56 protein-coding genes and 1 other annotated feature (2 of these 57 running past the window's edge) are annotated in these 57671 nt (G+C 38.9%); of the genes, 2 read left to right on the forward strand and 54 right to left on the reverse strand.

Features of this window, described 5'->3' with window-relative positions:
* The 11 genes from rnc to ACM5BR_RS06790 form a co-directional block, all read right to left on the reverse strand.
* Window positions 1–678: the 5' portion of a ribonuclease III gene (gene rnc / locus ACM5BR_RS06740; RefSeq protein WP_416826876.1), read on the reverse strand. Its footprint begins 60 nt before the window's first position; the window shows 678 of its 738 coding nt (coding positions 1–678); it begins with the start codon at window positions 676–678; the stop codon falls past the left edge of the window.
* 74 nt (window positions 679–752) lie between these two features.
* Window positions 753–986 (reverse strand): acyl carrier protein, encoded by a 234-nt coding sequence (locus ACM5BR_RS06745; protein WP_416826877.1) that lies wholly within the window; start codon window positions 984–986, stop codon window positions 753–755.
* Window positions 987–1336: 350 nt separating this feature from the next.
* Window positions 1337–2077 (reverse strand): 3-oxoacyl-[acyl-carrier-protein] reductase, encoded by a 741-nt coding sequence (gene fabG / locus ACM5BR_RS06750; protein WP_416826878.1) that lies wholly within the window; start codon window positions 2075–2077, stop codon window positions 1337–1339.
* 3 nt (window positions 2078–2080) lie between these two features.
* A complete protein-coding gene (gene fabD / locus ACM5BR_RS06755; protein ID WP_416826880.1) occupies window positions 2081–3019 on the reverse strand; it encodes an ACP S-malonyltransferase in 939 nt (312 codons plus the stop codon).
* Window positions 3020–4027 carry a phosphate acyltransferase PlsX gene (plsX, locus tag ACM5BR_RS06760; RefSeq protein ID WP_416826881.1) on the reverse strand — a complete coding sequence of 336 codons (1008 nt, stop codon included), beginning with the start codon at window positions 4025–4027 and terminating at the stop codon, window positions 3020–3022.
* Window positions 4024–4608, reverse strand: coding sequence for a transcription factor FapR (gene fapR / locus ACM5BR_RS06765; RefSeq protein WP_416826882.1), 585 nt, complete (start codon window positions 4606–4608; stop codon window positions 4024–4026). The genes plsX and fapR overlap by 4 nt, the downstream gene beginning before the upstream one ends.
* Window positions 4609–4700: 92 nt before the next feature.
* A complete protein-coding gene (gene recG, locus ACM5BR_RS06770) occupies window positions 4701–6737 on the reverse strand; it encodes an ATP-dependent DNA helicase RecG (RefSeq protein ID WP_416826883.1) in 2037 nt (678 codons plus the stop codon).
* The gene (sdaAA, locus tag ACM5BR_RS06775; RefSeq protein ID WP_416826884.1) at window positions 6734–7615 is read right to left on the reverse strand and encodes an L-serine ammonia-lyase, iron-sulfur-dependent, subunit alpha; all 882 of its coding nucleotides are present in this window, start codon (window positions 7613–7615) and stop codon (window positions 6734–6736) included. The genes recG and sdaAA overlap by 4 nt, the downstream gene beginning before the upstream one ends.
* Before the next feature lie 15 nt (window positions 7616–7630).
* Window positions 7631–8293, reverse strand: a complete 663-nt coding sequence (gene sdaAB / locus ACM5BR_RS06780) for an L-serine ammonia-lyase, iron-sulfur-dependent subunit beta (protein ID WP_416826886.1) — start codon at window positions 8291–8293, stop codon at window positions 7631–7633.
* 196 nt (window positions 8294–8489) lie between these two features.
* Window positions 8490–10148: a DAK2 domain-containing protein gene (locus ACM5BR_RS06785; RefSeq protein ID WP_416826887.1), complete on the reverse strand. Its 1659-nt coding sequence runs from the start codon at window positions 10146–10148 to the stop codon at window positions 8490–8492.
* Between the two features lie 22 nt (window positions 10149–10170).
* Entirely contained in the window at window positions 10171–10533 is a 363-nt protein-coding gene (locus ACM5BR_RS06790; RefSeq protein WP_416826888.1) for an Asp23/Gls24 family envelope stress response protein, read from the reverse strand.
* Window positions 10534–10838: 305 nt separating this feature from the next.
* Between ACM5BR_RS06790 and rpmB the strand changes: the two genes are divergently transcribed.
* A complete protein-coding gene (gene rpmB, locus ACM5BR_RS06795) occupies window positions 10839–11027 on the forward strand; it encodes a 50S ribosomal protein L28 (RefSeq protein ID WP_416826890.1) in 189 nt (62 codons plus the stop codon).
* A 69-nt stretch (window positions 11028–11096) separates the two neighbouring features.
* On the opposite strand, the gene spoVM is transcribed toward rpmB, so the two are convergent.
* From spoVM to ACM5BR_RS06880, 17 genes are all read right to left on the reverse strand, one after another.
* Window positions 11097–11177: a stage V sporulation protein SpoVM gene (spoVM, locus tag ACM5BR_RS06800; protein WP_416827859.1), complete on the reverse strand. Its 81-nt coding sequence runs from the start codon at window positions 11175–11177 to the stop codon at window positions 11097–11099.
* A 48-nt stretch (window positions 11178–11225) separates the two neighbouring features.
* Complete coding sequence (locus ACM5BR_RS06805; protein WP_416826892.1) at window positions 11226–11867, reverse strand: thiamine diphosphokinase; 642 nt, start codon at window positions 11865–11867, stop codon at window positions 11226–11228.
* A gap of 332 nt (window positions 11868–12199) precedes the next feature.
* On the reverse strand, window positions 12200–12844 hold the full coding sequence (rpe, locus tag ACM5BR_RS06810; RefSeq protein WP_416826893.1) for a ribulose-phosphate 3-epimerase: 645 nt from the start codon (window positions 12842–12844) through the stop codon (window positions 12200–12202).
* Window positions 12845–12847: 3 nt separating this feature from the next.
* Window positions 12848–13729 carry a ribosome small subunit-dependent GTPase A gene (rsgA, locus tag ACM5BR_RS06815; protein WP_416826895.1) on the reverse strand — a complete coding sequence of 294 codons (882 nt, stop codon included), beginning with the start codon at window positions 13727–13729 and terminating at the stop codon, window positions 12848–12850.
* 19 nt (window positions 13730–13748) lie between these two features.
* The gene (pknB, locus tag ACM5BR_RS06820; RefSeq protein WP_416826897.1) at window positions 13749–15770 is read right to left on the reverse strand and encodes a Stk1 family PASTA domain-containing Ser/Thr kinase; all 2022 of its coding nucleotides are present in this window, start codon (window positions 15768–15770) and stop codon (window positions 13749–13751) included.
* Between the two features lie 8 nt (window positions 15771–15778).
* On the reverse strand, window positions 15779–16531 hold the full coding sequence (locus tag ACM5BR_RS06825; protein WP_416826898.1) for a Stp1/IreP family PP2C-type Ser/Thr phosphatase: 753 nt from the start codon (window positions 16529–16531) through the stop codon (window positions 15779–15781).
* Between the two features lie 4 nt (window positions 16532–16535).
* Complete coding sequence (rlmN, locus tag ACM5BR_RS06830) at window positions 16536–17621, reverse strand: dual-specificity RNA methyltransferase RlmN (RefSeq protein WP_416826899.1); 1086 nt, start codon at window positions 17619–17621, stop codon at window positions 16536–16538.
* Window position 17622: 1 nt separating this feature from the next.
* A complete protein-coding gene (gene rsmB / locus ACM5BR_RS06835; protein WP_416826900.1) occupies window positions 17623–18960 on the reverse strand; it encodes a 16S rRNA (cytosine(967)-C(5))-methyltransferase RsmB in 1338 nt (445 codons plus the stop codon).
* Window positions 18957–19898, reverse strand: a complete 942-nt coding sequence (gene fmt / locus ACM5BR_RS06840; protein WP_416826902.1) for a methionyl-tRNA formyltransferase — start codon at window positions 19896–19898, stop codon at window positions 18957–18959. Before fmt ends, rsmB begins: the two co-directional genes overlap by 4 nt.
* 13 nt (window positions 19899–19911) lie before the next feature.
* Window positions 19912–20388 carry a peptide deformylase gene (def, locus tag ACM5BR_RS06845; RefSeq protein ID WP_416826904.1) on the reverse strand — a complete coding sequence of 159 codons (477 nt, stop codon included), beginning with the start codon at window positions 20386–20388 and terminating at the stop codon, window positions 19912–19914.
* 11 nt (window positions 20389–20399) lie between these two features.
* Window positions 20400–22802, reverse strand: coding sequence for a primosomal protein N' (gene priA, locus ACM5BR_RS06850; RefSeq protein WP_416826905.1), 2403 nt, complete (start codon window positions 22800–22802; stop codon window positions 20400–20402).
* Complete coding sequence (gene coaBC / locus ACM5BR_RS06855; RefSeq protein ID WP_416826906.1) at window positions 22799–24001, reverse strand: bifunctional phosphopantothenoylcysteine decarboxylase/phosphopantothenate--cysteine ligase CoaBC; 1203 nt, start codon at window positions 23999–24001, stop codon at window positions 22799–22801. The genes priA and coaBC overlap by 4 nt, the downstream gene beginning before the upstream one ends.
* Before the next feature lie 269 nt (window positions 24002–24270).
* Window positions 24271–24483, reverse strand: a complete 213-nt coding sequence (gene rpoZ / locus ACM5BR_RS06860; protein ID WP_416826907.1) for a DNA-directed RNA polymerase subunit omega — start codon at window positions 24481–24483, stop codon at window positions 24271–24273.
* A gap of 3 nt (window positions 24484–24486) precedes the next feature.
* Complete coding sequence (gmk, locus tag ACM5BR_RS06865) at window positions 24487–25104, reverse strand: guanylate kinase (protein ID WP_416826908.1); 618 nt, start codon at window positions 25102–25104, stop codon at window positions 24487–24489.
* 13 nt (window positions 25105–25117) lie between these two features.
* Window positions 25118–25393 (reverse strand): extracellular matrix/biofilm regulator RemA, encoded by a 276-nt coding sequence (remA, locus tag ACM5BR_RS06870; RefSeq protein WP_416827860.1) that lies wholly within the window; start codon window positions 25391–25393, stop codon window positions 25118–25120.
* Between the two features lie 64 nt (window positions 25394–25457).
* On the reverse strand, window positions 25458–26333 hold the full coding sequence (locus ACM5BR_RS06875) for a YicC/YloC family endoribonuclease (protein WP_416827861.1): 876 nt from the start codon (window positions 26331–26333) through the stop codon (window positions 25458–25460).
* A gap of 99 nt (window positions 26334–26432) precedes the next feature.
* On the reverse strand, window positions 26433–29150 hold the full coding sequence (locus ACM5BR_RS06880; RefSeq protein WP_416826909.1) for a cation-translocating P-type ATPase: 2718 nt from the start codon (window positions 29148–29150) through the stop codon (window positions 26433–26435).
* A 104-nt stretch (window positions 29151–29254) separates the two neighbouring features.
* Between ACM5BR_RS06880 and ACM5BR_RS06885 the strand changes: the two genes are divergently transcribed.
* Window positions 29255–30964, forward strand: a complete 1710-nt coding sequence (locus ACM5BR_RS06885) for an Rqc2 family fibronectin-binding protein (protein ID WP_416826910.1) — start codon at window positions 29255–29257, stop codon at window positions 30962–30964.
* Between the two features lie 319 nt (window positions 30965–31283).
* Here the strand turns inward: ACM5BR_RS06885 and pyrE are convergent, their stop codons facing one another.
* The 26 genes from pyrE to ftsA all read right to left on the reverse strand — a co-directional run.
* Window positions 31284–31919 (reverse strand): orotate phosphoribosyltransferase, encoded by a 636-nt coding sequence (pyrE, locus tag ACM5BR_RS06890; RefSeq protein ID WP_416826911.1) that lies wholly within the window; start codon window positions 31917–31919, stop codon window positions 31284–31286.
* 9 nt (window positions 31920–31928) lie between these two features.
* On the reverse strand, window positions 31929–32627 hold the full coding sequence (gene pyrF, locus ACM5BR_RS06895) for an orotidine-5'-phosphate decarboxylase (RefSeq protein WP_416826912.1): 699 nt from the start codon (window positions 32625–32627) through the stop codon (window positions 31929–31931).
* A 1-nt stretch (window position 32628) separates the two neighbouring features.
* Window positions 32629–33540 carry a dihydroorotate dehydrogenase gene (locus tag ACM5BR_RS06900; RefSeq protein WP_416826913.1) on the reverse strand — a complete coding sequence of 304 codons (912 nt, stop codon included), beginning with the start codon at window positions 33538–33540 and terminating at the stop codon, window positions 32629–32631.
* Entirely contained in the window at window positions 33537–34310 is a 774-nt protein-coding gene (locus tag ACM5BR_RS06905; RefSeq protein WP_416826915.1) for a dihydroorotate dehydrogenase electron transfer subunit, read from the reverse strand. The genes ACM5BR_RS06900 and ACM5BR_RS06905 overlap by 4 nt, the downstream gene beginning before the upstream one ends.
* Window positions 34307–37525, reverse strand: a complete 3219-nt coding sequence (gene carB, locus ACM5BR_RS06910; protein ID WP_416826916.1) for a carbamoyl-phosphate synthase large subunit — start codon at window positions 37523–37525, stop codon at window positions 34307–34309. Before carB ends, ACM5BR_RS06905 begins: the two co-directional genes overlap by 4 nt.
* Window positions 37510–38607 (reverse strand): carbamoyl phosphate synthase small subunit, encoded by a 1098-nt coding sequence (locus tag ACM5BR_RS06915; protein ID WP_416826917.1) that lies wholly within the window; start codon window positions 38605–38607, stop codon window positions 37510–37512. The genes carB and ACM5BR_RS06915 overlap by 16 nt, the downstream gene beginning before the upstream one ends.
* Entirely contained in the window at window positions 38604–39890 is a 1287-nt protein-coding gene (locus ACM5BR_RS06920; RefSeq protein ID WP_416826918.1) for a dihydroorotase, read from the reverse strand. The genes ACM5BR_RS06915 and ACM5BR_RS06920 overlap by 4 nt, the downstream gene beginning before the upstream one ends.
* A complete protein-coding gene (locus ACM5BR_RS06925) occupies window positions 39874–40788 on the reverse strand; it encodes an aspartate carbamoyltransferase catalytic subunit (RefSeq protein WP_416826919.1) in 915 nt (304 codons plus the stop codon). Before ACM5BR_RS06925 ends, ACM5BR_RS06920 begins: the two co-directional genes overlap by 17 nt.
* Window positions 40789–40956: 168 nt before the next feature.
* Window positions 40957–42204 (reverse strand): solute carrier family 23 protein, encoded by a 1248-nt coding sequence (locus ACM5BR_RS06930; protein WP_416826920.1) that lies wholly within the window; start codon window positions 42202–42204, stop codon window positions 40957–40959.
* 151 nt (window positions 42205–42355) lie between these two features.
* Window positions 42356–42907 (reverse strand): bifunctional pyr operon transcriptional regulator/uracil phosphoribosyltransferase PyrR, encoded by a 552-nt coding sequence (gene pyrR, locus ACM5BR_RS06935; protein ID WP_416826921.1) that lies wholly within the window; start codon window positions 42905–42907, stop codon window positions 42356–42358.
* A gap of 184 nt (window positions 42908–43091) precedes the next feature.
* Window positions 43092–44006, reverse strand: coding sequence for an RluA family pseudouridine synthase (locus ACM5BR_RS06940; RefSeq protein WP_416826922.1), 915 nt, complete (start codon window positions 44004–44006; stop codon window positions 43092–43094).
* A gap of 5 nt (window positions 44007–44011) precedes the next feature.
* On the reverse strand, window positions 44012–44470 hold the full coding sequence (lspA, locus tag ACM5BR_RS06945) for a signal peptidase II (RefSeq protein ID WP_416826923.1): 459 nt from the start codon (window positions 44468–44470) through the stop codon (window positions 44012–44014).
* Between the two features lie 167 nt (window positions 44471–44637).
* Window positions 44638–44958 carry a TraR/DksA family transcriptional regulator gene (locus ACM5BR_RS06950; RefSeq protein WP_416826924.1) on the reverse strand — a complete coding sequence of 107 codons (321 nt, stop codon included), beginning with the start codon at window positions 44956–44958 and terminating at the stop codon, window positions 44638–44640.
* Between the two features lie 174 nt (window positions 44959–45132).
* Window positions 45133–47898 (reverse strand): isoleucine--tRNA ligase, encoded by a 2766-nt coding sequence (gene ileS / locus ACM5BR_RS06955; RefSeq protein ID WP_416826925.1) that lies wholly within the window; start codon window positions 47896–47898, stop codon window positions 45133–45135.
* Window positions 47899–47947: 49 nt separating this feature from the next.
* Window positions 47948–48161, reverse strand: a binding site (T-box leader).
* Window positions 48162–48211: 50 nt separating this feature from the next.
* Window positions 48212–48715: a DivIVA domain-containing protein gene (locus ACM5BR_RS06960; protein ID WP_416826926.1), complete on the reverse strand. Its 504-nt coding sequence runs from the start codon at window positions 48713–48715 to the stop codon at window positions 48212–48214.
* Window positions 48716–48795: 80 nt separating this feature from the next.
* Window positions 48796–49569: a YlmH family RNA-binding protein gene (locus ACM5BR_RS06965; RefSeq protein WP_416826927.1), complete on the reverse strand. Its 774-nt coding sequence runs from the start codon at window positions 49567–49569 to the stop codon at window positions 48796–48798.
* A 7-nt stretch (window positions 49570–49576) separates the two neighbouring features.
* A complete protein-coding gene (locus ACM5BR_RS06970) occupies window positions 49577–49843 on the reverse strand; it encodes a YggT family protein (protein WP_416826928.1) in 267 nt (88 codons plus the stop codon).
* A gap of 6 nt (window positions 49844–49849) precedes the next feature.
* Complete coding sequence (locus tag ACM5BR_RS06975) at window positions 49850–50293, reverse strand: cell division protein SepF (protein ID WP_416826929.1); 444 nt, start codon at window positions 50291–50293, stop codon at window positions 49850–49852.
* Window positions 50294–50305: 12 nt separating this feature from the next.
* Window positions 50306–50983 (reverse strand): YggS family pyridoxal phosphate-dependent enzyme, encoded by a 678-nt coding sequence (locus ACM5BR_RS06980; RefSeq protein WP_416826931.1) that lies wholly within the window; start codon window positions 50981–50983, stop codon window positions 50306–50308.
* The gene (gene pgeF, locus ACM5BR_RS06985; RefSeq protein WP_416827862.1) at window positions 50980–51792 is read right to left on the reverse strand and encodes a peptidoglycan editing factor PgeF; all 813 of its coding nucleotides are present in this window, start codon (window positions 51790–51792) and stop codon (window positions 50980–50982) included. The genes ACM5BR_RS06980 and pgeF overlap by 4 nt, the downstream gene beginning before the upstream one ends.
* A 117-nt stretch (window positions 51793–51909) precedes the next feature.
* Window positions 51910–52188, reverse strand: a complete 279-nt coding sequence (locus tag ACM5BR_RS06990; protein WP_416826932.1) for a YlmC/YmxH family sporulation protein — start codon at window positions 52186–52188, stop codon at window positions 51910–51912.
* A 205-nt stretch (window positions 52189–52393) separates the two neighbouring features.
* Complete coding sequence (gene sigG / locus ACM5BR_RS06995) at window positions 52394–53170, reverse strand: RNA polymerase sporulation sigma factor SigG (RefSeq protein WP_416826933.1); 777 nt, start codon at window positions 53168–53170, stop codon at window positions 52394–52396.
* Between the two features lie 73 nt (window positions 53171–53243).
* The gene (gene sigE / locus ACM5BR_RS07000; RefSeq protein WP_416826934.1) at window positions 53244–53963 is read right to left on the reverse strand and encodes an RNA polymerase sporulation sigma factor SigE; all 720 of its coding nucleotides are present in this window, start codon (window positions 53961–53963) and stop codon (window positions 53244–53246) included.
* A 24-nt stretch (window positions 53964–53987) separates the two neighbouring features.
* On the reverse strand, window positions 53988–54890 hold the full coding sequence (gene spoIIGA, locus ACM5BR_RS07005; RefSeq protein WP_416826935.1) for a sigma-E processing peptidase SpoIIGA: 903 nt from the start codon (window positions 54888–54890) through the stop codon (window positions 53988–53990).
* Window positions 54891–55375: 485 nt separating this feature from the next.
* The gene (ftsZ, locus tag ACM5BR_RS07010; protein WP_416826936.1) at window positions 55376–56494 is read right to left on the reverse strand and encodes a cell division protein FtsZ; all 1119 of its coding nucleotides are present in this window, start codon (window positions 56492–56494) and stop codon (window positions 55376–55378) included.
* Window positions 56495–56533: 39 nt separating this feature from the next.
* Window positions 56534–57671, reverse strand: partial view of a cell division protein FtsA gene (gene ftsA, locus ACM5BR_RS07015; RefSeq protein ID WP_416826937.1) — the 3' portion only. 140 nt of this gene lie beyond the right edge of the window; the window shows 1138 of its 1278 coding nt (coding positions 141–1278); its start codon lies off the right edge, out of view; its stop codon occupies window positions 56534–56536.

Consider the following 57671-nt stretch of genomic DNA (forward strand, 5'->3'; position numbering starts at 1 on the left):
CTTCGATCGTCCCGTTCCCATACCTAATATTTCACCATTTAGCGTAACATGAGAAACAAATTCACGGCTATGAGCAGGACCTTTTTCATGCAGTATTTCATACTCTATACTTCCGTTACCTTCTCGTTGAATTAATTCTTGAAGTTGACTTTTAAAATCCATCACATGAGAAAAAGCACCTTCATTGATCTTAGGATAGACGATTTCCGTTAGAAAATTCCAGACAACCGCTAGGCCTTGATCTAAATAAAGAGCACCAATAAATGCTTCAAACACATCCGCTAGCAAGGCAGGTCGTTCCCGGCCGCCTGTCATTTCCTCACCTTTTCCTAAGAGCACAAATTCACCAAATGATAGCTCATTTGCAAATTGCACAAGTGAAGGCTCGCATACAATAGAAGCACGGAGTTTTGTTAATTCCCCTTCGCTCATAGTCGGATATTTTTGAAACAAATATTGCGAAACAGTAAGTTCAAGAACTGCATCTCCTAGAAACTCTAAACGCTCATTGTCTTCATGAGGTTTTTTACGATGCTCATTCACATACGATGAATGGGTAAAAGCCTGAATTAATAGTTTTTCATTCGTAAATTCAATTCCAATTTGCGATTGGAATTTTTTAAAAGCTTCACGATATTTTACATTATACCTATTATCTTTATGTCTTCTGTATGGCATAGGCTCCTCCTGGATATCTATCCGCATATATATACTGAGAAAGCCCCGCTATCAGGCGGGACTTACCCAAAATATTATAGGTGGCTCTCTATGTAAGAAACAGCATCGCCAACAGTAGCGATTTTTTCTGCATCCTCATCAGAAATTTCCAATTCGAATTCATCTTCAAATTGCATTACAAGTTCCACTACGTCTAAGGAATCAGCACCTAAATCTTCCTTAAAGCTTGCTGAAGGGATTACTTTTGTTTCATCGACATCAAGACGATCAACAATGATTTTTGTTACACGTTCTAAAGTAGTTGCCATGGTTGTTCACCTCCCCTCAAATCATTATATTAAATAATTCCCGAAAAAACTAGAACAAATCCATGAGTTTTATATTTACATAAAAGGAGACATTCCATGCAGCATATGAAACCTTCTGTCCTGCGGAGCTGGGCGAGCTGGGTTCTGCTTTTCATTGGTGGCCAGTTCCAGCAGCTTGCTCCTTCCGGCCTCCGGAGCAGGGCGAGCCGGGTTCCACTTTTCTTGGTGGCCAGCTCCATCGGCTAGCCCCTACGGTCTGAGAACCCTCACCCATAAAGGCAAAAAGCGCCTTTTTGGGTGAGGAACACTCAGCCCTATGGGGCTAAACGAGCCGATTCCGCTTTTCTATATTACATTGCCATTCCGCCGTCTATGTGGATTGTTTGTCCTGTTATGTAGCTGCTGTTTTCGGATGCTAGAAATGCTACTGCGTTTGCAATGTCCTTTGCTTCTCCGAATCTCGCAAGCGGAATAAGTTTTAGCATTTCATTTTTTGTTTCTTCTGTTAACACTTCTGTCATATCAGTTACGATAAAGCCTGGCGCTAGAGCGTTTACTGTAATATTACGAGCGGCTAGTTCTTTAGCTGCTGTTTTGGTAAATCCGATGACGCCTGCCTTAGCTGCTACATAGTTTGCTTGTCCTGGGTTACCTGTTACACCTACAACAGAAGCGATATTAATAATTCGTCCATAGCGTTGTCTCATCATTTGGCGAGAAACGGCCTTTGTACAAAGAAAAACGCCTTTTAAATTCGTCTGAATAACTGCATCCCATTCTTCTTCTTTCATACGCATAAGAAGATTATCCTTTGTAATACCTGCGTTGTTTACAAGAATATCGATTTTACCGAATGTATCTACTGCAAGCTTCATCATGTTCGCTACTTCTTCGGAGTTAGAAACATCCGCACGTACCAAAATTGCTTCGCTGCCAAGTGCTTGTATTCCTTCTACAACTTCCTTGGCTCTTGCTTCATTCCCAGCATAATTAACGACAATTTTCGCGCCTTGCTTTGCCAATTCAAGAGCGATGGCACGACCTATTCCGCGGGAAGCTCCTGTCACGATTGCAACTTGACCTGTTAACATATTTTATTCTCCTTTCAACTTGGAAATCGTCTCATTTAAGCTCTCTTCATCATATACAGCGTACGTTTTGGCTGAAGGAGCAATGGATTTCATCAACCCAGCAAGTACTTTTCCAGGTCCAATTTCTACAAACGTATCCACCCCAAGTTCTACCATACGTTCGATTGTAGGATACCACTGTACAGGTGAATAGAGTTGTTCAATTAATTTTTCATGAATATCCTTACTATCTGTAATAATATCTCCTGTCACATTGGCAATTACAGGAATATTAGCATTTTGAATTTCGATTGTATCCAATACAGTACGGAACTTTTCCGCTGCTGGTTTCATTAAGGAAGAATGAAATGGTCCACTAACGCGAAGAGGAATTGCACGCTTTGCGCCATTTTCCTTTGCTTTTTTACATGCTATTTCAACGCCTAGCTTTGTTCCAGAAATAACAATTTGTTGTCTGCTATTCATATTCGCTACTTGTACAGCATGACCTTGTTTCGTTACTTCCTCCGTTACAGTTTGTAATGCAACTGGGTCCATACCTAAAATAGCAGCCATTGCACCTTCACCGTTCGGAACTGCTTCTTCCATAAATTGACCACGTTTACGCACTGTATATACTGCATCCTTGAAGGAAAGAGCATTCGCAGCAACAAGAGCACTATATTCGCCAAGACTATGACCTGCTACATAATCTGGTGTAATATTAAATTTCTTCATTACTGTTAAAATAGCATAGCTTGTCGTTAACAGAGCAGGCTGAGCATTTGTAGTCATCGTAAGTTCAGCTTGCGGTCCCTCAAATATAATACGTGATAATGGAGCTTGTAAGATTTCATCCGCTTGCTGAAAGATTTCTGCTGCTTCTGCAAATCGTTCCTTTATTTGCATACCCATACCGACCGTTTGCGATCCTTGACCTGGAAATAAAAATGCAATTTTCATTTAGTCTTCCTCCTTTATTGGAAGCATTGTTTTTTCTATAAGAGAAGCAATAGTAGGGGTTACTTGTTTTACAATCATATCTCTCGTTTGACGAATTGCATTAAAAATTGCGACTTCATCTGAGGAACCGTGTGCTTTAATAACTGGTGCTTTAAGTCCAATTAAAGCAGCACCTCCATATTCAGAGTAATCCATTTTCTCTTTTAACTTCATAAGCTTTGGCTTCAGCATCATAGCTGCAAGCTTACTTGTGAAGGAGCTTGTCAATTGCTCTTTTAGCATAGAAAATACCGATAGTGCTGTTCCTTCAAGGGTTTTTAAAGCTACATTTCCTGTAAAACCATCACAAACAACAACGTCTGCAACTCCTTGAAGCAAGTCCCGAGCTTCCACATTTCCTACGAAATTCAAATCAGATTCTTTTAACATATCGAATACATGTTTCGTTAAGTCATTTCCTTTTCCATCTTCCGTTCCAACATTCAATAAACCAACTCTTGGGCTCTCTATTCCTCTTACCTTTTGTGCGTAAAGGGATCCCATTATTGCATATTGATAAATATGTATAGGCTTTGCATCAACGTTTGCTCCTACATCAAGCATAACAAATCCTCTTCCATCAACGGTAGGAAGAGTAGGAGATAATGCAGGTCTCTCTATGCCTTCGATTCGTCCAACAACAAATAATCCTGCAGCCATTAATGCACCGGTATTTCCAGCAGAAATACAAGCATCAGCTCTGTCTTCATTTACTTCCTTTGCCATTAACACTAATGATGCTCTTTTCTTGCGTCTAACCGCGCGAACAGGCTCATCTGTCCCTTCAATAACTTCTTCACTATGTATGATGGAAATACGATTTTGATTCGTTAAGTATTTTCGAATTTCATCTTCTTTTCCCACTAATGTAATATGTAAATCTGAAAAAGCTTCGATAGCTTTCATGGCGCCAAGCACAACCGTTCTTGGAGCATGGTCACCACCCATTGCGTCAATTGCGATTCTCATTGGCTTGTCTCATCCTCACTATTTTTACTATATCTATACATTTCAAACGTCCCTGTAAAAACAATTTCGTTTTCTACATAGCTGTTTACTTCAACAACCGTTCTTCTTTTACTATTTTCACTTTCTATTACTTTCGCCTTCGCTACGATACGTTCGTTTAACTTCACTGAACGAAGGTATTGAATACTTGCTTTTGTCGTTAATGCAATCTCGTCATCAATTACGGCTACCGCCAATGAATTTGCTTGGGCAAACAAATGATGGCCTCTTGCTATACCATTCCGCTTAAACACATGCTCTTTCTTAACATCAAAAATTGAAATTGCATGGTGATCAAGCTCCATATCAATAATTTCCCCAACTATTTCTTCGATAGGCAATGATTTTACATTTTCGTACTGTTTTGCTGCAACGTTCTTTATACGCTCTCTAAGTTCAGGAATAGCTAATTCCAATCGATCTAATCGAATCGTTTGAATACTAACTTGAAATGTCCGAGAAAGTTCTTCATCTGTAACAAATGGGTTATTATGAATCGTTTCTTGCAATTGTTTTTGCCGATCTTTTTTATTTCTCCGCATTCTTCCATAAACCTTTCGTTTTATGACTAGGTACTAATAGTAGTATATAAGGTAAGAAAGCAGAATGCAACAAAAAATTACCTACTGTCTTGCTAATCTAGCTTTTCCTGTTGCAGTACGCCACCCTCATCTAAGTAATTCCGCAACTGTGCGTATACTTGACTATCCCAAAAGGCATGCGATTCAACTAGTAATGCAGCATCGTTTCTTGCAATCTCTAATACTTTATAATCATGCACCATATCAGCCACTTTAAAATCCGGCAACCCGCTTTGCTTTTTCCCAAAAAAATCACCAGGACCGCGCAGTTCTAGATCTTTTTCAGACAATGCAAATCCATCATTCGTCTCTGTCATAATTCGCATCCGTTCCTTACCTACCTCTGATTTAGGATCTGCTATTAAGATACAATAGGATTGTTCGCTGCCACGTCCAACCCTTCCTCGAAGCTGATGCAGCTGAGATAGTCCAAAACGATCTGCATCATAGATTACCATAACGGTTGCATTCGGTACATTTACACCTACTTCAACGACTGTTGTTGAGACAAGAAGTTGTACTTCATTCTTACTGAACTGACGCATAACATTTTCTTTTTCCCCAGCAGACAAGCGGCCATGCATGAGTCCTATCTGGAAGTTATGAAAATGGTATGATAGCATGCTGTGTAAATCTATGGCATTTTGCACATCTAGTTTTTCAGATTCCTCAATAAGCGGCGTAATAACATAGGCTTGTCTCCCTTTGTTCATTTCTTTTTCTACAAACGATAATACTCGTTCAAACATATCATGCTTTGCCCAATATGTTTCAATTTCTTTGCGTCCAGCTGGCATTTCATCAATTATACTTACGTCCATTTCTCCAAAAACAGTAATTGCTAGTGTACGCGGAATAGGAGTAGCCGTCATAAACAAAACATCGGTTTGTTCCCCTTTTTCTCGTAATATCCGCCTTTGCTCAACACCAAAGCGATGCTGTTCATCTGTAATCACGAGTCCTAATCTGTTAAAATTCACTTCATCTTGAATGAGTGCATGCGTTCCAATTAAGATATGCACATCTCCTGCTGCAAGACGCTCTAAAATCTCCCTACGACGAACTCCTTTAACCGAGCTTGTTAAAAGTTCAATCGATACGTTCGTCTGTGAAAATAGCTGTTGCAAAGATTGCATATGCTGCTCTGCTAAAATTTCTGTTGGAACCATTAAAGCTCCTTGAAAGCCTGCTAAAACCGTTGCATAGAGAATAATTGCTGCAACCACTGTTTTCCCAGATCCAACATCACCTTGTAAAAGTCGATTCATCCGGTAAAGTGATGTAAGATCCCGCAGTATTTCCGTCACAACACGCGTTTGTGCATGGGTTAACGGAAATGGCAACTGATCTAAAAATTGTTGCAGATCTACTTCTGAGAAATGCTTTATTTGTCCAGCAGCATTTTCTCTCTGTACTTTGCGCAGTGCTTGCATTTTTAGTTGAAAGAGGAAGAATTCTTCATACACAAAACGGCGACGTGCTTGTTTTAATGCTTCATGACTCTTAGGCATGTGAAGAGTTTGAATTGCTTCTATTCGCGGCAAGAGTTTATACCGATTTCGTAATCCTTCAGGAAGAGGATCTTCCACATTCTGAACCTGAGTTAAAGCATGCATTATAAAACGGCGAAGTTGCTTTACCGTTAGTTTTCCCTTTACTGCGTATACAGGTTCAATTTCCTGCTTTCGATCCATTAGACCAAAATGGACATTGGATGCAATGATAGTCTGGCGATGCTGGTCCCATTTACCTGAAACCGTTACCTTCTCTTCCATTACAATTTTATCTTTGTAATACGGCCGATTAAAGCATACAATCTGAATTAAGTAACGCCCAACAAGCAGCCGAAACGTAAGACGCGATTTCTTTTTCCCATAATACTGTAATAGCGGCATGCTATGAATGGTTCCTTCTACTGTTACGCGTTCATCATGCTTCACGTCTTCTAAATCTTTTACCGAATAATCCTCATAGCGATAAGGAAAATGTTCCAGTAGATTCTGCACGGTGTACAGCCCCATCTCTTCAAGCTGCCGAGCTGTTTCTTCTCCTATACCTTTTATTTGTGTAATAGGTGTTTGGATACTCACTTTTGATGGGCTACGCCGTAAATTTTTTCTTCAAGCGCCTTGCCGGTCGGTGTAGCTGCCAAGCCTCCTTTTGCCGTTTCACGAAGTCCAACTGGCATCGTCTGTCCTATTTTAAACATTGCATCAATTACTTCATCACAAGGAATTCGGCTTGTTATTCCAGCAAGTGCCATATCCGCTGCAACCATTGCATTTGCAGCGCCCATTGCATTTCGTTTTACACAAGGCACTTCAACAAGTCCAGCTACCGGATCACATACGAGACCGAGCATATTTTTCAGTGTTATAGCCATAGCTTCTGCAGCCTGTTTTGGTGTTCCGCCTGCTAGTTCTACGATTGCTGCTGCTGCCATTCCGCTAGCAGAACCTACTTCAGCTTGACAGCCGCCAGCCGCCCCTGATATAGAAGCATTATTGGCTATTACAAATCCGAATGCTCCTGCGGTAAATAGAAATTCCACCATTTCCTCACGCGAAGGATGCAGCTTTTCCTTAACTGCAAATAGTGTACCTGGTACGACACCAGCAGAACCTGCTGTTGGTGTTGCACAAATAGTTCCCATCGCTGCATTTACCTCATTAGTTGCAACTGCCTTGCTTACCGCATCTAAAAGAACCGTTCCACTCAGTGCTTTTCCACTTTGTATATAGGATTGAAGTAAAACAGCATCTCCTCCAGTTAATCCAGAAAAGGAATGGACACCCTGAAGTCCACGTTCCACCGCTTGTTCCATTACAAGTAAATTTCGTTCCATTTTGTTACATACTTCATTACGTGAAAGTCCCGTTACCTTCATTTCTTGCTGAATCATTATTTCAGCTGTTTTTACCCCTTTACTCTCTGCAAGTGTTACAAGTTCTGCTATATTCCGAAACATGATTGCACCTCCTGTTTATTCTATCATTCGAGTTACTTGGACAATGTTTGGAAGAGATTGTATTTCTTCCATAACAGAATCATCAATGTTATGATCGACTTCTATTACCATAAGCGCACTTTTCCCAACGTCTTTACGGGCCACTTCCATATGTCCGATGTTAATACGATATTTCATTAAAATAGCTGTAACTGCTGCGATAGTGCCATATTTATCATTATGAACGACTAAAATAGCCGGATGCATCCCACTTAACTTTAATACAAAGCCATTCAACTCTGTTATTTCAATTTTACCCCCACCGATTGATATACCAACAATCTCTAGCGTATCCTGTTCATCCGATAATGTGATACGAGTCGTATTCGGATGATCAGAAACTGCATCTTCAGCGATAAATGTTACCTCCATTCCTTCCCTCTTAGCAATTTCTAGGGAATGGGGTATCCGTTGATCAAATGTATCGAAATCTAGAATTCCACCAATTATTGCTACATCTGTACCATGTCCTTTATAAGTTTTTGCAAATGATCCATATAAAGAAACGGTTACTTTTGTAGGTTGCTTACGAAATAAGCTTCGTGCTACTCGCCCAATTCTTGCAGCGCCAGCTGTATGAGAGCTGGAAGGCCCAATCATAATCGGACCAATTATATCAAAAACAGATTTGTACTTCATCTAGTTGCCTCCCCTATGTTGGTACATAATCTATACGTAACGATTCGTATTCATTTCCAATTTCATCAGCAATGATAACTACTAGTATAACGAGAAAAAAACTCTTTGTTAACTAAAAAAAGGTGAACCGCATAGAGGAAAATTATACCTCCTTATGCGTCACCTCTTAGCAATGATCTATATTTTTCGCTGCCTACTATTCAACAGAGATAATAAATGGATACAACGGTTGATTTCCTTTATGAACCTCAACTTCAACTTCAGGAAATTCTTCCTCCATGAATGCCTTCAGTTTCTCTAGTTCAGCATCGTCTACATCTTCACCTTGCAAAATCGTAACAATTTCTGAATCTTCGTCAATCATCATTTGAAGAAGTTTCTTACCTGCTTCGATTTCATTCTCATCTGTTACGACAATTTTCCCATCAGCTATGCCCATGAAATCATTTTTCTTTATGGCTAAGCCATCCATTTCTGTGTCACGTACAGCATACGTGATTTGCCCTGTTTTAACTTGTTGCAATGCTTCCTTCATGTTGTCTGCATTTTCCTCAAGGCTAGCACTTGGATCAAAAGCTAGCATAGCTGCCATTCCTTGGGGAACTGACTTAGATGGAACAACTACAATATTCCCTTCTACAACAGATGCTGCTTGCTGTGCAGTCATTACAATATTGCTATTGTTAGGTAAGAGAATAATATTCTCTGCATTGGCTTCTTGAATTACTGTCAAAATATCTTCCGTACTTGGATTCATCGTCTGACCGCCTTCGATGACTTTCGTAGCACCAATGCTCATAAATAAATCTTTAATGCCTGAGCCCATTGCTACCGTGACAATGCCGTACGCTTGCTTTTCTGTAGAAGCAGCTTTTTCTTGATCCTCTTCTAACAAATGCGTATGCTGCTGGCGCATATTTTCAATTTTTAGGTTAATGAGACTTCCATAACGCTGACCATAATTTAAAGCATTACCCGGATATTCAACGTGAATATGTACCTTAACAATATCATCATCAGCTACAACTAATAATGAATCTCCAAATTCGCTAATGTCATTACGGAACTTCTCTACTGAGAATGATTGTTGTTTTGCTTTCTCAGCATCTAGTTTCACCATAAATTCAGTACAGTAGCCGTATTTAATATCTTCCGTACTTAATTGGCTTTGTACATTATGATGCTCTTGTTTTACCATTTGCTCCATTGTTGGCTTAATGTCTTTCGATTGTATCGTTTCACCCTTTAAATCCGCTAAAAATCCTTCATATACAACACAAAGACCTTTACCACCACTGTCAACTACCCCAACTTGTTTTAAAACGGGTAACAAGTCTGGCGTACGATTTAAGGAAGCGTTTGCTTCTTTCACTACTTCTTCCATGAAAGAAACAAAATCATCTTCGGCATTTGCAATAGTAGATGCCTTCTTAGCCGTATCCTTTGCAACAGTCAAAATTGTTCCTTCAACTGGCTTCATTACAGCTTTATAAGCTGTTTCAACACCTGCTTCAAGTCCTTCAGCAAAGTCAGTAGTAGTAAGTACTTCCTTATGTTCAACTGCCTTCGAAAACCCTCGGAATAACTGCGATAAAATAACTCCAGAATTACCACGTGCCCCCATTAACAGTCCTTTTGCTAATCTAACTCCAACTTCGCCTGCGTGTTCTGCTGTAGATTTACGAACCTCACGAGCTCCTGAAGTCATAGATAAATTCATGTTAGTACCGGTATCACCATCTGGAACAGGAAAAACGTTTAGAGCGTCTACAACTTTTACATTATTTGTAAGGTTATTTGCTCCTTGCATAATCATCTGTGCAAAACGTTTTCCATCAATTAGCTTGATTGACACTGATTTTCCTCCTTATTGCAAATCACAAGTTCGTTACTTTAACTCCCTGCACATAAATATTAACAGAATCCACTGCTAGTCCAAGTGTTTTGTCTAAGATATACTTAACTTTTGTTTGGACATTGTGTGCAACTTCCGAGATTTTTGTACCAAAGCCCACAATTATATACATGTCAATATGTACTTCGTTGTTTTCGTTTCGAACGATTACACCTCGAGTAAAGTTTTCTTTTCTTAGAATTTCCGTAAATCCGTCCTTCAACTGATTTTTGGAAGCCATTCCTACAATACCGTAACAATCTACCGCAGCACCACCTGCAGTCATTGCAATGACATCTGTGCTTATATCAATTTGACCGTATTGTGTTTTTATTTCAATTGACATATGACATTCCCCTTTCGAAAATAGTCAAAGTGAGCTAGACTACTTATATCATTATAATATACTGTTAGCAGAAAAAATGCTATTTCACTAACCGGATCCCGGTCGTTCACTATTTATGAGCAAAAATAGTCCTCTGTTATTATACAACATGTATCCTATGTATATGTCAAGTAAATTTTCTTGATTTATTACACTATATGATTGCATTCTCTACATAGTTATGTTAAATTGAAATAGTGTTTTTAGGTCAAAAGTAGCCTAACATTGAAATTTTGTAGGATAAGGTAGTTAGGAGGGAAATATAAATGGCTCGTGTTTGTGCAATTACTGGTAGAAAAGCACGTTCTGGCAACTCACGTTCTCACGCAATGAACAGTACGAAACGTACTTGGGGTGCAAACCTTCAAAAGGTACGTATCGTTGTTAACGGTAAAGTTAAGCGTGTTTACGTTTCTGCTAGAGCATTAAAATCTGGAAAAATCGAACGCGTTTAATGATAAAAAAAGAGTCTGAGACTCTTTTTTTATTTCACATGAAAAAAAGCACCGCAGCGCGGTGCTTTTTTAATCCTTTTTAAACGTATTAAGTACAGCCCGCACGAGACCTCCCAGAAACTTCGGCAGCTTGATAGTATAAAATCTCATGACTTCCCTCCTACTCACCATTGCTTCTGAAAATAGCAAAGAGTATCATTAATCAGTGCTTCTTACCACTAATAATATGCCAGAAGAGAATGAAAAAGTACCTTTTTCAGCGACAAGTTCATTGCTTATACATAATGTTGATCCCATCTGAAGTGTTCGATTGGTGAGTGGATACTTAAATCCGTGTAAGGTAATGCCGTGCACCTGTTCAGAAACGGATAAGAAGGATACGTATGGAAATGAATTCTTTTTTTCTATTACATATGTACTAGGCTTCTTCATTTCTATTTCATTTTTAGAATCAATTAGAATCAGTTCTGCTTGTGAATGTATCCCCTTCCTAAGCAGATGCACATTAGCTAGCTCGTGATCAAGTCTGCCTCCTGTTGCACCAAATACACGAATCTTGTCTGGGTTTTGCTGCAGTGCCCAGTTAATTGCTACTTCTAAATCAGTTTCATCCTTTTCCCTCGGCATCATTGGAAGATCTTCCATTCTCTTCCTCATCCATTCCAGCTCCTGCGCCGAAACCGAATCATAATCACCAAATGCAACGAAAGGTATAATCCCCCTTTGTAACAAATGAAAAACACCACGGTCAACAGCAGCCCAGATTACATCCTCCTCTTGATACAGGGCAAAATCTGGATGAAGCTGCGTTGGCCCGCCTGCCATAATATGAATGATCATATTACCATCCTCCTCTTAACATGAGATACTAAGAAAAGCGCAAGCGCCTTGGTCAGCCCCGACAAGCAAATGTTCGCAGGCCTAGGAAGTCGTTCTTTGACTTCATATGGCCCTAGGTTATTTGACCTCGAGGGGCTAGGCGCTGGAGCTGGACAATTCTCTATGTCAAAACTTTTATACTTTCTTATCAAATAAAAAAGGAGATAACATAATAGGAATATCATTACCCCTAGCTATGTCATCTCCTAAATTAGAACATCCTTTTATACTTATTTCATCGTGACATTTCTAAAAGCAGGAAATACCTAATAATTCTAGATGCATAATAGTCATTAGCCTCGAATATCACGAATCGCTTTTTCACGATCCTTTTGTTTATAAATCGCTGAGCCAGCAACTAAAACATTTGCTCCTGCTTCTCTACAAAGAACAGCTGTTTCCTTGTTTACTCCACCATCTACTTCAATGTCTACGGAAAGATTACGTTCTTGTATCAACGTTGCTACTTCTTTAATTTTCGGTAGAACAGTAGGAATAAATGATTGACCACCAAATCCAGGATTAACTGTCATAAGAAGTACCATATCAATATCTTCTATAATATGCTGAATCATAGATACAGGTGTATGTGGATTTAATACAACTCCTGCTTTAATTCCAAAGGATTTAATTAATCCAATCGTACGGTGTAGATGAGGACACGCCTCTACGTGAACGGTAATGATATCTGCTCCTGCTTTGGCAAAGTCAGGTATATAGTTGTCTGGGTTTTCAATCATAAGATGAACATCTAAGGTAAGAGAAGTAATTGGACGAATCGCTTCTACAATAAGCGATCCGATTGTAATGTTCGGAACAAAGTGCCCGTCCATCACATCTACGTGAATATAATCTGCTCCTCCTTTTTCTACATCTTTAATTTCTTCCCCTAATCTTGAAAAATCTGCTGATAAGATAGATGGTGCAACTTTAATCATAATTTAATACCTCGGCTTTCTGTCTCGTATCTCTTGTATAAATTGAACGTAATGGTCATAGCGATAACGTGGTATCACTCCAGCTTCAACAGCTTCTTTCACCGTACATTTTGGTTCAGAAATATGCGTACATCCTCTAAATTTACAATGCTGTTTTTGCCTTTTCAACTCGATAAAACTTTCCCCTACATCTTCTACACTCATGTCTATAAACTCAAGAGAACTAAATCCTGGGGTGTCTGCTACTAGACCTGAACCAACCTTGATCAATTCAACATGGCGCGTTGTATGTTTCCCACGTCCTAAATGGGAAGATATATCATTCGTTTTAATTTCAAGTTCCGGACGTAGCATATTAAGAAGTGAAGATTTCCCAACTCCGGATTGTCCTGCAACGACAGAAATACTATTTTGTATAAGCTTATACAATTCATCAATGCTGTTTTCTTGTTTTTTAGATGTTAGCATAACATCATAGCCTAGATTTCGGTAGTCATCAACATATCCTTCGATTTCTTGCATTCTTTGTTTATCAATTAAATCCATTTTGCTAATACATATAATTGGCTTAATGTTATTAAATTCGATAAGCACAAGAAACCGATCGAGTAGAAGTGTACTAAAATCAGGCTGCACAGCAGAAAAGACGAGAATTGCATTATCTACATTAGCAATTGGCGGACGAACAAGCTCATTTCTTCGATGAAGTACTTCAAGTATGTAACCTTCTGTTTCATTATCTGCTTGAAATTGAACCATATCCCCAACAAGAGGAGTGATTTTGTTTTTCCGAAAAATACCACGTCCTCGACATTGTGTGATTCCTTCTTCATGCGCAACATAATAAAAACCGCTTAACGCTTTGATTATCATGCCTTGTGGCATACACTCACTCCTTGATTCATCACTGGTACGGTACATCTTTTTCAATAATGGTTACACCGTCACGTACAATTTTATAGCTTCCTTTATTTCCGTACGCAATTAGAAAATCAATAGAAACGGTGCTTGATGCAGTAATCTTTCTCGTTTCAATTGGCTTATCATAGCTAGTATTCATATCTTCCTTATAAATATCCACCGTTTCTGGCTTATTATCCGGTGTTGGCTGATACGGAATTTGTATGTCACTTACTGTAACCTTTTTCGGTGGATTTACCGGGTTTGCTGGGTTTGCCGGATTTACCGGGTTTGCCGGATTTGCTGGATTGGTTGTAGTATCCTTTGGTCCTGACGAAATTACAACAGATATCAAATCTCCTTGTTGTACTGCTGTATTTGCTCTTGGAGATTGTGAAATTACATTTCCTTGTGCTACTGTATCTGAATTTTGTTGAACGACATTAAGGTTAAGCTTATTATCGGTAATATAGCTTCTAACACTAGCTTCTGTCCAACTTGTAAAATCAGAAAGCGCAATACGTTTTGGTCCATTACTAATCCAAACTCGAAATTCCTGTTCTTCTTCAATAACTTCCTGGTCGGCAGCAGGTGCTTGTTCAATAATTTGGCCTTTTGGCTTATCGCTATCCACATAATATGGTGTAACAGTTGCAAAATTCTGTGCTAACTCATCCTGAACAGTACTAAATAATTGACCAACATAATTCTTTACTTTCTGCTTTTTCTTTCCACCAGATTGATAAATTGTAATCTTAGAATTTTCTTTAACAGTCGTTCCTGCTTTTGGATTTGTCTTAATTACCTTTCCTTCTTCCATTTGATCGGTATATATAATTTCCGGGGATGAAGCTACTTGTAATCCACTAGTACTTAATATATTTACTGCATCTGCATAGGTTTTACCTGATACATCCGGTATTTTTACATCTTTTGGAATGAAAAAGTTTGGAACAATTGCAACCGCAGCCACACTTCCTAGAATAAGCAATAGCAATAAAATAAGCAATCTAGTCATACGTTTTCGCTTTGGTTTTTTCTTTTTTACTTCCGGTTTCTCTTTCTCTTCTTTTTTATCTATTTTCCCAGAATTAATGATGGTTTCATCTGTTACAATATCAGGAAAAGCTTCATGACGTATAATAGGAAGAGCCTTTGTTGCTTCTTCATCATCTATAATGTGGAAACGTTCCTCATTTGCACGTTCTGGAAGAAGAGCAGTAACAATATCTTGCTTCATTTCATCAACTGAATCGTAGCGATGGAACGGATCCTTTGCAGTTGCTTTTAAAATAATATTTTCTACACTTTGAGGAACATCAGGATTCCACCGTTTTACTGAAGGCGTTTCATTTTGCAAATGCTTTAGTGCAATGGATACCGCTGATTCTCCAGAAAAAGGAGGGCGCCCCGTTAGAAGCTCAAACATAACAATGCCTAGTGAATATATATCAGACTTCTTATTCGCTCCCCCGCCCCGTGCTTGTTCAGGTGATAAATAATGAACAGAGCCTAAAACAGAGTTTGTATGTGTTATCGTAGTTGCTGATGTAGCAGTAGCAATCCCGAAATCCGTCACTTTCACTACACCATCATCACGAATTAATATATTTTGCGGTTTTATATCTCGGTGCACAATTTCAAAGTGATGCGCATGAGACATAGCTGATGCAAGTTGCTCCATAATATCGAGCGCTTCTGTTACAGATAACATCCCTTGCTGTTGAATATATTGCTTAAGTGTACGACCCGGAACAAACTCCATAACGAGATAGTATATACCGTCCTCTTCCCCAACATCATAAATATTAACTATATTCGGATGGGACAAGGTCGTGACAGATTGTGCTTCACGATGAAAACGTTTTATAAACTCTTCATTGTTTGCGTAATCCAGCCGGAGTATTTTTACAGCAACATCACGATCTAAAATATCATCATGTGCTAAATACACATTGGCCATTCCGCCTCCACCAATCATTTTAAGCAACTTATAACGATCATTTAGGCGTCTTCCAATCATCACGTTGTCATTCACCTACTTTCGCTCACTGAATCGATATATTGAACGATTACAAGAGTAATATTATCTTCGCCGCCCATGTCATTTGCTTTTTTCACGAGCTCTTCTCCCTTACCTTGTAAATCTAAATCAGAAACTAAGATTTGTTTCATTTCTTCCTCAGAAACTTTATTCGATAGTCCATCTGAGCATAACAACAACTGATCTCCCTGTTCTAAGATGAGTGTCTTGCTGTCTAAATTCGCTGTTTTTTCCGTTCCTAACGCTCGCAGTAGTACGTGTCTGCGCGGATGAATTTCCGCATCTTCCTTTGTAATTTCCCCATATCGTACAAGTTCGTTCACAAGTGAATGATCTTCGGTTGCTAACGTCATCTCATTATCCGAAACGATGTAGCAGCGGCTGTCACCAATATGTCCAATCGTAACGAAGGTGTCCGTACAAATAGCAATAACAATGGTTGTACCCATTCCTTGGCACTCTTCATTCTCAAACGAATAATTATAAATTCGTTCGTTTACAATTTCAACATGTTCGTATAGCCATTTTTCTGCAAGCTTTGGAGTATGCACCCCTTGTGCTTGCTTCCAAAAATCATGAATAAGTTGGATGGCCATCTGGCTTGCAACATCGCCTGCCCGATGCCCACCCATACCATCTGCTACGATAGCTAGAATATCACCGTCTACATTATAAAATACGCCAGCGCTATCTTCATTGTGTTGACGAACCTTTCCTCTGTCGGACAGAAAAATGGTTTTCATCCTTTCACCTCGTCTCCTCTTTACGCTCCTTTGCACGCAATTGACCACAGGCAGCATCAATATCAGAGCCTTGCTCACGGCGAATCGTTACATTGATTCCGTAGTTCTTCAATATTTTCTGAAAGCGAAAAATTTGCTCACGCGGTGTTCTAACATAATTGCGCTCTGGAACATAATTGACTGGAATTAAGTTCACATGGCATAGTAAACCCTTGATAAGTTTTGCTAATTCTTCAGCATGTTCCACTTGATCATTTTGTCCGCCAAATAAACCGTATTCAAATGTCACGCGTCGCCCTGTTTTTTTCGTATAATATTTAACAGCTTCCATTAAATCAGGGAGTTTATATGCACGGTTAATTGGCATCAGTTTGGAACGCAACTCCGTATTTGGTGCATGAAGCGAAATAGCAAAATTAATTTGCATATTTTCATCAGCAAAGTCATATATTCTTGGAATAATTCCACTTGTAGAAACCGTAATATGACGAGCACCGATGTGAATTCCTTGTTCATGATTTACAATACGTAGAAATTGCAATAAGTTTTCATAGTTATCAAATGGCTCCCCAATTCCCATAACTACAATCGAACTAACTCGCTCATCCATTTCATCAACAGCTCGTTGAACGTTTACAACTTGTGCTACAATCTCTCCAGATTCTAAATTACGTTTCAATCCACCTAATGTAGAAGCACAAAATGTACAGCCAATTCGGCAGCCTACTTGCGTCGTCACACAAACAGAATTGCCGTAATCGTGATTCATTAGTACAGTTTCGATTGAATATCCATCATGCAGTTCAAATAGAAATTTAATCGTCCCATCATCTGAAACTTGTTTCACTAATGTTTTTAAAGTTGTAATTTCAAAGGAATTCGACAGCTTTTCTCGCAATCCTTTTGAAAGGTTTGTCATTTCATCAATGGAAGCTACTCGTTTTTTATAGAGCCAATCATATATTTGCCCAGCTCGGAAAGCTGGTTCTCCTTGCTCCTTAAGCCATGCTTGTAAACCTTGCAGTTCTAATGAATAAATAGAAGGCTTTTTCACTTCTGAATTTCTATTCTTGTCTGTCATCGTTTCCATGCTACAACACCCTCTTTCGTAAACACGCTATATAAAATCCATCTGTAAGAAAATAATGAGGTAAAATTTGTAGTTGCCCCTTAGACACATATTTCCTTATTGTAAGCGGTAGTCGCTCACATAATGTTAGATCCCACTCAAAGTCAGGATTTGTTTGTAAAAAAGCCTCAACTACTTTATCGTTTTCTGCCTGTTCAATCGTACACGTACTATATACAAGCCGTCCACCCCTTTTTACTAGTGGAGCAATTTCTTGAAGAATAGAAAGTTGGATATGCGATAAGTTTTCACTATCCTTATACGTTTTTCCAATCTTAATATCTGGCTTTCTACGAATAACACCAAATCCAGAACACGGCGCATCGACTAATACTTTATCAAAGCTCTCATCTTGGAGTGAACGACGTGCGTTTCTTGCATCAAGTACACTTGCTTCTACATTCGATAATTGAAGTCTTTTTGTTTGTTCATTAATAAGCCGTACTTTGTGTGGATGCAAATCAAGAGATGTTACTTGTCCCGTTTCACGTAATCGCTCCGCAATATGACACGTTTTCCCACCAGGGGCTGCGCAACTATCAAGGACAATATCTCCAGGTTCTGGATCTAAGACTCTTGCAACAAGCATACTACTTTCATCTTGAATGGAAAGAAAACCGTCACGAAATGCCTTTGTATGGGCGACATTCCCTTTTTCAATCATGATGGCATCTTCTGATAACACACCATGTTTTGCTTCTACTCCTTCATCTTTCAGCATATTAATGACATTCTCTACCGCCTTGCGGTTCACATTGACACGAGCTGTAGCTGCTGGAGGAAGTAAATTTACTTCACATATTCGCGTTGCTTCCTCTAGTCCGTATGTAGATATCCACTCCTTTACAAGCCATTCAGGATGACTTGTGGAAATAGCGAGACGTTTTCCTACATCCGAAATAGACGTTAGCGATGGAACTCCTTGCCTTTGAATAGAGCGAAGTACACCATTTACAACTGAGCTTATTCCTTTATGTCCTCTTGTTTTTGCAATTTCAACTGCTTCAAAAATAACCGCATGAGCAGGAACGCGATCTAAATACAGAAATTGATATAGCGAAAGCCGAAGTAACACGCGTACCCACTGATCTATTTTCCCCCGTAAAAATGGTTGTAAATAAAAATCGAGCGTATCTCTTCGCTGAATCGTTCCATACACAATTTCGGTAAGAAGACCCACATCTTTCCCCACTATATTATTTTTTTCGATTAATTGATTAAGCAGCAAATTGCTATAAGCACCATTTTTTTCTACCTGTATTAGCCCATCTAGTGCAAGTTCTCGCACGGTTTTCTTCATTCTTCAGTTCCTACCTTCATACCAATACTAAGATGTGTACCACGCAAAAATTGTTCGCCTGACATTCGCTTTTTCCCTGCTGGCTGCAAATCTGTAATTTTAATTGCCGTTTGATTACCCGTTGAAACGATAAAGCCATTCTCCTCAATTCCAATCACTGTACCTGGCTCCATGCTGCTTGCTTGGACCTTTTCACCCCACCATACTTTCACAACTTGACCGTGCATCGTGGTATAAGCAACAGGCCAAGGATGAAGACCACGTATATGATTGTAAATCACTTCTCCATCTTTACTCCAATCAATTTTTTCTTGCTCACGTTTAATATTAGATGCGAACGTTGCCTTCTCATCATTTTGCTTAATAGGAGTAATAGTACCTGCAAGAAGAGATGGAATTGTCGTAGATAACAACTCCGCCCCTGCTTGGCTGAGCTTATCATGAAGTGAACCGACAGAGTCAAGCTCTAATATTGGAACTTCCACTTGGGTAATAATATCTCCAGCATCCAATTTTTCAGCCATATACATAATGGTAACTCCTGTTTTGTCTTTCCCTTGCATAATAGCATAATGGATAGGGGCTCCGCCGCGCAATTCTGGAAGCAAAGAAGCGTGTACATTGATGCAACCATATTTCGGTGCATCTAAAAGTTCCTTTGGAAGAATTTGACCAAATGCCGCAGTTACGATTAAATCAGGCTGCAAGGCAATCACTTTCTCATATTCACTTTTCTCTCTAATTTTTACCGGCTGTAACACAGGAATGTTATGTATTTCTGCCTCCACTTTCACTGCCGGCGGCGTTAATACTCTTTTTCTACCTACTGGTTTATCGGGCTGTGTAACAACCGCAATTACTTCATATCCATCTGTTATTAAACGACGTAATACCCCAACAGAAAAATCAGGTGTTCCCATAAATACAATTTTCACCATACGAAACTCTCCTTTATACTTCCTCTAGCTCACCAGGCTCATAATACCGGTTTACCTTAGTCGTAAATAAAACACCATGCAAATGATCCATTTCATGCAAAATAGCACGGGCCAAAAACCCTTCTGCTTCTATAACGAATACTTTGCCGTAGCGATTATTAGCACGAACTTTAATATAATCTGCACGTGTTACTTCGCCATAAAGATTAGGAAAACTAAGGCAACCTTCTGGACCAATCTGTTCTCCCCTAGCTTCTAATAGAATAGGATTGATAAGGTCAATACGTCCATGTTCATCATCAATATCTACAACCGCAATATTCTTTGTTATGCCAATTTGCGGTGCAGCAAGTCCAACTCCATCAGCTGCTAACATTGTTTCATACATATCATTTAGAAGCTTTCTTACTTTTTTATCATATTTCAAAACAGGTTCACATTCTGTTTCTAACACAGTATTGGGATATTTCACTATATTTAATATTGCCATAACTTCCTCCACTACATAAGCATCGTTGGATTAAAGTCAATCGAAATTTGTAGTTGATGCTTTGCTATTTCTGGTTGATACTGTTCTATAATGTTACGTAATACATACTGCAAGTTCGGTTCCCGTTTGTATTTTATCATGCATTGATATCGATATCTATCTTTTACTTTTGGTATAGGAGAAGCTGCAGGGCCAAGAATCAAGGCTTGCTGCGAGCATTTTCCCCTTAGAATCGATACGATCTTCTCTGTTGTGTGTACAGCTACCAATAGTTCCGGATGAGAAACAGTAACGAGAGTTAAATAAAAATAGGGTGGATATTGATGGATCTTACGTACATACATCTCCCTTTCAAAAAAGACGTCATAATCCTGTTCCTTTGCTAACTGAATGCTATAATGTTCCGGCGTATACGTTTGAATGATTCCTTCACCTGGAAGAGAATGTCGCCCTGCCCGACCGCTTACTTGCGTTAAGAGCTGAAATGTTTTTTCACTTGAACGAAAATCAGGAAGATGTAGCATCGTATCAGCTGTTAGTACACCAACAAGTGTAACATTGGGAAAATCTAAACCTTTCGCAATCATTTGCGTCCCAAGCAATATGTCTGCCTTTCCTTCTCCAAATGCTGTTAAAAGCTTTTCGTGAGCACCCTTTTTACTTGTTGTATCAACATCCATTCGTATGATGCGAGCCTCCGGAAATAGCTTTTGCAATTCTTCTTCGACCTTTTGCGTTCCCGCACCAAAAAAACGAATATAGCTGCTTTCACAAGCTGGACATACGTTTGGTATGGGCTGCTCATAGCCGCAATAATGACATTTTAATTTCTCTTGCTTCCGATGATAAGTAAGGGAAATATCACAATGAGGACATTGCAGAACATATCCGCAGTCCCGACACATCACAAACGTAGAATGACCTCTTCGATTTAGAAACAAAATACTTTGTTCTCGCTTGTGAAGTCGTTCTTCAATTTTCTCATGTAGAATTCTTGAAAACATGGAGCGGTTTCCTTCTCTTAACTCTTCTCGCATATCCACAATTTCAATTGACGGCATCCTAACATCATTCGTCCGTTTTTTCATAGTAAGGAGTTGAAAGACCCCTTTTTTCGCCCTTGCAAATGTTTCAAGTGTAGGAGTCGCACTTCCTAAAATAACAGGACAATTATGATACATACCTCTCTCAATTGCAACGTCCCTTGCGTGATAACGTGGATTATCTTCTTGCTTATAGCTCGATTCATGTTCTTCATCAATTATGATAATACCAAGGTTTTCAAAAGGAGCGAATACGGCGGAACGAGCTCCAACAACAACCTTAACTTCTTTTCGTTGAATCTTCCGCCATTCATCATACTTTTCTCCCACTGATAATGCACTATGTAAAACAGCTACTTGCGACCCAAATCGTCCTTTAAACCGCTCTACCATTTGCGGGGTTAGAGCAATTTCTGGAACGAGTACAATGGCTTCTTTTCCTTTTTTAATAACTGCTTCGATAGATTGTAAGTATACCTCTGTTTTCCCGCTTCCCGTTACTCCGTACAATACAAAAACATCATGTTTTTCCTGTGAAATAGCGGAAAGTATCGGCGTAATTGCTTGCTGTTGTTCTTGTGTTAACGAAAGGGATGTCGTTTTTTCAAAGCTTTCATCATCGTATGGATTTCGATATACCTCTATATATTTTTCTTCGAGTATTCCTTTCTTTATCAAAGTCCTGATTGGTGAATCCGTTACTTGAATATTTGCTTTGAGTTCTGAAAAGGAAACCGGCTCATAATGCTCAAGAAAAAAATATAAAACATCTTGCTGCTTTTCACTGCGAAGAGTTTGAACAATTTCTTCTATTTCTTCTTTACGAGCAACTGGGAAAACGAAGCGTTGTTTCTTTTTTTGAAGACGATCCTTTACATCGTAAACAATTTCAACATGGCCTGCAGCAATACTTTGACGAATCAAACGATAGTAGGACTCATCAATATCATTCCAATCGATAGAATGATGTTCTCCAAATATCAGTTTTAACTCGTCTGCTAGTTCGTTCGCATTTCGAATTACAAGATATTTACGGTAATTTGCTTTCGTAGCCGTCGGCAACATTACTTGGAAGGCAGAAATCGTAAAACAAAGCGTTTCCTTTGCTAGCCAGAAACCTAGCTTCAGCATTTCCTCATTTAGAGCCGGTGTAACATCGAGGAATGCCTCAATTGCCTTTAATTTGTCGATTTCTACATCTATTGTATCTTTTATTGCAATCACAAAACCTTGCAGCTTACGAGATCCAAATGGTACGACCACGCGCACTCCTGCTTGCACGAGGTCTTCCCATCGCTCTGGAACCTTATAATCGAATGGTCGATCGGTTTGCTTTGCAGGAACATCGACGATTACACTCGCTATTTTCATATTTTCTCACCTAAAAGAGTTTGAACAGCCGTTAGTATATGCTCTGCTACTTTACGCTTGCTTAGCTTAGGAAGAGCGATTTCTTCTCCATTACGCTTAATGATCGTTACAATATTTGTATCTGTACCAAAGCCTGCTCCTTCTGTCATAACATTATTTGCAACAATCATATCTAAATTTTTTGACTCTAGCTTTCCTTTTGCATATTCTTCCACGTTGTTTGTTTCAGCAGCAAATCCAACTAACACCTGATTTTCTTTTCGCACACCGAGGATTCGTAAAATATCCGGTGTTCGTTCTAATTCTATAGAAAGATTTCCAGGCTGCTTCTTCATCTTTTGTTCATGTCTTATTTTCGGACGATAGTCAGACACTGCTGCTGTTTTAATGACTGCATCAACATTATTATAGTAGCTTAGGACTGCCTGCAGCATATCTTCGGTTGATTCAACATTTACTACCGTCGCCCCTTCTGGCGGATCTATATTTGTTGGACCCGTAACCAAAATAACGTTTGCTCCCAGGCGTATTGCTTCAGCAGCTATCTCATACCCCATTTTTCCTGAAGAAAAATTTGTTAAAAAGCGGACTGGATCAATACGCTCCCTAGTTGGTCCTGCTGTTATAAGAATACTTCTCCCGCGTAAAGGTAAGTCATTTGAAAAAAATGTAGAAAGTAATGTAACGATACTTTCTGGCTCTTCCATCCGTCCTTTTGCCATATAGCCGCAAGCTAAAAAGCCTTCGTTCGGTTCAATAAAGTGATACCCATACTGCTGCAATGTTTCTATATTTTTTTGAACTGCTTTGTTTTCAAACATATGGACGTTCATTGCAGGAGCGATAAAAATAGGTGATGTAGTTGCTAGTAACGTGGTAGAAATCATATCATCTGCAATTCCGTTCGCTAGCTTACCAATTATATTGGCCGTTGCTGGTGCGATTAGTGTAACATCAGCCCAATCAGCTAAATCTATATGAGCAATAACAGAAGAATCTTTTTCATCAAATGTATCCGTGTACACATCATGACGTGATAATGCTTGAAAGGTAAGCGGCGTTACAAATTTACGAGCTGATTCGGTCATCATCACCTTCACGATTGCTCCTGCCTGTGAAAGTTTACTTGTTAAAGCTGCCGCCTTATAAACTGCAATTCCTCCAGAAACACATAACAATACTTTCTTTCCAGTTAACATCGTCTACCTCCCTATTTCTTTTAGCATGTAGTTTTTTTCAAAGCTCTCCTATTTTTATCACTTTAAAAAAACAACAACCTAAATGAAAATAGGTTGTCGTCATACTTGATCCCGCTATTTAAGGGCAGTAGACCACCACTTCAAGCTTAAAAAGCCAAGCGGGGCCAACTTGCTCGCAAATGCAAAGATGACCTTTGCTAACCCATAAGTAAGACGATAAAACCCCTACTTATGAAAAGTTTCACTTTATCATAAACAATAATATGACCTTATTTTGGACTCTTCTCGCCATAAGGTACGAAATTTAAAATTTTGGCTTCAATTTCTTCTAATGCCTTGCCTACATACTTGTCAGATACAGGATTTTCAACAAGACAATCATTTTTCTCTTGCATTTCACGAGCACGCTTTGATGCAACCGTAACAAGGGTATATTTGCTGTCAATTTTTTGTAATAATGAGTCAATAGATGGATAAAGCATTAATTAATCAACCTCCGTCATTTGTTTGTAATATTTTGCAATTCTCTCGCGGCGACAATGCTCACTCATAACAATTGCCTTAATTCGTTCACAAGCTAGTTCTACTTCGTCATTCTCAACGACATAATCATAAGCATCCATCATGTCAATTTCCTCTTTTGCCACCGTCATACGATTTCGAATTACATCTTCTGTTTCTGTTCCGCGTGACACGATACGATTTTTTAATTCAGATAAGCTTGGAGGAGCCAAGAAGATAAATACACCATCAGGAAATGCCTTCTTTACCTGCATTGCGCCCTGTACTTCTATTTCTAGGAACACATCTTTTCCTTCTTGTAATGTCTTTTCCACATATTCAATTGGCGTTCCGTAATAATTATCCACGAACTCTGCCCATTCTAACAAACCATTGTTAGCAATCATATCTTCAAATTCTTCTCTCGTTTTGAAGAAGTAGTCTATACCATTTACTTCCCCTTCACGAGGGTTTCTCGTTGTCGCCGACACAGAGTAATGCAATTGAATATCCTGATGTCCGAACAAAGCTTTACGAACTGTCCCTTTTCCTACCCCTGAAGGCCCAGATAGTACAATCAGAAATCCTCTTCCTCTTTTCATATGTATAGAAACCCTACCCTTCGTCACTAATCTCTTCTTTGTCATCCTTGTTGTTAGTATTTAACCTTTGAGCGATTGTTTCCGGCTGAATGGGGCTTAATACAATATGCCCGTCATCCATTATGATAACGGCTCTTGTTTTCCGACCGTACGTTGCATCTAGTAGTATGTTCTGCTCCCGTCCTTCTTGTATAAGACGCTTAATGGGAGCTGATTCCGGACTGACAATCGCAATGATACGATGTGCGGACACGATATTTCCGTATCCAATATTCAAAAATCGCAACATGGTCATACCCTGTGCCTCCTAGTAAGTCTAACCCTATTCCTCAGCTACTAAACTGTAATGACAGCTATTCAATATTTTGTACCTGTTCGCGGATTTTTTCAAGATTATTTTTCATTTCTACTACATATTTTGAAACAGTCCCATCATTTGCTTTGGAACCAATGGTATTCATTTCTCGGTGCATTTCTTGAACGATAAAGTCAAGTTTACGACCAATCGAGTCCTCACTTTCTAATGTTTCACGAAATTGCCCAATATGACTTTGCAATCTTACGAGTTCTTCATGAATATCACAGCGATCTGCAAATAGAGTAATTTCCGTTAGAAGACGTTGATCATCCATTTCAACTCTCCCTAGTTCCTTTAATTTTGCTTCCAATCGTTCACGATATTTTTGAACAATAACAGATGTAAGAGGAGCAATACTATGTACACAATGTTCAATAATCTCAAGGCGCTTTAGCAAGTCATCTTTTAGTTGCGTCCCCTCTTTATCCCGCATACCTTTCATCTGACTCACAGCAGAGGTAACCGCCTTATACAAGCTTTCTTCAAACTCTTTATCTATTTTTTCGGCTTCTTCAATAGCAGTCACTTCTGGCATTGCTAAAAGCTGCTGAATCGTAACCGAAGTTGGCAAATTAAATTTTTCGCCTGCTAGATGCATCATTTCCTTATATTGTTCTAACAATTTCCAATCTACCCGGAGCTTTCTTTCTAATAGTCCTTCTCCTTCAACAGAAATGGAAACTTCAACCCGGCCACGACGTACGTTTGAAGCAATAAGCTTCCTTACTCTTTCTTCAAATATCATCAAATGTCTTGGCAAACGTACAGTGGTTTCTAAGAAGCGGTGATTAACCGATTTCATTTCTACAGTAATACTAAAAGCATTTTGTTGTACCTTTGCCCGTCCAAATCCTGTCATACTTGAAATCATCTTATTCACATCCAAATAATGATATCTCTTAACGAAAAAGGTAATAGAGATTGTTCCTCTACTACCAACTTAAATAATAACATATTTACGATGTCTTGACTATTTATAGTGAACCTCTCTTTTCATAAATATTGGTCTTTTTTTCATCTTTTGTTTCGTAAATAAAGAACCTACTAATAAAAATGTTGGAATCGCGGATAAAGCACATATTAGTAACCAATCCCGAGCTTTAATTGGAAGTGTATTAAAAATAGGTTGAAGAGGTGGATAATAAATCACTATAAGCATAACAATTACGGAAATAATAACTGCCCCTACTACATATAAATTGCCAAATGGATTACGGTGAAAGATAGAGTGTTCACTCCGGCAATCAAAAACAAGGATAAGCTGTGATAAAACTAGCGTGGCAAACGCAACCGTTTGTGCGTATAATAAATCATTTGGATTTTGATTGTACATAATAATAAATGAAAGAAGCGTTACAAATCCAATTAAAAAACCTCTGCTAATAACTTTCCATCCTAACCCTCGTGAAAACACGCCTTCTTTCGGGTGTCTAGGCCTTCTTTTCATTACATCCTCTTCTGGTGCATCTAGACCTAATGCCATGGCAGGAAGACCATCTGTAACTAGGTTTACGAGCAGGATTTGAATGGGAACTAGAGGGAGGGGAAGAGCTAACATCATTGCAAATAACATAACCAGAATTTCTCCTACATTGGAAGCAAGTAAATATCGAATAAACTTACGAATATTTTCATATATATTGCGTCCTTCCTCAATGGCATCCTTGATGGTAGCAAAGTTATCATCAAGCAAAATAAGTGAGGAAGCTTCCTTCGCAACATCTGTTCCAGAAATCCCCATTGCAATTCCGATATCTGAGGCTTTAATCGCAGGAGCATCGTTTACACCATCACCAGTCATCGCAACAATATGATTTCTATTTTGCAATGCTCTTACAATTTTCAACTTATGCTCTGGTGATACCCGTGCAAAAACGCAGGTTTTTTCTACTATTTCATCTAGTTCATCTACCGTCAGGCGCGACAATTCTTCTCCTCCTACTACTTTTCCATCACCCTGTAATATATCAAGCTCCTTTGCAATCGCCATGGCTGTCATCTTATGATCCCCAGTAATCATGATTGTTCGAATTCCAGCTTCCTTGCATTGCTGTACAGCTAATTTTACTTCTGGACGCGGGGGATCAATCATCCCTTGCAAACCTATAAAAATCAATTTATTTTCTGCGTCTTTTTCATGTTCAATCATTTCACCCTGTCCAAGCGGCTTATAGGCAATCGCTATCGTTCGTAACGCTTGACTGCCAAGCATTGCTATCGCGCCCTCTACTTCCTTTTTGTGAATAGGCATCGATTGCAATTGATTCTTCCATAGTATATTAGTACTTATCTGTAATAAAACATCCGGAGCACCTTTTGTTACAACAAATCGATTCCTATTTTTATCCCTTACGATCACAGTCATCATTTTCCTCGTTGAATCAAAGGGGAATTCCTTTTCTATAACATAGTGTGTTTGAAGTACTTCCCGTGTATAACCTGCCTTCATAGCAGCAGCAAGTAACGCTCCTTCTGTCGGATCACCATCTAGCACATATTCCTTCTTTTTTTTCACGATATTTGCATTGTTACACAGTGCCCCAAATAACAACAACTGCTGTAAAGACTTCACATTAGATGGTACGATTCTTATTTCCTTTTGCAAGAATTCTCCAATTGGATTGTATCCCTTTCCTGTTACTTGTGACATCTCTCCACCATACCAAAGATGGGTTACCATCATTTTATTTTGTGTCATCGTTCCTGTTTTATCAGAACAAATGACAGATGCACAGCCAAGCGTTTCAACTGCAGGTAACTTCCGTACAATCGAATTTTTCTTAATCATTCTTTGTACACCTAATGAAAGGACGACTGTTACGATAGCAGGTAACCCTTCTGGAATGGCCGCGACCGCTAAAGATACTCCTGCAAGAAACATATGATACACATTATTACCTTGATACACCCCCATAAAAACAACAATGGCTGTTAATACTAAAGCTACTATAATTAATATTTTCCCAAGCTGTTCAAGTCGTCGTTGAAGAGGTGTTTCATTTTCTTCAGCGCTTTGCAGTAAATTGGCAATTTGCCCCATAGCTGTGTTCATTCCTGTATTTACTACTACCCCCATGCCCGATCCTCTTGTTACCATCGTACCCATAAATGCCATATTCTTTTGATCACCTAACGCGGTATGACTGCTTTGAATTACTTCAACCTTTTTTTGAACGGGAACTGATTCCCCTGTTAAGGTAGACTCTTCAATATATAAATTAGTCGCTTCTACAATTCGAACATCCGCTCCAATTCGGTCGCCGCTTGTAAATTTAATAACATCTCCACTAACAAGCCCTTTAGAAGGTATTTTCAACCATTTTCCATTTCTTATTACTGTCACTTGCGGCGCTGCTAATTCCTTTAAGGCTTCTAGCGATTTCTCTGCCTTTCGCTCTTGAAGAAAGCCAAGTACTCCATTTATGAAGACAATTGCAACAATAGCAATTGCATCAACAAGTTCCCCTAGTAATGCCGAAATAATCGTAGCACCTAGCAAAACGAGAACCATGAAATCTTTGAACTGTGCAAAAAATACACTCCATACTGATGGCTGCTTTGCCTGCCGCAGTTCATTTGATCCGAATTGTTTGTATCTGCTGTTAGCCTCTAGTTCTGTCAAACCAGTTGTAACATTCGTTTTCACAGTTTTTTCTACTTCGTGCGTACGCAGTTCATACCAATTCATATCGTCACCTCAGCCTTCTCTTCTCTATTGACAGCTTATTCAGCCTCGTCCTAAAACATGCTATAATAAAACATTAGTTGCACATGCAAGAGGAGGAAAACGACATGTCCTTTGATGGATTATTTACGAGAGCAATTGTTCATGAAATAGAGGATTCACTTATATCCGGACGGATTTCAAAAATATATCAGCCTTCCAAATATGAAATACTGCTTTACATCCGTTCAAAAAGAAAAAATTGCAAGCTGCTTCTTTCTGCACATCCAACTTATGCGAGAATGCACATTACTACCCAGGCCTACGATACACCTGCTACGCCTCCTATGTTTTGTATGCTTCTTCGCAAACATTTAGAAGGTGGAATTATCGAGGAAATTTGTCAAGACGAGTTGGAGCGTGTTGTACATATAAAAATAAGAGGCCGTAACGAAATTGGAGATGAATCGTTCAAAACATTAATCATCGAAATTATGGGGCGACATAGCAACATCATACTAGTAGATACAACCACAAATACAATTTTAGATAGTTTAAAGCACGTCTCAGCAGCTGTAAATCGTTTCCGAACTATTTATCCTGGCGGCACATACATCGCTCCACCATCGCAGCATAAACAAAACCCACTAAGCATCGAAACAAAAGAAGATTTCCTTAAGCCGCTTGATTTTTTAGCTGGAAAAATGGACAAGCAGCTTGTTGATTCCTTCTCAGGTATGTCTCCACTATTGACGAAGGAGATACTTTCTATTTCAGGATTAACAAATGAAGCAACCTTACCACCTGCTTTCTTCAAAACGATGGAAGCAATAAAGGCACATCACTACGTGCCAAATATGGTTACATGCAAAGAAAAAGAATATTTTTATATGTTACCCCTTACTCATATAAAAGGAGTCGTAAAAACATTTGCAAAATTAGGCGAACTGCTTGATCGCTTTTTCTTTAGCAAGGATGACCGAGATCGTGTAAAACAACAAGCACATGATTTAGAAAAGTTTATACAAAACGAGTTAGCAAAAAATGAAAAAAAAATAGTAAAGCTACAGACAACCTTACGAGATGCAGAAAAGGCAGATCATTATCAGCTACTTGGTGAATTGGTAACAGCAAATATATATGCAATTCAAAAAGGGGATACCGTCGCAGAAGTCATTAACTATTATGACGAGAATTCTTCCACCGTAACGATTGCACTAAATCCATTAAAAACACCTTCTGAAAATGCACAGGCCTATTTTCATAAATATCAAAAGGCGAAAAATTCAATCGCGATTGTGATGGAACAAATTGAAAAAACAAAGGAAGAAATCCTGTATTTTGATAGTTTACTTCAGCAAATGGAATCTGCTTCTCAAAAAGATATTGAAGAAATTCGCGAAGAGCTAGCAGAAGAAGGATATCTACGCAAACGACCACAAAAATCACAGAAAAAGAGTACGAATAAACCGGTGCTGGATTACTATAAATCAAATGATGGAGAAGAAATTATAGTAGGAAAAAACAATAAACAAAATGATTATTTAACACACCGATTGGCTCGGCGTGATGAGATTTGGCTTCATACGAAAGATATTCCCGGCTCACACGTCGTTATTCGTTCCATGAATCCAAGCGAACAGACTCTTTTGGAAGCCGCAACCCTTGCAGCATATTTTAGTAAAGCGAAAAATTCAAGTTCAGTTCCTGTCGATTATACGAAAATTCGCTATGTAAAAAAACCAAGCGGAGGAAAGCTTGGCTTCGTCACATACGATCATCAACAAACACTTTATGTAACGCCAGACGCAGACACTGTAATGAGATTAAAAGCATAGAAAAAGGGTGACTCACAAGAATAAATCATTCTCGCTTGAGTCACCTTTTCTAGTTTATTCCTCTTCTAAGGGAGAAAATAATACAAACGGACCGACCGCAAACATTCCTACAAATCATTTGCGCCTGGTCCGTTTTATTTTCTATTTATATCTTATTATTATGATATTTTATCACGCATTAACGGGCAGTAAGTCCCCCACATCAAGGCTTAGAGAAATCGGAGAAGGCTAAGTGGGGGATAACTGCCCGTAAATTCCCGATTGGTTCAACTAACCCTCGGTGGGGATGAAAAAAATCCCCACCGAGGGAAGTTTCACTTTATAACGCGCTCATCCAAGACTCATTGTTTGGATTAAGGCGCCATTGTTGTAATTTCACTTCATCTTCTTTGGCAATCATTCCTCTGTTCTTAGCAACCTCAATAAGAGTAGAATAATCACTTAATGAATATGAGGTAATATTTTCTGATTCCAATGCTTTTTTCCCGCTCTCAAGTTCGTACGTAAAAATGGAGACAACCCCAAGGACTTGACAGCCCGCTTCTCGAAGAGCTTGAACACATGTAATGACACTGCCGCCTGTTGAAATTAAATCCTCAATGACTACGACCTTTTGTCCGGCAACAATTTTCCCTTCAATTTGATTGCCTTTTCCGTGTTCCTTTGCTTTGCTACGCACATACACCATCGGTTTTTCCATTAAATCACTAACCCATGCTGCATGTGGAATTCCTGCTGTAGATGTCCCAGCTACTACATCTACTTCAGAAAAATGTTCTTCAATTAACTGTTGCAAGCCTCTTGCAATTTCCTTTCTTACACTCGGATAGGATAATGTAAGTCTGTTATCACAATAAATAGGAGATTTTATGCCTGAAGACCAAGTAAAAGGATCATTCGGCTGTAGAAATACTGCTCCAATTGTTAATAGTTCATTTGCAATCTGTTTTTTCATAGTTATCTATCATCCTTCCCACTGCTGTCTGACGGTTTCATAAGCTATTTTTGGATTATCGGCCTGCGTAATACTTCGACCTACTACAATAAAATCTGAACCTAATTCACGAGCAAGCTTTGGTGTTGCAACACGAACTTGATCACCTACGTCATTAGAAAGGCGAATTCCAGGTGTAACAGTAATAAAATCTGTTCCACATGTATTATGTATGCTATTCACCTCATGAACAGAGCAAACAACCCCATCCATTCCGCTAATTTGAGCATTTTTTGCGTAATGTAACACCGTTTCATCCATAGACCCGTGGATCAATAATTCTTGTTGCATTAATTGCTCTGATGTACTCGTTAATTGCGTAACGGCGATGATTTTCGGGCGCTTTCCTTCCTTTGCGCCCTCTTCGAGACCTTCAATAGCAGCTTTCATCATCAAGCTTCCACCTGCAGCATGAACATTCACCATATCTACACCTAAACTAGCTAGATTTCTCATTGCTCGTTTTACTGTATTTGGAATATCATGAAGCTTTAAATCTAAAAAAACGCTGTGTCCTTTTTCTTTTACATAATGAATAATTTCAGGACCTTCTTTATAGAAAAGTTCCATTCCAATTTTCACATAGAGCGGTTCTTGAAAAGGAGATAGAAATGCTTCTACTTCTTGTTTGCTCGGAAAATCAAGAGCGACCATGAGCGATTTTGACATGCTACTTCCAGCTCCTTCCGTGGCAATCTGAAATATGATCGTATCCAAGTTGATTTAGCAGATGTGGAAGCTCTTCAATAATAGTAGGACATACGAATGGATCGACAAAATTAGCTGTTCCAATTGCCACTGCACTTGCCCCAGCATAGAAAAATTCGATAACATCCTCTGCGGTTTCAATCCCGCCCATTCCGATTATTGGAATATTTACAGCCTGACTAACCTCATAAATCATCCGAAGAGCGACTGGTTTTATAGCTGGTCCAGATAATCCGCCTGTTGTATTTGCTAAAATCGGCTTTCCGGTTTTAATATTAATCCGCATGCCAAGTAATGTATTTATCATCGTTAATCCATCAGCCCCTGCTGCCTCAATGGCCTTTGCAATTTCTACGATGTTTGTCACATTAGGAGACAGTTTTACATACACAGGAACTTCAGAAACTTCTTTTACTTTTCTAGTTAAATCTGCAGCTATTTCTGGCACAGTACCAAATGCAATGCCCCCCGTTTTTACATTTGGGCAAGAAATATTAAGTTCAAGGGCATGAACATTTTGTACCTTTGAAATTTCTTTTGCTACCTGAACATAATCTTCCGTTTGTGAGCCAGCAACATTTGCAATGATAGGTACGTCATAAGAAGAAAGCCAAGCTAATTCCTTATTAATCACTTTCTCTAAACCCGGGTTTTGTAAGCCAATGGCATTTAACATACCTGCAGGTGTTTCGGCTACACGCGGTGTCATATTACCAAAACGTGCTTCTTCCGTGGTCGCCTTAATCATGATGGAACCAAGCACATTTAAATCATAAAGCTGTGCAAATTCACGACCAAATCCAAAGCATCCGGATGCTGGCATAACCGGATTTTTAAGTGAAAGACCTGGCAATTCTACATGCAATGGATTCATAATTCAACCTCCCCTGCTCGAAATACAGGACCATCACTACATACCTTCTTATAGGCACTTCCTGTTTCATCATGCTTCATATGGCACACACAAGCAAAGCAAGCACCAATTCCGCATCCCATTCTTTCCTCTAAAGATAGGTATAATTCACGATCACTATACTCGTTTTCAAGAGCTTGCAACATAACCGTTGGACCGCATGCAAACATCACATCGAAAGAAATCTTAGATGTGATATTTGTCACATATCCCTTTGTTCCATAAGAACCATCAACCGTTGCAACATATGTTTCACCTAACGCTTGAAACTGCCTTTCGTAAAACATAGCCTCTTTCGATGCAAAACCGAGAACATGGATCACATGAACTCCTTTAGCACGAAGCTGCTTGGATAATTCATAAAGCGGCGGTACTCCAATCCCGCCTCCTACCAAACAAGCAGTTCGACCTTTCTTCACAGCGGAAACAGGAAAGCCATGTCCAAGTGGTCCAAGAACATCAACTACATCTCCAGCCTTTTTTTGAGACAAGAGTTGTGTTCCTTGTCCTTCTGCGCGATATAGCATCGTAAACTCTTTTTTATCTTTATCTATATCGCAAATACTGATTGGGCGTCGCAGCAGAGGAGAATGTCCCTCTGCTACTTTTACATGAACAAATTGTCCTGGTTCACCCATTTCTTGCACAAGATTACCACGCAAAATCAGTTCAAAAATACGCGGTGCAATCTCTATTTGGTCTACTATAACCATTTTTTCTTTTTGAATCATGAATGAATCACCTCAGCATTCTGATGAGACGCTGTTTCTTTCATTTCGATTGCCGAAAATGTCATAGATTCCAACACTCCAAGAATCGCTTTTGTTGTATCAAGGGATGTTAGACAAGCTACTCCATTTTCAACCGATTCACGACGAATACGGAAACCATCACGTGCAGGCTGTTTACCTTTCGTTAGTGTATTAATTACAAACTGAGCTTTTCCTTGTCGGATAATATCGAGCATATTGTAGTCTTCTGCATCAATTTTATTCACAATTTGTACAGGTATATTATGCTGCATAAGCATTTTTGCAGTACCGTCTGTCGCTAAAATGTTATAGCCAATTTCATGGAACCGTTTCGCAATTTCTGTTGCTTCTTCTTTATCCTTGTCAGCTACTGTAATAATTACAGATCCGTGAGTTGGAATATGAATACCAGATGCAACTAAACCTTTATACAATGCCTTTTCAAGTGTTAAATCCTTACCCATTACTTCTCCTGTTGATTTCATTTCTGGTCCGAGCGTTGTGTCTACAGAACGTAATTTCGCAAATGAAAAGACTGGCGCTTTGACAAACACTTGATTCTTTTCAGGATGATAACCTGTCGGATAACCAAGCTCTGCTAATGATTTTCCTAAAATTACTTTTGTAGCAATATTAGCCATTGGGACATTTGTTATTTTGCTTAAGAAAGGTACAGTTCGACTTGATCTTGGATTCACTTCGATCACATAAACTTCATTTTGAAAAACAACAAACTGAATATTAAGTAAACCAATGATATTAAGTCCTTTTGCCAAGGAAATAGTATGTTGGATAATTTTATCTTTTATTGCTGACGATATACTTTGCGGTGGATATACACCAATGGAATCTCCTGAGTGAACCCCAGCACGTTCAATATGTTCCATAATTCCTGGTATATATACATCTTTTCCATCTGAGATTCCGTCCACTTCTATTTCTTTTCCGACCATGTAACGGTCAATTAAAACTGGATGCTCGGCATGAACCTTTACTGCATTTGTCATGTAGTGCAATAGTTCTTCCTTGTGATACACAATCTCCATCGCACGTCCACCAAGCACATACGAAGGACGAACAAGAACAGGATACCCGATATTTTCTGCAATCGTAACAGCCTCTTCAACAGCTGTTGCTGTTTTTCCTAGTGGCTGAGGAATACCAAGTTCTCGTAATGTCGCTTCAAATTTGTCGCGGTCTTCAGCACGGTCTAAGTCTTCTAATGAAGTTCCTAGAATTTTCACACCACGTTCTTGAAGCTTGGATGCTAAATTAATAGCCGTTTGACCACCAAACTGCACAATAACCCCTTCAGGTTTTTCTAAATCGATAACATGCATTACATCTTCGATTGTTAGAGGTTCAAAGTATAGCTTATCAGAGATACTAAAATCTGTTGAAACCGTTTCAGGATTATTATTTATAATAATAGCTTCATAGCCTGCTTCTTTAATTGCCCATACGGAGTGAACAGTCGCATAGTCAAATTCAATTCCTTGCCCAATCCGAATTGGTCCACTACCTAGTACAATGACACTCTTACGTTCGCTTTTAACAGATTCATTTTCTTCTTCATACGTGCTGTAAAAGTATGGTGTGGATGATTCAAACTCCGCTGCACATGTGTCAACCATCTTATAGACAGGAACTATGCTTTCTTTCTTTCGCATTTCACACAATTCATATTCACTTTTATTCCAGATAGAAGCGATATAGTGATCACTAAAGCCTAATTTTTTAGCAGCTTCCAGAATCGTAACGTCATCTATATGATTTTTTACCTTACGCTCCATCGCAATAATATTTTCTATTTTTTGCAAGAAGAAATAATCGATTTCACTCCACTCGTGAATTTCTTCCTTTGTCACACCTTGACGGATTGCTTCTGCGATGATAAATACACGTTCATCATCTGCTTTTTCAATACGTCTTCTTATTGTGTCTTTATCCAAATGCTTAAGATGCTCCATTTCTAAATGATAGACACCTAGTTCTAGGGAGCGAACAGCTTTAAGCAGAGATTCCTCTACATTACGACCGATTGCCATAACTTCGCCGGTTGCTTTCATTTGTGTTCCTAGTAGTCGGTTTGCTGATTCGAATTTATCAAATGGCCAGCGTGGAATTTTTGTTACAACATAATCAAGCGAAGGCTCGAAACAAGCAAAGGTTGTTTTCGTAACAGGGTTTATAATCTCATCTAGCGTTAATCCAACGGCGATTTTCGCTGCAAGCTTTGCTATCGGATACCCCGTTGCCTTTGACGCAAGTGCTGATGAGCGACTTACACGTGGATTTACTTCAATTACATAATATTGAAAGCTATATGGATCAAGGGCAAGCTGGACATTACATCCGCCTTCAATTCCTAGTTTACGAATAATTTTTAGTGACGTATTACGCAGCATTTGATATTCACGGTCACTTAACGTTTGGCTTGGTGCTACAACAATAGAATCTCCAGTATGAACACCAACAGGGTCAAAGTTTTCCATGTTACATACTACAATGGCATTATTATTACTATCGCGCATTACTTCGTATTCGATTTCTTTCATACCAGCGATACTTTTTTCAAGTAAACATTGTGATACAGGACTATGCTTTAATCCACTCAAAACGATTTCTACAAGTTCTTCCTTATTACTACAAATTCCGCCGCCAGTACCTCCTAATGTAAACGCTGGACGTACAATAACCGGATAACCAATTTTACTTACAAATTGCTCTGCTTCTTCTAACGTGTGAATAATCGTACTTTCAGGAATAGGCTCATTTAATTCTTGCATCAAATTCTTAAATAATTCACGATCCTCTGCTTGTTGAATTGCAGAAAGCTTCGTTCCTAATATTTCAACTCCGCATTCCTCAAGTACACCTGATTCTGCTAATTGAACTGCCATATTTAAAGCAGTTTGACCTCCCAATGTAGGCAAAATAGCATCAGGTCTTTCCTTTCGAATGATTCGGCTTACAAACGGAAGTGTAAGAGGTTCAATATATACTTTATCAGCTGTGGCTGTATCCGTCATAATCGTTGCGGGATTCGAATTGACGAGAATCACCTTGTAGCCTTCTTCTTTTAAAGATTGACATGCTTGTGTTCCAGAATAATCAAATTCTGCTGCTTGCCCAATTACAATTGGACCTGATCCAATAACTAATATGGTGTTAATGTCTAGGCGTTTTGGCATAGTGTTTCTCCTTCCTTCTTCCCGTTCTTAATCATAGCAAGAAATTGATCAAACAGATTGTTTGCGTCCTCTGGTCCTGGTGAGGCCTCTGGATGATACTGTACCGTAAAGGCTGGAGCCGATGTATGACGTACTCCTTCTACCGTTCCATCATTCAATGCTAAGTGTGTAATTTCTAGTGGAATATCCTTAATCGATTCCTTTTCAACGGTATAGCCATGATTTTGTGAAGTAATGCTTACTTGATCCGTTGCTAAATTTTTTACAGGATGATTGGCACCGTGATGACCAAATTTCATCTTCACAGTATTCGCACCACAAGCAAGTGAAAATAATTGATGTCCAAGACAAATACCAAAAACCGGAACCTTTCCAATAATATCTCGTATCATTTCAATCGCTTCTGGAACGTCCTTCGGATCTCCAGGTCCATTGCTGAGCATGATACCATCCGGATGCAATCGTAATATTTCCTCGCTCGAAGTATCGTACGGTACCACAATTACATCACAGTTCCGATTATTCAGTTCACGAAGAATTCCGTGCTTCATACCAAAGTCAACAAGAACAACACGGTACCCACGTCCAGGACTTGGATACGGGTCTTTCGTTGAAACACGCTTTACATGGTCAGTAAATACAGTCGCTTTCAGTTTATTCACTGTATAAGGAATATCCACTTCCATATCGCAAAGACGTCCCTTTAATGTTCCATGTTCACGTAGTATTTTCGTTAGCTTTCTTGTATCAATACCTGATAATCCTGGGATATTTCGTTCCCGCAAGTATTGATCAACCGTTTTTTCACTTCGGAAGTTAGATGGATATTCACATAATTCCTTTACAATCAGTCCATTAATAAATGGATTGATTGATTCAAAATCGTCTCTGCTAATTCCATAGTTACCGATAAGAGGATAGGTGAGTGTCACGATTTGATTACAATAAGACGGATCAGACAATATTTCTTGGTATCCAGTCATTCCAGTATGAAAGACTACCTCTCCTGATTTTTCAATATCACCGCCAAACGCTTCGCCTACAAATACAGTTCCATCTTCTAATATGAGCTGTCTTTTCATGCAAATACACTCTCCTTTCGCCATACTATGTTACCATCTACAAGCGTCATTACTGGCCAGCCTTTACATTTCCACCCAGCAAAAGGAGTATTCTTTCCTTTTGACACAAATGTATTTGGATCTATTTCATACTCATTCTCTAAATCAATTATTGTAATATCCGCTGCCTTTCCAACTTCCATACGTCCTGCATCTAATTTAAACGTATCTGCAGGTTTTTCTGTCATAAGCTGTACCAATTTATGCAATGACCATATTTCAGTTTGAACAAAATGAGTATACAAAAGAGGAAACGCAGTTTCTAAACCGACAATCCCAAATGGTGCCAATTTCATTCCTTTTGCTTTCTCATCTGCAGCATGCGGAGCATGATCTGTAGCGATCATATCAATTGTTCCATCCAGTAAGCCCTCGATTAATGCAGCACGATCTGCCACACCTCGAAGTGGTGGATTCATTTTATAATTTGGATCAAGGGAAGGAATATCTTCTTCGCATAACAGTAGATGATGCGGCGATACTTCTGCTGTCACACGAATTCCAGCTGCCTTTGCATCACGAACTACTCGCACTGACTCTTTCGTACTAATATGGCAAACGTGGTAATGACATCCAGCTGCCTCTGCTAGTAATACATCACGAGCAATTTGAACAGATTCACATACAGAAGGGATTCCATTTAAATTATGTTGTTTTGAAAAAACACCTTCGTGCACACAGCCTTTATGAATAAGGGAATTATCTTCACAATGAGCTACAATTGCCATATCTACTTCAGCTGCTTTTTTCATTGCTTGTAACATTTGATCAGCAGATTGCACACCTACTCCATCATCTGTGAAGGCAAATGCACCAAGCTCCTTCAGGGCCTCAAAATCAGTAAGCTGTTCTCCTGTTTGTCGAACCGTAATCGATGCATAAGGAAGCACATGAACATGTGCTGTTTCCGTTATCCGTTCTTGTAACGCCGACATATGTTCTTCACTGTCAGGTACTGGCTTCGTATTTGGCATAGCACAAATGGTTGTAAAGCCACCTTTTGCGGCTGCAAGGCTACCTGTTGCGATCGTTTCTTTATGTTCACCGCCCGGCTCACGTAAGTGAACATGAACATCAATAAATCCCGGCGTGATTAATTTGCCTGTTGCATCTATAATCTGTGCGTCGTCTATTGTTAGATTTGTTCCTATTTCTGCAATCACTCCATCACGGACGAACACATCTCCAATTATAACTTTTCCTTCTTTATTCAAATATGATCCGTTTTTAAACAAGTACTTCATTCTCTATCCCTCCACATACACTTGGCAACGCCCGTTTTAATACCGCCATTCGAACATAAACTCCATTTTGCATTTGTGTAAAAATGCGAGAACGATCGCATTCAACAAGCTCACTAGCGATTTCTACCCCTCGGTTTACAGGAGCTGGATGCATAATAATACTTCCTGGTTTCATACGTTTTTCTCTATCTACTGTAAGCCCGAAATTTTCATGGTAATGACTCATCAGGTTCTTTGCAACGTGATCATGACGTTCATGTTGCACACGTAAAAGCATGAGCACATCTACTTCCGGTATTAAATGATCCAAGTTTTCATAGGAACCAAAAGTATTTAATTCGTCCTTCCACTCATTTGGGCTTACAAAATATACTATTGCCCCCAGCTTAGTTAGAGCCTCAGCATCAGATCTTGCTACGCGACTATGACGAATATCTCCCACAATCGCTACTTTCAATCCTTTCCAAGTCTTAAATTCCTGATTAATCGTCAGTAAATCAAGTAAGCATTGCGTTGGATGATTGCCACATCCATCCCCTGCATTTATGATTGGAACTTTTATTTTATCCTGTATCTCTTCATAGTATCGATCCTTTGGATGACGGATCACAAATGCACTTGCTCCAATTGACTGTAAAGTTCGAAGAGTATCATACAACGTTTCTCCCTTTTGAACGCTAGAGAATTGTGCTGAGAAATTTAGAACGTCTAGCCCCAATCTCTTTTGGGCAACTTCAAAGCTAGTACTTGTTCTTGTGCTAGGCTCAAAAAACAAATTTGCTACAAATGTTTGTTCCTTCACCTTGGACATATGACCATTTTTGAAATTTTCGGCATCTTTTAGAATTTCAGAAATTTCACGTTCTGTTAAGTCACTCATGGTTAGCAAATGGTTCATTTAAATCCCTCATCTCTTCATTTTTTATCATAACATCTTCGAATATTTATAACAATATATGAATAAAAATACCCTAGCCTATTTTCGACTAGGGTATAAAATCAACTTGATTGTTACACCCTTTTCAGTCTCACGGATTATAATAAAAGGTGACTATTGTTTACTAAATTATAGTTTTTTAGGGAGAATCGCATTTAAGATAACCCCTACAATGGCTGCAAACGCCATTCCTTCAAGTTGGAACGAACCGATTTTTAAAACAGCTCCTCCAATACCAAGGACAAGGATGACAGATGAAATCATTAGGTTACGTTTATTTCCAAAATCAATCTTTTCATCTACCATCATACGAAGACCACTTGATGCTATAACCCCGAACAAGAGGATACTTACTCCCCCCATAACAGGAGTTGGGATACTGCTGATCAGCGCTGAAATTTTGCCAATGAATCCAAATACGATTGCCATGATGGCAGCTCCGACGAATACATATATGCTGTAAGCTCGCGTAATCGCAAGTACACCAATATTTTCTCCATACGTTACACTTGGTGGTCCTCCAAGAATGGATGCTAGGATTGTTGCCAATCCGTCTCCAAATAAGGAGCGATGTAATCCTGGGTTTTCAAATAAGTCACGTTCAATAATGCTACCTAAAACAACTTGGTGACCGATATGCTCTGATATTGTAACTACCGCAATTGGAATCATAAGAAGTGCGATTTGCCAAGTAAAGGTTGGAACATATGATACGAATGGAATTGTAAAGTCCGGAATAGAAAACCACTTGGCTGCATAGACAGGCTGTAGGTTTACAATTCCTTGGAAATAAGCGAATATGTATCCGCCGATAATACCGAGTAGTACAGGTATAACTCCTAAAAATCCTCTTGCAAACATAGAGAACAGAATCGTGATTGCGAGTGTGACAAGTCCTACAGAAAAATTCGTTACACTATATTTTCCATCTGCCGTATTCATTGCCATTCCTACTGCAGTATGTGCTAAGCTCAATCCGATTACCATAATAACTGGTCCTACTACAATAGGAGGAAGTAATTTTATAATCCAATCTGATCCAGATTTTTTAATAATAATTGCTACAACTGCATAAACAAGACCTGCTAGAAAGCTTCCTACCATTGCAGCACCAGGACCGCCTGCTGCTTTCGCAGCAATAATAGGAGCAATAAACGCGAAGGATGAGCCAAGATAGGATGGCATTTGCCCTTTTGTTACAAGTAGAAAGGTCAGTGTACCAACCCCACTCGTAACGAGTGCAACCGCTGGTGATAGCCCTGTTAAAAATGGAACAAGAACTGTGGAACCAAACATTGCAAATAAATGCTGAATGCTGAGAAAGAGCCACTTTCCAGGGCTTGGAACGTCATGGATGTCTAATACTGGTTTTTGCATGAATTTTCTCCTCCTGCGTGAAATGCGAGTATATATAATGTATTTAATTTGCTATAATAAAAAAACTCTTTGTGCAACTTGCACAAAGAGTCATACTGCACCTACAATTCGTAGGAAAGCACGACCCTTTGGCAGTCTCACAGGACTACATTTAAAAGGGCATTCTATCGTAAATACTTACTTTTTCAACTTCATCAACTTCCGAAAGTCCAACTTCAATTCTTTCAATTCTCGATGTCGGAATGTTCTTTCCAATATAATCAGCTCGAATAGGAAGCTCACGATGACCACGATCTACTAAAACGGCAAGTTGGATTTGAGACGGCCGTCCAATATCCATGATTGCATCCATCGCTGATCTCACCGTTCGTCCTGTAAATAGCACATCATCTACCAGAATAACTTTCTTATCTGTAATCGAGACGGGAATATCAGATCCTTTTACCAAGGGCTCTTTATCTTTTGATTGGATGGTTAAATCATCACGATACATTGTAATATCAATTTCACCAACCGGTATGGATGTTCCCTCAATTTGCAAAATACGCTCGGCTAATCTTTTCGCTATAAAGATTCCGCGTGTTCTGATGCCGACGAGTACACATTGATCCACACCTTTGTTACGCTCTACAATTTCATGACTAATGCGTGTGAGCGCTCTACGAATCATTTGCTCATCCAGTACAATTGCCTTTTCTTTCATTCGTTCACCTCCGATGTAAGCTTCATGTGAAAGAGAGGATATAAAAAAGCCTTCCCACTATGTGAGAAGGCGTGAATAGAGATATAAACATCCTATCCATTCATCCGTTTCCTTCTCAACCTCACAGGGCTAATTTAAAGGACTTATTTAACTGTTACAAGTATGCCATTTTTATAGTCAAATGTCAAGATAATTTTCGAACATCCTCTAGTACATGTACAAAATCTTCTGGCAGCGGTGCTTCAAATTCTAAATATTCACCGGTTCTTGGATGTACAAATCCTAATACACCTGCATGAAGAGCTTGTCCATCAATAGGCAAGGTTTTCTTTGGCCCATATTTTGGATCACCAGCTAATGGATAGCCAATATACTTCATGTGAACACGTATTTGATGAGTTCGTCCTGTTTCCAGTTTACATTCAACAAATGTATAATTTTGAAAACGCTCAAGCACACGAAAATGTGTTACTGCATGCTTACCATTTTCGACGACTGTCATACTTTGACGATCATTTTTATCCCGTCCGATTGGTGCGTCAATCGTACCGGTGTCATGTTCAATAACACCATGAACAATAGCTTTATAACGTCTTGTTACCGTTTTTGCTACAAGCTGATTAACAAGAGATTCATGAGCCATATCGTTCTTTGCTATCATTAAAAGTCCAGATGTATCTTTATCAATACGATGAACGATACCTGGTCTCATAACCCCATTAATTCCAGACAAATCTTTACAATGATATAAAACTCCGTTCACTAGTGTTCCGGTCGCATGTCCATTTGCAGGGTGAACAACCATTCCACGAGGCTTGTTAACAACAATAACGTCTGAGTCTTCATAGTAAATATCTAAATCCATCGGTTCAGGAACAACGTCTAGCGGCTCTGGATCAGGAACATCTATAGCAATGGTGTCGCCTACTTTTACTTTATAGTTTCCCTTTACTGGTAAACTATTCACAATAACAATACCTTCTTTAATCCATTGCTGCACTTGAGAACGTGACCATTCTTCACCTACAGCTGCTAGCACCTTATCAATGCGTTCATTTTGCTGCTCTTGTGCTATTGTTAATTCTATTCTTTCTGCCATTTATCTTACTCCTTCGCTTTCTTCCCTTCCATCAGCGTCTGTATAAACAGAAGGGCTACGCCAATACAAAGTGAGGAATCCGCCACATTAAACACTGGAAAATTATACGAAAAAATATACGTATGGATAAAGTCAACCACTTCTTTTCGAAATACTCGATCAATAAAATTCCCTAAGGCTCCGCCTAAAATAAGCCCGAGTGCAATACCGAGAAGCTTATCCTGTTTTCCGTATTTTCTCAGGTAATATACAATTGCAATTACAATCACGACCGTAATCGTATAAAAAAACCACATTCGATCTTGCAGCATTCCCCATGCTGCCCCTTTATTTCGATGGGATGTTATGTATAACACGTTTTGAATGATTGGAATACTTTCCCCGTATTGCATATACGTAACAATAAGCCATTTTGTAAATTGATCTACCAAAATGACCGCTAAAGCAATGCCATAATACATCATATTTTTTCCCCCACATTGACAGTGTACCTCAAAATTTTAGCATAGCTAGGGCAATTTCACAATGAACGATAGGATGAAATCCTACAAAACAAAAGTAAAAGTGCAACGAATGAAGGAAACACCGTTTCGTTACACCTATAAAATACAAATTGTAGGACATACAACTATCATATATGCAATCGTTGGAATGAAAATTCATAAATACTACGTGCAGTCGGTAAAATACAAAGTTGCTCAAGTGAAAGTCTATTCCCTGTCTCCTCGCAAATTCCATACAAGCCGATGTCCATTTTAAAAAGGGCACGCTCGATATCAGCTAAATCAGCTTGAACGTTATGAAGAACCATTTTCTTCTTTCGTACTTCTTCTGTTTGTGTAACACCAAATTCCTCTCCCCACTCATAGCGATATTCACAATCTAACCTAGCCTTTAACTCATTTCTCATGAATTCGAGTTCACGTTTAATATCATGATAAGTAGTATTCACGCTAAACTCCCTCCATCAGGCTTTTGCTTTATGCCGTTAGTATTTCCGAAACTGATTTACATACGAGCCACACATTTTTCCTTTTCAGGAAGCACCAAACAAAAAAAAAAAAAAAAAAAAAAAAAATCCCAAGACCTTTCATAGGCCCTGGGATATGATAAAAGAAATCTTCTATTATTTTACATAATGTTCAGTAACTACAGAAGCACAACGTTCACATAACGTTGGATGCTCGTGATTATGTCCAACAGTTGAACTAACAACCCAGCATCGTTCGCATGTTTCACCTTCTGCCTGTTTTACAACGACTGCTGTATGTTCTAATCGCTGTGCAGAAGCAGGAGCATCCTCAATTGTTCCATCCACACGGAACTCAGAAACGATAAATAACTGTTTCAAGTCTTCTTTGATAGATCCTAGCAAGCTTTGCATTTCCTTCGTTGGATACAATGTTATGCTAGCATTTAATGATTTACCGATCACTTTTTCATTACGTGCCGTTTCCAACGCTTTTAATACATCGTTACGAAGAAGCATAAATGCATCCCATTTTTCCAATAGCTTTTCACTATTTTCAATAGCAATTGGCTCTGGCATATTCGTAAGCTGCACACTTTCCTCCGTTACACCAGAAATGTAAGTCCAAACTTCATCAGCTGTATGAGATAAAATAGGAGATACAAGCTTAGTAAGAGCTACAAGCACTTTATATAATACCGTTTGAATAGCACGTCGATCATGATGATCAGCGGACTCAATATACAAGATATCCTTTGCAAAATCTAAATAGAAGGAGCTTAAATCAATCGTACAGAAATTGTGTACGGAATGGAAAATCGTTGCAAATTCATAGTTTTCATAGGCTTCCTTCGTTCCGTTAATTAGCACATTTAACTTTGCGAGCATGTAGCAGTCTACTTCACGTAATTGCTCTGTAGGTACTTCATTTGCTACCGGATCAAAGTCAAACAAATTACCTAATAGGAAACGGAATGTGTTTCTAATTTTACGATAAACCTCGGCCACTTGTTTTAAAATATCATCGGAGATACGAACATCTGCTTGATAATCAACGGAAGCTACCCAAAGTCGAAGAATATCCGCACCTAGTTGATCCATGATTTTTTTAGGAGCTACAATATTACCAACTGATTTACTCATCTTGCGTCCTTCACCATCTAAAACAAACCCATGGCTTAACACGCCTTTATACGGTGCCTTGCCTGTAACAGCTACTGCTGTAGATAAAGAAGAGTTAAACCAACCACGATATTGATCAGATCCTTCTAAATACAAATCAGCCGGGCGTTGTAAGTCCTCACGTTCTAATAACACAGCTTGATGCGATGAACCAGAATCAAACCAAACGTCCATAATATCCGTTTCCTTCTTGAAGATGCCATTTGGACTTAATGGATGAGTGAAGCCTTCTGGAAGTAAGTCTTTCGCTTCACGTTCAAACCATACGTTTGACCCGTTCTCGCGGAATAATTTTGAAACATGTTGAATCGTTTCATCCGTAATAATTGGATCTCCATTTTCAGCATAAAAAACAGGAATTGGAACACCCCATGCACGTTGACGAGAAATACACCAGTCGCCGCGATCACGGACCATGTTAAATAGTCGTGTTTCTCCCCATGTTGGTACCCACTTTGTTTCTTGAACTGCTTGCAATAAATCCTCACGGAACGCCGCAATAGAAGCAAACCACTGTGCCGTAGCACGGAAAATAATTGGTTTTTTTGTTCTCCAGTCATGTGGATAGGAGTGGGTAAAGAATTGCAGTTTCAACAATGCACCGACTTCTTCTAACTTTTCCGTAATGACTTTGTTTGCTTTGTCGTAGAATAATCCTTCAAATCCTGGTGCTTCCGCTGTTAAATACCCTTTATCATCAACTGGGCATAAGACATCTAATCCATATTTTTGTCCTACAATAAAGTCATCTTCTCCGTGTCCAGGTGCTGTATGAACGCATCCTGTACCAGCATCAGTTGTTACATGTTCTCCTACCATAACAAGTGAATCTCGATCATAGAATGGATGTTTTGCAACAACGTATTCGAGGTCACTACCCTTTACCGTTTTTGTAATTTCCGTTTCTTCCCATGCAAGAGTTTTCGTTACTTCTTCTAAGAGTGCAGATGCAACAATATATTTCGCATCGTTCACCTTTACAACACTATATTCTAAATCAGGATGTACCGAAATCCCTAGGTTAGCAGGAATAGTCCATGGGGTTGTCGTCCAAATAATAAATTGTTCATCCCCATTTAAGACACCTTTTCCATCTTTCACATGAAATGCAACATAGATAGACGGTGATTTTTTATCTTTGTATTCGATTTCTGCTTCAGCTAATGCTGATTCGCTTGTAGGGGACCAATATACCGGCTTTAGTCCTTTGTAAATATATCCTTTTTTCGCCATTTCCCCAAATACAAGAATTTGCTGAGCTTCATATTCAGGTTTAAGTGTGATATATGGATTATACCAATCCCCGCGCACACCTAGACGCATAAATTGTTCTCGTTGACGATCGACTTGCTCATACGCATATTCTGCACAAAGCTTACGAAATTCTGCAACTGTCATTTCCTTGCGCTTTACTCCTTTATTCGTAAGCGCTTGTTCAATTGGTAGACCGTGTGTATCCCATCCAGGTACGTAAGGAGCAGAGTACCCGTTCATGGATTTATATCGAACAATAAAGTCCTTTAACACCTTATTTAACGCATGACCCATGTGGATATCGCCATTTGCATAAGGAGGTCCATCATGCAATACGAATAGTGGTCTACCTTTCGTATGCTCCTGCACCTTTTTATACATATCCATTTCAGTCCACTGCTTTTGAATAGCAGGCTCACGCTTTGGCAAGTTGCCACGCATAGGAAAATCAGTTTTTGGCATTAACAGTGTATCTTTGTACTCCATTTTTAGTCCTCCTTTATTTTGACAAAAACAAAAAGACCCACTCATCCCAAAAAGGGACGAGAAGGTCTCCCGCGGTACCACCCTTGTAGATCACGAAAGCAATCCACTCAAAATTCGTAACGTGAACAAAACGCCATTACCTACTAAAGATTCAGTATGGAACTCCAGGGTGATATTCCTTCTTTTCAAATATTTCGAGCTTCCACTAACCTCGATTCGCTGTATAAAGAAAAAGAAGTACTCGTCCCTATCCTTGTTTTTATCGAAAGTATTTTGTTATAGAATTATATGTAATTCCGAGGGAAACGTCAAGTTACATTGAATCTCCTTGCTTAACTAAACCAGATTCTTGTTCTAATTCCATCAGGTTATCCCAATCATCATTATTTAACATATCCAGCTGTGCTTCAAGAAGCATACGGAATCTTGTCCGAAATACCTTTGATTGTTTCTTCAACTCATCAATATCAAACGTAACTTTGCGAGCTTTTACTAACGCTTCATTAATGATACGATCTGCATTTTTTTCAGATTCACGAATAATCAATTTCGCTTCTTTTTGAGCATTTCTCTTCACATCTTCAGCAGCTTCTTGCGCAATGACAATTGATTTATTTAAAGTATCTTCAATACTAGAAAAATGTCCAAGCTTCTGCTGCAATTCTTCAACATGTTCTTCTAACTTTTTCTTCTCACGAATCACAAGCTCATAATCTTTAATTACTTGATCAAGAAACTCATTTACTTGATCTTCATCATATCCGCGAAAACCACGGCTAAATTCCTTATTATGAATATCCAATGGTGTTAAGGGCACAAACGCCACCTCCACGTAGTTATATAGAATTGCACTCTAAATCTTCGACAAACTTAGGACTTTTCCTTCCTAAATATGTATTAATTTCGTAAACCAAAGATAATTCTCCACTTATCTCGTTTCGATTTCCCTTCAATTCCAATTAATTTACTTCTACCATAGCCTCTTGCAGAAATAACGTCGCCTTCCCGGCATTCAAAGGATGGTTGCTGGGTAACTTTCCAATTTACTTTGACAGATCCGCTTTTTATAAGCAGTTGTAATTTTTGACGTGATACGTGAAACATTTCTGCAGCAAGTACATCTAGTCGCAGCGTTGATACTGTGCCCGACTTCTCCGCCCATGCATCTTTGACCAAAATCAAATCACTTGGAAAAATAGAAGATACAGAAACACTTGCTTTGCCAATCATTTGCAAATTACTTTGGATATAAGAGGCAACTTCTTCGGCCACAACGATGTGAATTTGATTATCCTGTAATAAGATGTCTCCAAATTTTTCACGTTTTAATCCTAGTGACATAAGAGTTCCTAACACCTGTCTATGCTCAATCGTATAATATTTAGATGCATATGTAATCGAGAGAATATGTAAAGAAAAATCATCTTCTTCAGGTGTTAGATAGGAAGGACAAATAATGGCACGTTTTCGTTCCACATCGCTCGCGCCGCCATAGAAGTTTACAGCAACCTCCGAATCATTACCAACCACACTACGAATAATGTTCTGTTCCCTCGGATCGAGAAAGTCTGTCAATTTTGAATTATGATAGAATTCAGCCGCTTCCTTCCATTCCAGTACTTTATCAACAAATATAGCTTCTTCTGGACGGAAGTGTTCGTAAATACTCATCTTACCATCAACCAAAAATCATATATAAAATTTTTGCTAAACCAGATTGGGCAAAACGAAGTACGATAAGAGCTACGATAGGAGAAATGTCAATCATTCCAATTGCTGGTATAATGCGACGAAACGGCTCTAAAAACGGTTCACAAATTCGAGCAAGGAAAACACCAATGGCAGATTCTCTCGCACTTGGTAACCAAGATAGTAAAATATAAACAATTATTGCATAATAATAAACATCAAAGAGGGTAAGCAATATACTAGGTATGATGTTCATGAAGGTTTACCACCTCTTTATACTTGAATTTTCTTCTTCTAATAATTCTGATATAGCCCCAACGATATCAACATTTTCAGGTGTACAAATAAATGTTTTGACCCCGAGCTTTTGGATATCCCCACCAATTGCATAAACCGTACCACTTAAAAAATCAACAATACGTAATGCTTGATCGCTCGGCACTCGTTGCAAATTAATAACTACAGCCCTGCGATTTTTCAGTTGATCAGCAATAGCTTGTGCTTCTGAATACGTACGTGGCTCAAGTAATACAACTTTAGAAGAACCTTTTGCTTTCTCAATACTTACAACATTTGGCTTTTGACCATGCTTTTGTAAAGGTAGTTCCTCATCCACTGGTTGATCTCTCTCCATTTCCAACTGTCTATGCTCTTCTAATTCCTCATTCGTGTCAAAGAAAAAATCCTTTACCTTTGACCAACTCATGTGTTCCCCTCCTTAATGATCTTCTGCAACTAAAATCGTTCCTAGTCGAATAAATGTTGCCCCCTCTTCTATCGCTATTGTGTAGTCATTAGACATACCCATTGATAGTTCTGTACAAGGAGCATAAGGTAGGTGCAACGAATGTATTTCAGATTGAATATTCTTTAACGTCTGGAAGCATGTACGAATTTCTTCCTCATTACTTGTATAAGGAGCCATTGTCATAAGTCCGACAACATTAATTTTATCATATGCTTCTAATTCTTTCACAAACTGAATAGCTTCTTCTGGACTAAGTCCATGCTTAGACTCTTCCTTTGAAGTTTTCACCTGCAAGAAGCATCGAATGGTTTTCTCGGCTCTTTTTTGAATTTCCTTTGCTAAAGACATGCGATCTAACGCATGTAAATAATCAATTTTATTAATGATTTCTTTCACTTTTCTCGTTTGAAGTGATCCGATGTAATGCCAAATGGCTTCATCACCAAATACTTCCTGTTTATGTGAAAAACCTTCCGGGCGATTCTCTGCTATATGCTTTAAGCCCGCACGAAGAACTTCCTTTGTTTTTTCATCTCCTACCGTTTTTGTTACAGCAACTATAGTAATTTCACTAGGTAAGCGATTTGCTTTTTTGCATGCAACTTCTATTTCTTTTTCTACAAGTGCTAAATGATTTTGTACTGTCAACGGTTGTAACCCTCCTTAAAGCCGATAAAGCTCATCATACGTCCAGTTTTTCCGCCATCACGTCTGTGCGAGAAAAAAAGCTCCTGATCACAGCTCGTACAAAAAGAGGTAACGACAATGTTTTGATTGGGTATACCTGCTTGAAGTACCAATTTACGATTGACTTCTTTTAAATCAAGAGAGTACTGTCCATCTGAAACTACTTTATATGGAGCAGGATCCAACATGATTCTTTGAACGGCATCCAATACCCGGTCATCTACTACATAGCAGCAGCCTCCAATAGAAGGTCCAATTGCGACATGTATATTTGCAATGGGAACATGCTCCTCTTCCACCCATTTGCGAATCATTTCAAGCGCAATTCCTTTTGTTGTACCCTTCCAGCCGGCATGTGCTAATCCTATAAGATGGTGGGACGGAGCATAAAAGTATAACGGCACACAATCGGCATAACAGGATGTTAACAACATATTTTCTTCTGTTGTATAAATTCCATCTGTTCCAGGAATGCCGTCATCATACCTAAATACTCCTTTCCCTTTATCCTCATGTCCTACTCTTTCCACTTTATTATCATGAACTTGCAAGGAACAAACCCATGATTGTAAAGGGGCATGTAGTTTTTGAGCAAGTAAACGGCGGTTTTCCAGAACAATTTCTGAACGATCCTGTACATGCAATCCTACATTTAATGAATGATAGGGATGCTCTCCAATGCCGCCTTCTCTTGTGGAGAAACCTGCTAGTACTCCGTTCCAATCTGAAATGTACAAGATACCGTCTTTATTTTGAAATGGTTCATACATCATACAACGGCTCCTTATTTTTCATCATAAAAAAAGTATGGTGTTTGTTGTCTATTTTACCATACTTTTATTTTTTCATAATGACAATATAAAATAAAGTAGAATTTGCAATATTTTTTAGGAAAATGTCGTAGGCTGCTCAGAATTTGTCGGCATCTCGCTTACTTGTACACGAACGAGAATTACATCTTCTCCAATTTTCACGATTTGGCGCCAAGGAATCAAAATTTCATCTTCTTTTCGTAATAATCCAAGCACTCTACCTTGTTTGCCAATGATAATAGCTTGAATTTTACCAGTAATAACGTCAATATCGATGTCTCCAATGTTTCCGAGTTTTTTTCCATCAAACACATTTACAACATCCTTTGATTGAAAATCTGAAATTCGAATCATTAGCATCCTCTCCTTTGTAATCAGTATATGATACGAGTTTGTGCTGTATGTGAATACTGAAAAAAAGGAGAAAAGAATAAAACCGTCAAACAGTAAATTACTGTGACGGTCATGTATAAGTATTAAATATACAAAATTGCTTTAAAACTTATCTGGTAGGTGATGTAAACAAGTAGAATTCTTTCTACATCACCTTGTACCAATCTCATTGAATCGATTTATTCATTTGTTTAATTGCTGATTTTTCGAGACGAGATACTTGTGCCTGAGAGATACCGATTTCTTCAGCTACCTCCATTTGCGTTTTTCCTTGAAAAAATCGTTTTCGAATAATCATTTTTTCGCGTTCATTCAATCGTTTCATACCTTCTTTTAACGCAAGTTCCTCTAGCCACTGTTCATCCTTTTGTTTGTCATCACTTAGCTGATCCATAACAAAAATTGGATCGCCTCCATCGTTGTAAATAGGCTCAAACAACGAGACAGGATCTTGAATGGCATCTAAGGCAAATACCACTTCTTCATGGGTTACTCCGAGAACCTGCGCAATATCCATCGCAGTAGGCTCCTTTGAATGCTGTGCGATAAGCCTCTCTCTTACTTGTAATGCCTTATAAGCAATATCACGTAAGGAGCGAGAAACGCGTATGGGATTGTTATCTCGTAAATATCTTCTTATCTCCCCGATAATCATCGGTACAGCATATGTGGAAAATTTTACGTTTTGACCTAAGTCAAAATTATCAATGGATTTCATAAGGCCAATACAGCCAACTTGAAACAAATCGTCAACAAATTCTCCCCTGTTGTTAAATCGTTGGATGACGCTGAGGACAAGACGTAAATTTCCATTAACGAGTTTTTCTCGTGCGGTTGTATCTCCCGATTGCATGCTTTGGAATAGTCTCCGCATTTCATCGTTTTTCAGTACTGGAAGTTTAGATGTATCTACGCCACAAATTTCTACCTTGTTTCGTGTCAATGTATTCCCTCCTACTGGGAGTTGCTGTACAGAGTAAAGTATCTCCTTTGGAGGGATTTTTATTCGGACGAGCCTATACCATTTTATTAAATTCTTTACGCAACCGTTTGATAATTCTTTTTTCCAACCGTGAGATGTATGATTGCGAAATACCTAACATGTCCGCTACATCCTTTTGCGTTTTTTCTTCACTGCCGTCTAAACCAAAGCGCAGCTCCATAATTTGTTTTTCCCGCTCATTAAGCTGATGAAGTGCCTTTATTAACAAGTGACGGTTAACATTGGCCTCTAAATCTTTTGTTATAATATCATCATCTGTTCCAAGAACGTCTGATAGCAATAGTTCATTGCCATCCCAATCGATATTTAGCGGTTCATCAAATGATACCTCTGAACGATTCTTATTATTCCGCCTTAGATGCATTAAAATCTCATTCTCAATACAACGTGAGGCGTACGTGGCAAGCTTTATTTTTTTCTCTGGATTAAATGTGTTGACCGCTTTAATAAGACCAATCGTACCGATGCTGATTAAATCTTCAATATTAATCCCTGTATTTTCAAATTTTCTTGCTATGTAAACGACGAGTCGTAAATTTCGTTCAATAAGAAGAGCGCGTGCTACCTCATCACCACTTGGAAGCTTTTGCAACAGTACTTCTTCTTCTTCCTTTGTTAAAGGAGGAGGGAGCGCTTCACTTCCACCAATATAGAAGATTTCATCGGTCTTAATTCCAAGCTTCTGTAATACTTTATACAGTAGATACGTCATTCTTAGCTTTATTTTCCCCATACTTTTTCCTCCTACCTTTTCTTGTTATGCAGTGGTTGATAACAACATTTTCGGATGAAGAATGCATGTATACTCATTATCAGATGATAACTTCGTATGATTGATGCCAACATAAACATTTCGAACTGAAAGAATTTCTCCATCTTTGTAAACTCTTATCGTATCTGGTTTCACAGCCAATAAAAACTGATGGCTCTGGCCAATTCCCCGATACGGAATAATTCGAATGCGCTTCATCCAATCTATTTGTTCTTCTTTTTCGTGTAGGAGTCTTGTAGGTTGTTTAGATTGCTCTAGCAACCATTGTGGAATCAGCTGTTTTATCGTGTCTGCCTCCACAATCATTACTGGCGTTTTTGTTATGGGATCATACAACTGATTACCATTATCAATTAGCCCGTTAAGTTTCAACTCTAATCCATTCACAATGAGTTCTACCTCTACAATTTGCTCATACCGTATACGAGTAATTTCGATATCACCAATTCTTTTTTTAGAAAAATAATAGATAATCGGAAAACCAATTATTACGAACAGCCAGCTAATTGGATCACCAAAGGAACTAGGTTGTGTCAAGGCCATTCCTCGTAAAATAGGACTATCCATTAGAAAGAAATGAAGGCCAATAAGTCCACCACCTACCATAAAGGTTACAAAGTAAAACATACATACTGTTGCAATGAAGGTCCGAATACGAGTAAAACCAAATGCAGCATATACAATGAGAAAGGAAAAAAGAAGTTTAACGATTGGATGTGCAAAATCTACCGATATAAGTGTAATGATGACGAGGATAGATCCGATGAATGCTCCGCAAAGAAGTCTCCATTTTCTTATTTTCTTCTTCAATATAATAGCGGTTAGTAACAAAAGGAGGTAATCAATACAAAGATTGAGCAGCCATACAACATCCGCATAAACAACCAAATACTCACCTCTTCATTCATGTTAAATAAAGTGAAACTTCCCACAAGTAAAGGGTTCTCCATTCCCACTAATGGTAAGCCTGATCAATCTAGATTTTACAGATATCTACCGACTTAACCTTCCTGTGTTTCACTCAAGTATGAAAAAACAAGGCTATACTGCCCATACATAACGGATGAAATTAGTATAAAGTACAACTGCTGCGAATGTCTGTCAATTTCTGTTGGAGTTTTCCTTGTTATTTTGCTAATTCTAGCCATTTCCTGTCACGTTCCTAAACAAAAGTCCAACAAAAAAAAGCTGACAAATGTCAGCTTTTTTTGTTTCCATTTATCCCGCTTTAACGGGCAGTAAGACCCCCACTTCAAGTCTTAGAAAAATCGAAAAAGAATAAGTGGGGGTCATAACTGCCCGTAAAAGTCCGTATTGGGCGGGCTAACCCTCGGTGGGGGATGAGAAAAACCCCCACCGAGGGAAGTTTCACTTTATCGTCTACGACGATTACGTAAGAAAGCAGGGATATCAATATCGTCTACTTGAGCGTTACGCTCTACAGGTTCTTCTTGGCTCACTTCTCTTGCTGCCTTTACCGGTGGTGCTGTCGCTGAAGTTACAGGTCTTGCACTTGGTTTTGGTAATGGCATTGCAAGATTATCATCAAATCCAGTTGCAATTACTGTTACGATAATTTCATCCTTTAAGTTCTCATTAATAACAGATCCGAAAATCATATTTACTTCTGGATCTGATGCAGACGCTACAATATCAGCAGCTTCTTGTACTTCATACAAGCTTAAGTTCGTTCCACCAGTTATATTCATAAGCACACCCTGTGCGCCATCAATAGATGTTTCTAGTAATGGACTGGAGATGGCACGTTTTGCAGCCTCAGCTGCACGAGATTCTCCTGTTCCAATTCCGATTCCCATTAGAGCAGAACCTTTATTGGACATAATAGTTTTAACATCTGCGAAATCTAGATTAATAAGTCCTGGCACAGCAATCAAATCAGATATACCTTGCACCCCTTGACGCAATACATTATCTGCTTCACGGAATGCTTCCAACATAGGTGTATTTTTATCTACAATTTCTAATAAGCGGTCATTTGGAATAACGATGAGTGTATCTACATTTTCTTTTAAAGCAGAAATACCAGATTGAGCTTGTGTTGCACGTTTACGGCCTTCAAATGTGAATGGACGTGTTACAACACCAACAGTTAAAGCACCTGATTCTTTCGCAACTTGAGCAATAACAGGAGCAGCGCCTGTACCTGTTCCGCCCCCCATACCAGCGGTAACAAAAACCATATCTGCCCCGCGTAAAGCTTCTTGTATTTGTTCCTTGCTCTCTTCAGCAGCTTTTTTCCCAACTTCCGGATTGGCACCTGCTCCTAGACCACGGGTTAACTTGCCTCCGATTTGCATTTTTGTTTCTGCTTTTGATAGATTAAGAGCCTGGGCATCTGTATTAACAGAAATAAAATCTACTCCTTGGACACCATGCTCAATCATCCGGTTTACTGCATTGTTTCCTCCGCCACCTACACCGATAACTCTTATGTTTGCTAATTGATCTTGAGTAGTATCAAATTCTAACATATCAAAATCCCCCTAGAACCTCATTTTTCTTATATGCATCTAATCCCATAAGTAGCGGATAACCTTTTTCATTTTATTAATCATCCGGTCCTCATCACGTGGTTTGGACTTTACCGTTGACTGCGAAACAGGAACAGGGGTATGGCGTTCAAAATTATCTGGATGTTCCTGACCACCTTTGCCTTTCAGCTTCCCTTTTTGATACGCATTACGAATGAGTCCTACACCAATCGTATATTGCGGTTCGCGAACACCAATATAATCTGGAATGGCAATGCGAACATTTGCATGTAAAACTTCTTGTGCCAATTCTAACACACCTGGCATAGAGGCTACACCACCAGTTAATACGAATCCACTCGATAAATTCTTCACACCAAATTTATGTAGTTCTTGTTGTACAAATAAAAATATTTCTTCTAATCTAGCTTCAATTACATCCGCAAGTTCAGCTTGTGTACACTGAATCTTTTGATCCGTCCCCATAACAGGAACAGAAAATACTTCTTCTTCAGAAGCTGTTTCTGCAAATGCATGTCCATACTTTATTTTCATTTTTTCAGCATTCTCAGTGGATGTTTTAAAACAATAGGCAATGTCTTTTGTAATATGCTCTCCACCAATTGGAATCACATTCGTTACTTGCAAAATCCCTTCTCTAAAAACAGAAATGGTTGTACAGCCCCCACCGATATCAAGTAGAGCAATCCCCATATTTTTTTCATCTGTTGAAAGAGCTAGAGTAGCGGCAGCTAACGGTTGTAATGATATGTCGACAATTTCAAGTCCTGCTCGTTCGACGCAACGAAGCAAATTATGTAGTAAAGTTTTAGCCCCTGTGACAAGTGTGCCTTCCATTTCTAGACGAACACCTATCATACCGCGTGGATCATTGATTTCACTTAGGCCATCTACGATAAACTGCCGAGGTATTACGTCAATGATTTCTCGCTCTGGTACAATGGAAACAACTTGTGCAGCATCAATCACACGTAATACATCTTCATTTTCAATTTCACGATTTTCATTCGACACTGCGACTACACCGTGACATGAATGGAGCTGTACTTGATTTGAGCCGATTCCTACAACAACGCGGTCAATATGAATTCCAACCATTCGTTCTGCTTGCTCAATCGCTTTTTTAATCGATTGTACAGTCTCATCTATGTCAACA

The organism is Ectobacillus polymachus (assembly GCF_048159605.1).
Lineage (GTDB): Bacteria > Bacillota > Bacilli > Bacillales > Bacillaceae_G > Ectobacillus > Ectobacillus polymachus.

Coding starts and splice junctions, on each gene's coding strand:
- ACM5BR_RS06805 (WP_416826892.1), bottom strand. CDS start 11,867: ATGATCATTCATATTATGGCAGGCGGGCCAACGCAGCTTCATCCAGAT.
- fabG (WP_416826878.1), bottom strand. CDS start 2,077: ATGTTAACAGGTCAAGTTGCAATCGTGACAGGAGCTTCCCGCGGAATA.
- ftsZ (WP_416826936.1), bottom strand. CDS start 56,494: ATGTTAGAATTTGATACTACTCAAGATCAATTAGCAAACATAAGAGTT.
- ACM5BR_RS06990 (WP_416826932.1), bottom strand. CDS start 52,188: ATGATTCGAATTTCAGATTTTCAATCAAAGGATGTTGTAAATGTGTTT.
- fmt (WP_416826902.1), bottom strand. CDS start 19,898: ATGGTGAAAATTGTATTTATGGGAACACCTGATTTTTCTGTTGGGGTA.
- pgeF (WP_416827862.1), bottom strand. CDS start 51,792: ATGTATGAACCATTTCAAAATAAAGACGGTATCTTGTACATTTCAGAT.
- rpmB (WP_416826890.1), top strand. CDS start 10,839: ATGGCTCGTGTTTGTGCAATTACTGGTAGAAAAGCACGTTCTGGCAAC.
- ACM5BR_RS06920 (WP_416826918.1), bottom strand. CDS start 39,890: ATGAAGTACTTGTTTAAAAACGGATCATATTTGAATAAAGAAGGAAAA.
- fabD (WP_416826880.1), bottom strand. CDS start 3,019: ATGAAAATTGCATTTTTATTTCCAGGTCAAGGATCGCAAACGGTCGGT.
- gmk (WP_416826908.1), bottom strand. CDS start 25,104: ATGAAAAGAGGAAGAGGATTTCTGATTGTACTATCTGGGCCTTCAGGG.
- ACM5BR_RS06790 (WP_416826888.1), bottom strand. CDS start 10,533: ATGTCAATTGAAATAAAAACACAATACGGTCAAATTGATATAAGCACA.
- ACM5BR_RS06885 (WP_416826910.1), top strand. CDS start 29,255: ATGTCCTTTGATGGATTATTTACGAGAGCAATTGTTCATGAAATAGAG.
- rpoZ (WP_416826907.1), bottom strand. CDS start 24,483: ATGCTTTATCCATCTATTGACTCATTATTACAAAAAATTGACAGCAAA.
- ACM5BR_RS06880 (WP_416826909.1), bottom strand. CDS start 29,150: ATGAATTGGTATGAACTGCGTACGCACGAAGTAGAAAAAACTGTGAAA.
- priA (WP_416826905.1), bottom strand. CDS start 22,802: ATGAAAATAGCGAGTGTAATCGTCGATGTTCCTGCAAAGCAAACCGAT.
- pyrE (WP_416826911.1), bottom strand. CDS start 31,919: ATGAAAAAACAGATTGCAAATGAACTATTAACAATTGGAGCAGTATTT.
- rpe (WP_416826893.1), bottom strand. CDS start 12,844: ATGATTAAAGTTGCACCATCTATCTTATCAGCAGATTTTTCAAGATTA.
- ACM5BR_RS06875 (WP_416827861.1), bottom strand. CDS start 26,333: ATGATTTCAAGTATGACAGGATTTGGACGGGCAAAGGTACAACAAAAT.
- ileS (WP_416826925.1), bottom strand. CDS start 47,898: ATGGAGTACAAAGATACACTGTTAATGCCAAAAACTGATTTTCCTATG.
- def (WP_416826904.1), bottom strand. CDS start 20,388: ATGGCAATATTAAATATAGTGAAATATCCCAATACTGTGTTAGAAACA.
- fapR (WP_416826882.1), bottom strand. CDS start 4,608: ATGCGGAGAAATAAAAAAGATCGGCAAAAACAATTGCAAGAAACGATT.
- ACM5BR_RS06745 (WP_416826877.1), bottom strand. CDS start 986: ATGGCAACTACTTTAGAACGTGTAACAAAAATCATTGTTGATCGTCTT.
- ACM5BR_RS06965 (WP_416826927.1), bottom strand. CDS start 49,569: ATGAGTATTTACGAACACTTCCGTCCAGAAGAAGCTATATTTGTTGAT.
- ACM5BR_RS06925 (WP_416826919.1), bottom strand. CDS start 40,788: ATGAACCATTTGCTAACCATGAGTGACTTAACAGAACGTGAAATTTCT.
- lspA (WP_416826923.1), bottom strand. CDS start 44,470: ATGATGTATTATGGCATTGCTTTAGCGGTCATTTTGGTAGATCAATTT.
- sdaAA (WP_416826884.1), bottom strand. CDS start 7,615: ATGTTTCGGAATATAGCAGAACTTGTAACACTTGCAGAGAGTAAAGGG.
- sigE (WP_416826934.1), bottom strand. CDS start 53,963: ATGGGGAAAATAAAGCTAAGAATGACGTATCTACTGTATAAAGTATTA.
- ACM5BR_RS06930 (WP_416826920.1), bottom strand. CDS start 42,204: ATGCAAAAACCAGTATTAGACATCCATGACGTTCCAAGCCCTGGAAAG.
- pyrR (WP_416826921.1), bottom strand. CDS start 42,907: ATGAAAGAAAAGGCAATTGTACTGGATGAGCAAATGATTCGTAGAGCG.
- ACM5BR_RS06975 (WP_416826929.1), bottom strand. CDS start 50,293: ATGAGTTGGTCAAAGGTAAAGGATTTTTTCTTTGACACGAATGAGGAA.
- carB (WP_416826916.1), bottom strand. CDS start 37,525: ATGCCAAAACGCCTAGACATTAACACCATATTAGTTATTGGATCAGGT.
- rsmB (WP_416826900.1), bottom strand. CDS start 18,960: ATGAAGAAAACCGTGCGAGAACTTGCACTAGATGGGCTAATACAGGTA.
- sdaAB (WP_416826886.1), bottom strand. CDS start 8,293: ATGAAGTACAAATCTGTTTTTGATATAATTGGTCCGATTATGATTGGG.
- remA (WP_416827860.1), bottom strand. CDS start 25,393: ATGTTGCGATTTTTGAATATTGGATACGGAAATATCGTGTCCGCACAT.
- ACM5BR_RS06900 (WP_416826913.1), bottom strand. CDS start 33,540: ATGAATCCATTGCATGTAGAATTGCCAGGTCTTTCACTTAAAAATCCG.
- pyrF (WP_416826912.1), bottom strand. CDS start 32,627: ATGTCAAAATCGCTCATGGTCGCTCTTGATTTTCCGAGCAAACAAGAA.
- ACM5BR_RS06940 (WP_416826922.1), bottom strand. CDS start 44,006: ATGGCAGAAAGAATAGAATTAACAATAGCACAAGAGCAGCAAAATGAA.
- rsgA (WP_416826895.1), bottom strand. CDS start 13,729: ATGCCACAAGGCATGATAATCAAAGCGTTAAGCGGTTTTTATTATGTT.
- coaBC (WP_416826906.1), bottom strand. CDS start 24,001: ATGTTAACTGGAAAGAAAGTATTGTTATGTGTTTCTGGAGGAATTGCA.
- ACM5BR_RS06905 (WP_416826915.1), bottom strand. CDS start 34,310: ATGATTCAAAAAGAAAAAATGGTTATAGTAGACCAAATAGAGATTGCA.
- ACM5BR_RS06825 (WP_416826898.1), bottom strand. CDS start 16,531: ATGAAAACCATTTTTCTGTCCGACAGAGGAAAGGTTCGTCAACACAAT.
- rlmN (WP_416826899.1), bottom strand. CDS start 17,621: ATGGAAACGATGACAGACAAGAATAGAAATTCAGAAGTGAAAAAGCCT.
- spoVM (WP_416827859.1), bottom strand. CDS start 11,177: ATGAGATTTTATACTATCAAGCTGCCGAAGTTTCTGGGAGGTCTCGTG.
- ACM5BR_RS06970 (WP_416826928.1), bottom strand. CDS start 49,843: ATGAACATCATACCTAGTATATTGCTTACCCTCTTTGATGTTTATTAT.
- ACM5BR_RS06915 (WP_416826917.1), bottom strand. CDS start 38,607: ATGAAAAGACAGCTCATATTAGAAGATGGAACTGTATTTGTAGGCGAA.
- plsX (WP_416826881.1), bottom strand. CDS start 4,027: ATGAGAATCGCAATTGACGCAATGGGTGGTGACCATGCTCCAAGAACG.